The sequence below is a fragment of the Lysobacter sp. Root690 genome (genome assembly GCF_001427785.1).
GTDB lineage: Bacteria > Pseudomonadota > Gammaproteobacteria > Xanthomonadales > Xanthomonadaceae > Lysobacter.
In genome coordinates this window covers 709043-766094 of the sequence record NZ_LMHM01000012.1, presented here as the reverse complement: position 1 = coordinate 766094, position 57052 = coordinate 709043, and the positions used below count along the sequence as shown (strand labels likewise).

General features: G+C 68.0%; 46 protein-coding genes and 4 pseudogenes. 21 read left to right on the top strand and 29 right to left on the bottom strand.

Features of this window, described 5'->3' with window-relative positions:
• Window positions 1-277: 277 nt before the first annotated feature.
• Window positions 278-1510 carry a hypothetical protein gene (locus tag ASD86_RS11180; protein WP_056110357.1) on the bottom strand — a complete coding sequence of 411 codons (1233 nt, stop codon included), beginning with the start codon at window positions 1508-1510 and terminating at the stop codon, window positions 278-280.
• A 364-nt stretch (window positions 1511-1874) separates the two neighbouring features.
• On the opposite strand from ASD86_RS11180, the gene ASD86_RS11175 reads away from it, so the two are divergent.
• The 4 genes from ASD86_RS11175 to ASD86_RS11160 are packed head-to-tail and all read left to right on the top strand — an operon-like array spanning window position 1875 to window position 6567.
• Entirely contained in the window at window positions 1875-2378 is a 504-nt protein-coding gene (locus ASD86_RS11175) for a spore coat U domain-containing protein (protein ID WP_056110355.1), read from the top strand.
• A gap of 13 nt (window positions 2379-2391) precedes the next feature.
• Window positions 2392-3177, top strand: coding sequence for a molecular chaperone (locus tag ASD86_RS11170; RefSeq protein WP_082578262.1), 786 nt, complete (start codon window positions 2392-2394; stop codon window positions 3175-3177).
• Window positions 3128-5548 carry a fimbria/pilus outer membrane usher protein gene (locus ASD86_RS11165; RefSeq protein ID WP_157476502.1) on the top strand — a complete coding sequence of 807 codons (2421 nt, stop codon included), beginning with the start codon at window positions 3128-3130 and terminating at the stop codon, window positions 5546-5548. The genes ASD86_RS11170 and ASD86_RS11165 overlap by 50 nt, the downstream gene beginning before the upstream one ends.
• Entirely contained in the window at window positions 5545-6567 is a 1023-nt protein-coding gene (locus tag ASD86_RS11160; protein ID WP_056110351.1) for a spore coat U domain-containing protein, read from the top strand. Before ASD86_RS11165 ends, ASD86_RS11160 begins: the two co-directional genes overlap by 4 nt.
• A gap of 471 nt (window positions 6568-7038) precedes the next feature.
• On the opposite strand, the gene ASD86_RS11155 is transcribed toward ASD86_RS11160, so the two are convergent.
• Window positions 7039-7809: an alpha/beta hydrolase gene (locus ASD86_RS11155; RefSeq protein ID WP_056110349.1), complete on the bottom strand. Its 771-nt coding sequence runs from the start codon at window positions 7807-7809 to the stop codon at window positions 7039-7041.
• Window positions 7810-7931: 122 nt separating this feature from the next.
• Here ASD86_RS11155 and ASD86_RS11150 point away from each other — a divergent pair, with 122 nt between their 5' ends.
• On the top strand, window positions 7932-8768 hold the full coding sequence (locus ASD86_RS11150) for an AraC family transcriptional regulator (RefSeq protein ID WP_056110347.1): 837 nt from the start codon (window positions 7932-7934) through the stop codon (window positions 8766-8768).
• A 307-nt stretch (window positions 8769-9075) separates the two neighbouring features.
• Here the strand turns inward: ASD86_RS11150 and ASD86_RS11145 are convergent, their stop codons facing one another.
• From ASD86_RS11145 to ASD86_RS11115, 7 genes are all read right to left on the bottom strand, one after another.
• A complete protein-coding gene (locus tag ASD86_RS11145) occupies window positions 9076-10017 on the bottom strand; it encodes a 5'-nucleotidase, lipoprotein e(P4) family (protein WP_056110345.1) in 942 nt (313 codons plus the stop codon).
• 99 nt (window positions 10018-10116) lie between these two features.
• Entirely contained in the window at window positions 10117-10755 is a 639-nt protein-coding gene (locus ASD86_RS11140; RefSeq protein ID WP_056110343.1) for a hypothetical protein, read from the bottom strand.
• 145 nt (window positions 10756-10900) lie between these two features.
• The gene (locus ASD86_RS11135; protein WP_082578260.1) at window positions 10901-11431 is read right to left on the bottom strand and encodes a RidA family protein; all 531 of its coding nucleotides are present in this window, start codon (window positions 11429-11431) and stop codon (window positions 10901-10903) included.
• An 84-nt stretch (window positions 11432-11515) separates the two neighbouring features.
• Window positions 11516-12049, bottom strand: coding sequence for a GNAT family N-acetyltransferase (locus tag ASD86_RS11130; protein WP_056110341.1), 534 nt, complete (start codon window positions 12047-12049; stop codon window positions 11516-11518).
• Entirely contained in the window at window positions 12046-12555 is a 510-nt protein-coding gene (locus ASD86_RS11125) for a GNAT family N-acetyltransferase (protein ID WP_056110339.1), read from the bottom strand. Before ASD86_RS11125 ends, ASD86_RS11130 begins: the two co-directional genes overlap by 4 nt.
• A gap of 226 nt (window positions 12556-12781) precedes the next feature.
• A complete protein-coding gene (locus ASD86_RS11120; protein ID WP_056110337.1) occupies window positions 12782-13804 on the bottom strand; it encodes a DUF4272 domain-containing protein in 1023 nt (340 codons plus the stop codon).
• A 386-nt stretch (window positions 13805-14190) separates the two neighbouring features.
• Window positions 14191-16170: a UvrD-helicase domain-containing protein gene (locus tag ASD86_RS11115; RefSeq protein ID WP_056110335.1), complete on the bottom strand. Its 1980-nt coding sequence runs from the start codon at window positions 16168-16170 to the stop codon at window positions 14191-14193.
• A 196-nt stretch (window positions 16171-16366) separates the two neighbouring features.
• Between ASD86_RS11115 and ASD86_RS11110 the strand changes: the two genes are divergently transcribed.
• Window positions 16367-17107, top strand: a complete 741-nt coding sequence (locus tag ASD86_RS11110) for a sel1 repeat family protein (RefSeq protein WP_056110333.1) — start codon at window positions 16367-16369, stop codon at window positions 17105-17107.
• A gap of 147 nt (window positions 17108-17254) precedes the next feature.
• Complete coding sequence (locus ASD86_RS11105; protein WP_056110331.1) at window positions 17255-17881, top strand: thymidine kinase; 627 nt, start codon at window positions 17255-17257, stop codon at window positions 17879-17881.
• Window positions 17882-18169: 288 nt separating this feature from the next.
• On the opposite strand, the gene ASD86_RS11100 is transcribed toward ASD86_RS11105, so the two are convergent.
• Window positions 18170-18994: a nucleotidyltransferase domain-containing protein gene (locus tag ASD86_RS11100; RefSeq protein ID WP_056110713.1), complete on the bottom strand. Its 825-nt coding sequence runs from the start codon at window positions 18992-18994 to the stop codon at window positions 18170-18172.
• A gap of 131 nt (window positions 18995-19125) precedes the next feature.
• Between ASD86_RS11100 and ASD86_RS11095 the strand changes: the two genes are divergently transcribed.
• A complete protein-coding gene (locus ASD86_RS11095; protein WP_056110329.1) occupies window positions 19126-19635 on the top strand; it encodes a GNAT family N-acetyltransferase in 510 nt (169 codons plus the stop codon).
• Window positions 19636-19644: 9 nt separating this feature from the next.
• Window positions 19645-20241: a YiiX family permuted papain-like enzyme gene (locus ASD86_RS11090; protein WP_056110327.1), complete on the top strand. Its 597-nt coding sequence runs from the start codon at window positions 19645-19647 to the stop codon at window positions 20239-20241.
• Between the two features lie 327 nt (window positions 20242-20568).
• Here ASD86_RS11090 and ASD86_RS11085 read toward each other — a convergent pair whose 3' ends face one another.
• The 3 genes from ASD86_RS11085 to ASD86_RS11075 form a co-directional block, all read right to left on the bottom strand.
• On the bottom strand, window positions 20569-21243 hold the full coding sequence (locus ASD86_RS11085) for a DUF938 domain-containing protein (RefSeq protein WP_056110325.1): 675 nt from the start codon (window positions 21241-21243) through the stop codon (window positions 20569-20571).
• Between the two features lie 21 nt (window positions 21244-21264).
• The gene (locus ASD86_RS11080; RefSeq protein WP_056110323.1) at window positions 21265-22713 is read right to left on the bottom strand and encodes an Hsp70 family protein; all 1449 of its coding nucleotides are present in this window, start codon (window positions 22711-22713) and stop codon (window positions 21265-21267) included.
• Between the two features lie 292 nt (window positions 22714-23005).
• On the bottom strand, window positions 23006-23500 hold the full coding sequence (locus ASD86_RS11075; protein ID WP_157476500.1) for a YcxB family protein: 495 nt from the start codon (window positions 23498-23500) through the stop codon (window positions 23006-23008).
• A 212-nt stretch (window positions 23501-23712) separates the two neighbouring features.
• On the opposite strand from ASD86_RS11075, the gene ASD86_RS11070 reads away from it, so the two are divergent.
• From ASD86_RS11070 to ASD86_RS11055, 4 genes are all read left to right on the top strand, one after another.
• Window positions 23713-26142: a DEAD/DEAH box helicase gene (locus ASD86_RS11070; RefSeq protein ID WP_235567737.1), complete on the top strand. Its 2430-nt coding sequence runs from the start codon at window positions 23713-23715 to the stop codon at window positions 26140-26142.
• Entirely contained in the window at window positions 26139-27431 is a 1293-nt protein-coding gene (locus ASD86_RS11065) for a ribonuclease H-like domain-containing protein (protein WP_082578259.1), read from the top strand. The genes ASD86_RS11070 and ASD86_RS11065 overlap by 4 nt, the downstream gene beginning before the upstream one ends.
• Before the next feature lie 412 nt (window positions 27432-27843).
• A complete protein-coding gene (locus ASD86_RS11060; protein ID WP_056110317.1) occupies window positions 27844-28149 on the top strand; it encodes an I78 family peptidase inhibitor in 306 nt (101 codons plus the stop codon).
• A gap of 237 nt (window positions 28150-28386) precedes the next feature.
• A complete protein-coding gene (locus ASD86_RS11055; protein WP_162253654.1) occupies window positions 28387-28818 on the top strand; it encodes an I78 family peptidase inhibitor in 432 nt (143 codons plus the stop codon).
• A gap of 26 nt (window positions 28819-28844) precedes the next feature.
• On the opposite strand, the gene ASD86_RS11050 is transcribed toward ASD86_RS11055, so the two are convergent.
• Window positions 28845-29285 carry a hypothetical protein gene (locus ASD86_RS11050; RefSeq protein WP_157476496.1) on the bottom strand — a complete coding sequence of 147 codons (441 nt, stop codon included), beginning with the start codon at window positions 29283-29285 and terminating at the stop codon, window positions 28845-28847.
• A gap of 123 nt (window positions 29286-29408) precedes the next feature.
• Between ASD86_RS11050 and ASD86_RS11045 the strand changes: the two genes are divergently transcribed.
• A complete protein-coding gene (locus ASD86_RS11045) occupies window positions 29409-29876 on the top strand; it encodes a ribonuclease domain-containing protein (protein WP_056110312.1) in 468 nt (155 codons plus the stop codon).
• Complete coding sequence (locus ASD86_RS11040; RefSeq protein ID WP_056110309.1) at window positions 29873-30310, top strand: barstar family protein; 438 nt, start codon at window positions 29873-29875, stop codon at window positions 30308-30310. The genes ASD86_RS11045 and ASD86_RS11040 overlap by 4 nt, the downstream gene beginning before the upstream one ends.
• A 24-nt stretch (window positions 30311-30334) precedes the next feature.
• On the opposite strand, the gene ASD86_RS11035 is transcribed toward ASD86_RS11040, so the two are convergent.
• The 3 genes from ASD86_RS11035 to ASD86_RS11025 form a co-directional block, all read right to left on the bottom strand.
• Window positions 30335-31417, bottom strand: coding sequence for a DNA topoisomerase IB (locus ASD86_RS11035; RefSeq protein WP_056110307.1), 1083 nt, complete (start codon window positions 31415-31417; stop codon window positions 30335-30337).
• Window positions 31418-31490: 73 nt separating this feature from the next.
• Window positions 31491-31730 carry a hypothetical protein gene (locus ASD86_RS11030; RefSeq protein WP_056110306.1) on the bottom strand — a complete coding sequence of 80 codons (240 nt, stop codon included), beginning with the start codon at window positions 31728-31730 and terminating at the stop codon, window positions 31491-31493.
• An 86-nt stretch (window positions 31731-31816) separates the two neighbouring features.
• On the bottom strand, window positions 31817-33088 hold the full coding sequence (locus tag ASD86_RS11025; protein WP_056110304.1) for a TCR/Tet family MFS transporter: 1272 nt from the start codon (window positions 33086-33088) through the stop codon (window positions 31817-31819).
• Between the two features lie 486 nt (window positions 33089-33574).
• On the opposite strand from ASD86_RS11025, the gene gltB reads away from it, so the two are divergent.
• Together gltB and ASD86_RS11015 are read left to right on the top strand one after the other, a co-directional pair.
• On the top strand, window positions 33575-38044 hold the full coding sequence (gltB, locus tag ASD86_RS11020; RefSeq protein WP_056110302.1) for a glutamate synthase large subunit: 4470 nt from the start codon (window positions 33575-33577) through the stop codon (window positions 38042-38044).
• Between the two features lie 301 nt (window positions 38045-38345).
• Complete coding sequence (locus tag ASD86_RS11015) at window positions 38346-39878, top strand: FAD-dependent oxidoreductase (protein ID WP_056110299.1); 1533 nt, start codon at window positions 38346-38348, stop codon at window positions 39876-39878.
• 152 nt (window positions 39879-40030) lie between these two features.
• Here ASD86_RS11015 and folE read toward each other — a convergent pair whose 3' ends face one another.
• The 9 genes and pseudogenes from folE to bioB form a co-directional block, all read right to left on the bottom strand.
• Window positions 40031-40624 carry a GTP cyclohydrolase I FolE gene (folE, locus tag ASD86_RS11010; protein ID WP_036105156.1) on the bottom strand — a complete coding sequence of 198 codons (594 nt, stop codon included), beginning with the start codon at window positions 40622-40624 and terminating at the stop codon, window positions 40031-40033.
• A 262-nt stretch (window positions 40625-40886) separates the two neighbouring features.
• Window positions 40887-41237, bottom strand: coding sequence for a hypothetical protein (locus ASD86_RS11005; RefSeq protein ID WP_056110297.1), 351 nt, complete (start codon window positions 41235-41237; stop codon window positions 40887-40889).
• 158 nt (window positions 41238-41395) lie between these two features.
• Entirely contained in the window at window positions 41396-43084 is a 1689-nt protein-coding gene (locus ASD86_RS11000; protein ID WP_056110295.1) for a diguanylate cyclase, read from the bottom strand.
• Window positions 43085-43919: 835 nt separating this feature from the next.
• Window positions 43920-44912: a multidrug resistance efflux transporter family protein gene (locus ASD86_RS10995; RefSeq protein ID WP_056110292.1), complete on the bottom strand. Its 993-nt coding sequence runs from the start codon at window positions 44910-44912 to the stop codon at window positions 43920-43922.
• Entirely contained in the window at window positions 44909-45820 is a 912-nt protein-coding gene (gene bioC, locus ASD86_RS10990) for a malonyl-ACP O-methyltransferase BioC (protein WP_056110290.1), read from the bottom strand. The genes ASD86_RS10995 and bioC overlap by 4 nt, the downstream gene beginning before the upstream one ends.
• An 84-nt stretch (window positions 45821-45904) precedes the next feature.
• Window positions 45905-46714 (bottom strand): pimeloyl-ACP methyl ester esterase BioH, encoded by an 810-nt coding sequence (bioH, locus tag ASD86_RS10985; RefSeq protein ID WP_056110288.1) that lies wholly within the window; start codon window positions 46712-46714, stop codon window positions 45905-45907.
• A 349-nt stretch (window positions 46715-47063) separates the two neighbouring features.
• A complete protein-coding gene (locus ASD86_RS10980) occupies window positions 47064-47483 on the bottom strand; it encodes an ACT domain-containing protein (RefSeq protein WP_056110286.1) in 420 nt (139 codons plus the stop codon).
• A gap of 35 nt (window positions 47484-47518) precedes the next feature.
• The gene (gene bioF / locus ASD86_RS10975) at window positions 47519-48751 is read right to left on the bottom strand and encodes an 8-amino-7-oxononanoate synthase (RefSeq protein ID WP_036105166.1); all 1233 of its coding nucleotides are present in this window, start codon (window positions 48749-48751) and stop codon (window positions 47519-47521) included.
• Between the two features lie 103 nt (window positions 48752-48854).
• Window positions 48855-49796: pseudogene (bioB, locus tag ASD86_RS10970) on the bottom strand (biotin synthase BioB); the annotation flags it as partial.
• Between the two features lie 767 nt (window positions 49797-50563).
• Between bioB and ASD86_RS27790 the strand changes: the two are divergent.
• Window positions 50564-50764 (top strand): annotated as a pseudogene (locus ASD86_RS27790) (double zinc ribbon domain-containing protein); the annotation flags it as partial.
• Between the two features lie 195 nt (window positions 50765-50959).
• Window positions 50960-51124, top strand: a pseudogene (locus ASD86_RS27785) (ComF family protein); the annotation flags it as partial.
• Here ASD86_RS27785 and ASD86_RS27780 read toward each other — a convergent pair.
• Window positions 51082-51288, bottom strand: a complete 207-nt coding sequence (locus ASD86_RS27780) for a hypothetical protein (protein ID WP_235567739.1) — start codon at window positions 51286-51288, stop codon at window positions 51082-51084. The pseudogene ASD86_RS27785 and the gene ASD86_RS27780 overlap by 43 nt on opposite strands.
• 64 nt (window positions 51289-51352) lie before the next feature.
• On the opposite strand from ASD86_RS27780, the pseudogene ASD86_RS27775 reads away from it, so the two are divergent.
• Window positions 51353-51694: pseudogene (locus ASD86_RS27775) on the top strand (phosphoribosyltransferase family protein); the annotation flags it as partial.
• 375 nt (window positions 51695-52069) lie between these two features.
• On the opposite strand, the gene ASD86_RS10960 reads toward ASD86_RS27775, so the two are convergent.
• Window positions 52070-53803, bottom strand: coding sequence for a M64 family metallopeptidase (locus tag ASD86_RS10960; protein WP_056110284.1), 1734 nt, complete (start codon window positions 53801-53803; stop codon window positions 52070-52072).
• A gap of 371 nt (window positions 53804-54174) precedes the next feature.
• On the opposite strand from ASD86_RS10960, the gene ASD86_RS10950 reads away from it, so the two are divergent.
• Window positions 54175-54936 carry a hypothetical protein gene (locus ASD86_RS10950; RefSeq protein ID WP_157476494.1) on the top strand — a complete coding sequence of 254 codons (762 nt, stop codon included), beginning with the start codon at window positions 54175-54177 and terminating at the stop codon, window positions 54934-54936.
• A 576-nt stretch (window positions 54937-55512) separates the two neighbouring features.
• Here the strand turns inward: ASD86_RS10950 and ASD86_RS10945 are convergent.
• Window positions 55513-56955, bottom strand: a complete 1443-nt coding sequence (locus ASD86_RS10945) for a TIGR00366 family protein (protein WP_056110278.1) — start codon at window positions 56953-56955, stop codon at window positions 55513-55515.
• Between the last annotated feature and the right edge of the window lie 97 nt (window positions 56956-57052).

Genomic DNA, 57052 nt, shown 5'->3' with positions numbered 1-57052 from the left:
CGGTCGCGTGAGGATCGGCCGCGGCGGCGTCGGGAAAAGGCAGGGGCGTCTGTTTCGGCATCCCCGGCATTATGCCTATTCGGCTTCGGCGCGCGCCTGGGCCGAATGGGCGGCTGTCGGGACGGGGTTGGCGCGCCGGCCGGGGGGCTTTTCGTATGCGGGATGCCGGCCCGCCGCGGTCAGATCGGCCGCGGCAGGGGCTCGAAGCGGATTGCGCCGGAAGCCTGCGGCCTGAACGCCTTCCCGAGATGCCTCGGGGCGCGCGGGTCTCGATGGCTTAGCGGGGTTTCGGCGGCGCGGTGGCGGTGGGGCCGGCAGCGGCGGCCGGAGCCGCTGGCTTGGGCGCCGTCGCGGGTGGCGCGGCGGTCGCGCTGGGCTTGGCGGCGGGCTGGGCGGCCGCGGGCGTCGGCACGGGACTGGTTTTGCCTGCGCCGGTTTGAGCGGCCCCGGCTTTGGCCGCGGGCTCGGCGGCATTCGCTTCGGCTTTGCCTGCTTCGGCCGCACCTGCTTCAGCCTTGCCCGCTTCGGGCAGGGTCGCCGCCGGCCGGGCCGCTTCGACCTTGCCGGCGGCCGGCCTGGCCGGCGCCGGTTTTCTGTTCGCCACCGCCCGCGCCCACGCCGCCTGTTGCCCCGCCGCCGAGGCCGCGCGCGGCGGCGCCTCGATCTCGGCCTGGGCATGGCGCAATACATCGCTGAGGTACCAGCGCTGCTGACGGCGTTCGACCAGCACATAGGCGTCGACCGGTTCGCCGGCCAGTTGGTAGCGGATGCGGACCCGCGCGGTGTCGCCGGTCTGTTCGGCCAGGGTGGCGTCGACGCTGTCCAGCGCCGCGTCCAGGTCCAGGCCGTAGCCGCCGAGCACCTGCTTGAACCGCTCCACGAACGGGCCCAGCCGGCGCAGGCTGCGGTCCATGCCGTTGTGGGCGAAGGCGTCCGGCGCCGCCAGCCCGGTCGCACGCGCGGCCGAGACCAGTTGCGGGATCGCCGCGCGGCCCTTGGCCGAGTCGCCCAGCGAGGTGGTCTGCGCCCATTGGCTGATCGCACCGATCAGCTGGGCATGGTGATCGCGCTCGGTGTCGCTGTAGACGGCCTCGCTGCGCACGTACTGGATCGCGAACACGCCCAGGGTCCTGGCCGCCGAATGCAGCTCGCCGTCGGCGCCGGCGAACTGGCGGCGGAAACTCGCCACCAGGTCGCGCTCGGCGTTCTGCGCGGCCAAGGCGGCGATGAAGGTCGGGAAGCGGTCGTGCAGCGGCAGCTCGGTCAGCGGCCAGGTGGTGCGGCCCTCGCGCCAGGCGGTTTCCAGGCGCGCGTGCAGCTCCGGCGGCAGCGCGTGGCGGGCGTAGCCGGCCAGGTCGTTGCGGCGCAGGTCGGCGACCAGCTGGGTCACCGCCTGGGTCGGCAGGCTCGCCACCGGCTCGGCCGGCGCCGGGTCCGGGCCGCAGCCGGCCGCCGCCACCAGCAGGGCGGTCGACAGGCAGATCGTGCGGACGCGTCGGACGATGGTCATCGGCTCTAAAGCTCGCAAGGCGTGGCTCCCGGCATGGGCTCCCCCCAGGCGTGGGGCATCTTGGCCGCGCGTCCGGGCCGGCACAAGCCGGGGCCGGCTCACCCTCGCTCACCGATCGCGACGCCAGCCAGCACTTGCTGACGCGCGAGGTCGCTTGCGCCCGCTTTTTTGCAACGCCGAAAAGTGAACGAATCCAGCAGAAAAACCGCTGAACAGGCCGGAGCGGCGATCCCGTGACCCCTATCACCCCGTGCAGGTCCGACGGCCGATATGGTGCCGGTACTGGCATGTTTTATGCGTTCTAAACAGGCAAAACCGGCACATCTGTCGGTTCGCCAACGCGCTGCCGCGCAGGAGAACGACCATGCGTCCTACCCCGACCTGTCTGTTCATTGCTGTCCTGGCCTTAGCCGGCGTCGGTCCCGCCTCGGCGGCTAACGACACCACTCAGTTCAACGTCACCATCACCATCACCAGCGTCTGCGACATCCACACCGTCGCGCCCACCAACGTCAATTTCGGCTCGGTCGCCTCGACCGCGACCAACGTCGACCAGCAGGGCCAGCTGACCATCAACTGCACCCCGGGCACGGCGTACACGATCGGGCTCGACAACGGCCAGAACGGTACCGACGTCAACAGCCGCAAGATGGCCTCCGGCGCCAACCTGGTGCCGTATCAGCTGTACCGGGCCGCCGCGCGCGGCGCCGCCGATGTGTGGGGCAGCACCGCCGGGGTCGGCGGCAACGTCCTGGCCGGCAGCGGCACCGGCGCGGCGGTCAACGTGCCGGTCTACGGCCGGACTCCGAGCGCCAACTTTCCCACTGGTACTTACAATGACGTGGTGACCGCCACGGTGACCTACTGACCGGGCCGGGCCGATGAGCGGCGGCCGGTGGCAGCAGGCAGTCCGCGCCTCGGCCGCGTCCAGCGGGGCTTCGTCGGCCCTGCGCCCGCTCGCGCTCGGCCTGCTGTTGGCCCTGATCGCCGCGCCCGCCGGCGCGGCCGGGCTGCAAGTCACGCCCACCACCCTGACCCTGCAGGCCCGCCAGAACGCCGACGGCCTGTGGCTCAGCAACACCGGCACCACCACGTTGCAGGCCCAGGTGCGGGTGTTCCGCTGGACCCAGGCCAACGGCGAGGAGCACTTCGAACCGACTCAGGCGCTGGCGATCAGCCCGCCGATGCTGGAACTGGCGCCCGGCGCCCGGCAGCTGGTGCGGGTGATCCGCCTTGGCGCCCCGCCGGCCCGCGAGGACAGCTACCGGCTGATCGTCGACGAACTGCCGCCCGAGGACGCCAACCGCCCGCCCGGCCTGCAGTTCGTATTGCGCTACTCGCTGCCGGTGTTCCTCGCCCCGGCCGGCGACGCCGCGCCGGCACCCAAGCTGCGCGCGCAGCTGAGCTTCCAGGGCGAGCAGGTCCGCCTCGAGGTCCGCAACGACGGCGACCAGCACGCGCAGTTGGCCGACGTGGTGTTCGTCGACCGCCACGGCACCCGGCATGCGCTGCAGTCCGGCCTGCTCGGTTACACCCTGCCCGGCCAGCGCATGCGCTGGCCGCTGGCGGCCCCGGCCGAGCTGTTGCGCGGCGGCGGCACCCTCAAGGCGAGGATCAATGGCGAAGCCACCGAGCAGGCGCTGGCGCTGGACCCGCCGGCTGGCTGATGCCATGCCGGCCGGCCTGCTCCTGGCGTCGCAGCTGGGCCACGCGGCGGAACCGCCGCCGCTGGCGGTGCTGCGCGCGGGCGAAGCGCCGGGCGGCGGATCGCTGAGCGCTACCGCGGCGGCGGCGAACATGGCCTTGTACCTGGAAGTCAGCCTCAACCAGACCGCCTACGGCCCGCCGCAGCCGTTCGAGCTGCGCGACGGGCGCCTGTACGCCAGCGTCGCGACCTTGCGCGCGATCGGCTTCCGCCTCGACGGCCACGACAGCGGCGACACCCTGGCGCCCGACGGCCTGGCCGGCGTCAGCGTGCGCTACGACGCCGCCAGCCAGCGGGTCGCGATCGACGCGCCGCTGTCGCTGCTGTCGCTGGCGACCACCCGGCTCAACGCGCCCGGCGCCGATGTCCCGGTCGCCAGCGCCTCGCCCGGGCTGCTGTTCAACTACGACCTGTATTCCAGCCGCGACCGCCACAGCGACAGCACCAGCGCGTTCGCCGAGCTGCGCGTGTTCGGCCTCGGCAGCGGCGTGTTCAGCCAGACCGCGGTGACCCGCAGCTACCAGAACGAGGACGACCCGCGCCGCACCGACTCGGTGCGCCTGGACAGCAGTTGGCGCTGGTCGGCGCCGGCTTCGATGTTCAGCGTCACCGCCGGCGATGTGATCAGCGGCCAGCTCGACTGGACCCGGCCGCTGCGCCTGGGCGGCATCCGCATCGGCCGCGACTTCGGTTTACAGCCCTACCGCATCACCACCCCGCTGCCGACCCTGCTCGGCGAAGTCGCGGTGCCGTCGGCGGTGGACCTGTACGTCAACGGCATCCGCCAATACAGCGGCGAGCTCTCGCCCGGGCCGTTCCAGCTGGCGACCCTGCCCGGCATCACCGGCGCCGGCAACGCGCAACTGGTGGTCACCGATGCGTTCGGCCGCACCCGCACCCTCGACTTCCCGTTCTATGCCGCGCAGCAATTGTTGGCCAAGGGCTTGTCGGACTGGTCGCTGAGCCTGGGCCTGGCGCGCGAGGACTATGCGATCCGCTCCTTCGCCTACGGCAGCGAACCCTTGCTCAGCGGCGATCTGCGTTACGGCGTCAGCGACCGCTTCACCGTCGAAGCGCATGGCGAAGGCGGCGACGGTGTGGTCAACGGCGGCGTGGGCGGGGTGTGGTTGCTCGGCCAGGCCGGGGTGATCAGCGGTTCGCTCGCGCACGGCCGCGACGGCGACGACGGCGGCTGGCTGTATGCGGCGGCGTACAACTGGAGCAACGGGCGTTTCAATATTTCCGCCGACACCCAACGCACCCGCGGCGAGTACCGCGATCTGGCCTCGCGTTACGGACTGGGCGCGCCGCGGGTCAGCGAACGCGCGGTGGTGAGCTGGAGCGACACGCGACTGGGCAGCCTCGGCCTGAGCTATGTGCGCCTGATCTATCGCGACGAACCCGCCGCGCGCTACGCCAGCGCGACCTGGAACCGCAGCTTCGGCGGCCGCGCCGCATTGAGCCTGTCGTACAACCAGAACCTGGATCGCGGCGAGGACCGCAACGTCTATCTGGGTTTCACCCTGAACCTGCAGGATCGCGACCGCCGCGCCAGCACCCAGATCAGCGTGTCGGCGCAGCGCAGCCGCGATCTCGACCAGGGTGTGATCGATATCAGCCGCCCGGTGCCCGGCGACGGCGGCTTCGGCTGGCGGGTGCAGGCGCGCGGCGGCGACGGCGAGGAAGGCGGCTTGGCCGAGGCGGGTTGGCTGACGTCATTCGGGCGCTTCAATTTCGGCCTCGCGCGTCAAGGCGAAAACGACTACGGCTACGCCAGCGCGAGCGGTTCGCTGGTGTGGATGGGCGGCCATGCCTTCGCCGCGCGCAACGTCAGCGATGCATTCGCGGTGGTCTCCACCGGCGGCGTGGCCGACGTGCCGGTGCTGCTGGAAAACCGCCCGATCGGCCGCAGCGATCGCGACGGCATGCTGCTGGTCACCCCGCTCAATGCCTGGCAGCGCAACCGCATCGCGATCGATCCGATGGAGCTGCCGGCCGATGTGCAGCTCGGTCAGGTCGAAGTGCAGGCCACGCCGAAAGATCGCTCGGGCACCTTGGTGCGTTTCGCGATCGACAAGATCCGCCCCGCGGTATTGGTGCTGCGCGATGCCTCGGGCCAGCCGCTGCCGCTGGGCAGTCGCGTGCGCCTGATCGATGGCGGCAGCGCGATCGTCGGCTACGACGGCGAGGCTTACCTCGATCGCGTGGGCGACGCCAACGACCTGCGCGTCGACACGCCGAACGGCGCGTGCCGGGTGCGGTTCGCGTATCCGCAAGGGTCGGGCATCCCGCGAATAGGCCCGCTGAGCTGTACACCGGAGCGATCGCCATGAACGTGCGCCGCCGCCTGATCGCCGTGTTCTGTTTGTTCGCCTTGCTCGCGATGACCGCGCCGATGCCGGCCTTTGCTGCGACCACCTGCACCGCGTCGATGACCAACCTCACCTTCCCCGCCACCACCGGCGCGATCAGCGACGCCAGCGCGACCTTGACCGTGACCTGCACCACCGGCGCGTTGTCGCTGCTGGCGCGGGCCAAGGTCAACATGTGCGTGAGCATCCTCAGCGGCACCGACGGCGCCGGCACCCTCAACCCGCGGCGCATGATCAATGGCTTGAGCGATCCGTTGCAGATGCAGCTGTACACCGACGCGGCGCGCAGCGCGATCTGGGGCGCGCGCGGCAACGGCACCGTGCCGAATTTTCTTCCATTGCAGTTCGACTACTCCGTACCCCTGCTCGGCGGCAGCCAGACCTTGAACGCGACCCTGTACGGCCGCATCCCTGCCCAAACCGCGCTCAACGCCGGCAGCTACACCAACCGATTCACCGGCGCGCTCGACACTCTGATCGAATTCCGCTACGCCGAGGCCTTGCTCGGCGATCCGCCGATGCCGACTTCGTGCCTCGCTGGCGGCAGCGGCGGCGCGCCCAGCCAGTTCCCCTTCACCGTCAACGGCTCGGTGCCCAACACCTGCACGCTCACTCCCAAGCCGGTGCCCGACCTCGCTTTCGGCAACGTGCCCGGCCTGATCACCGCCAACGTCGACCGCACCACCGCGATCGGCCTGGTCTGCACCGGCCGCACTGCGTGGCAGATCGGCCTCAACAACGGCTTGAACGCCAGCGGCACGGTGCGGCGCATGCGCAATGCCGGCGGCCAGTTCGTCAGCTACGAGTTGTACCGCAACAGCCCGCGCACCCTGCGCTGGGGCAACACCCTGGGCAGCGACACCCTGGCCGGCACCGGCACGGGCACCGCGCAATCGCTGACCGTGTTTGGGCGGGTCGCGCCGCAGACGCCGAACGTGGGGACCTACAGCGATACGATCGTGGTGACGGTGACGTATTGATCGCGATGCGAGGCTGCGGTGCGACGAATCGCGTCGCTATCGTCGGCAGGCGGTAACGCTGCGAAGCCGCAATCGGCTTACTCCCGCATGGCGATGTTGAAACCGCCTTGCGCTGGATGTCTCCCGCCTTGCGTGCGGGCATGCCGCCGTGGACCGCGGATGCTCTTATGGTTGAAAGCGCTAACTTGAAAGTTGGTTACGCGTCTTGAACGTTGGTCGTCATTGGTGGCCGTCAACCGGTAGCAGCAACTTTCGCAGACAGATCGGAAGCTGATCGAGCCGTCTGGGATGACGCTTCGGCAACTTCGCTTCGATTCCGCTGTCGGCCAGAAGCAGGCATACGCCCACCAGGCAGCCGAGCGTCTGTCTCGTCACAGCAAGGACCGGTCGAGTAGACGGCCTTGCAAGTAGGCGCATCGACGCGCCGTCAGGGAGTTCTTGCACACTCCCCGACGGCTGGCCTCATATCGATTACTTCGCCGCCGCTCGCGCCGCTTCGACGATGACCTTGGCCACCGATTCCGGGTCGGACGCCATCGGCACATGACTGGTCGGCAGAACCGTGGTCTTCGCGCCGATCTTCTTGGCCAACGCACGCTGCGCGCCCGGGTCGATCATGCGGTCCTGGGCGGCGACGATGTACCACGACGGCTTGGTGGTCCATGCGGCCACGGTGACGGGCTGTTCGAAGTTGGCGCCGCGCACCGCGCCCTGGGTGGCGTGGATCAGGTTGGCTTCCTGGGCGCTGACGTCCTGCGCGAAGTCGCGGGCGATGGCGTCGGCGGGCAGGGTCAGGTAACCGTCGGCGTCGGCGATGAAGTGGGCGAAGCCCGGCGGAGTCGGGAAGTCCTTGGTGTCGACCACCGGCGCGGCATTGAGCGAAGGCGCGAAGGCGGCGACGTAGACCAGGGCCTTGACCTTGGCATTACCGCCGGCCTGGGTGATGACCGAGCCACCCCAGGAATGGCCGACCAGCACGACCGGACCGGACTGCGCGTTGACGACGCGGTTGGTGAAGGTCACGTCGTCTTCCAGCGAGGTCAGCGGGTTCTGCACCGCGACGGCGTTCAAACCCTGTGCCTGGAGCAACGGGATGACCTTGTTCCATGACGAGCCGTCGGCGAAGGCGCCGTGGACCAGCACCACGGTCGGGCGAGGCTTGGCGGTCGGGGCGGGAGTGGCGGCCGAAGCCGTGCCCAGGCTGAGGGAGGCGGCGAGGACCAGGGGGGCGAGGATGTTCATAGAGGCTCCTTGAGGATGGGATTGGCTGGACGGGCCGGGTCGTTCCCGGTGACGTCACTATCCTCGCTCCATCCGGCCTTTAAGTGACGTAAAGTACGAATAACTTGCCATAGAGTCCAAACATGACCGACAGGCTCGAGGCCCTTCTGGCCCACTTCCCGGTGCGGGCATCCATCCTGCACGCCGGCGCCCTGTGCGGCATCCACGAACTGCCGCCGCGTGGAACGCTGGGCCAGTTGCACCTGGTCCGGCGCGGCACCGTGGTCGTGCATCACGCCGCGGGCAAGCCGATCACGCTCACCGAGCCCAGCCTGCTGCTGTATCCGCGGCCGTGTGCCCATCGCTTTGTGATCGACGACCGCGAGGGCGCCGAGTTGGCCTGCGCCGACCTCAGTTTCGACGGCGCGGCCGAACATCCGCTGGTGGCCGCGTTACCCGACTTCGTCTGCCTGCCGCTGGACCAACTGGGCAGTGCCCGCCCCTTGCTGGATCTGCTGTTCGAGGAGGCGTTCGACCAGCGCTGCGGTCGTGGCGAAGTGCTGGCGCGACTGTTCGAGCTGGTGCTGATCCAGGTGTTGCGGCATCAGATGGAAGGACAGCGGGGGCAGGCGGGATTGATGTCGGGGCTCGCGCATCCGCGCCTGCGCCGCGCGATCACCGCGATGCACGAACGGCCGCGGGAAGACTGGACCCTGGAGGCGCTGGCCGCGACCGCCGGCATGTCGCGCAGCTCGTTCGCGCAGACGTTCCGCAGCACCGTGGGCAACACGCCCGGCGAGTACCTGCAGCGGTGGCGGATCCTGCTGGCGCAGAAGGGGCTGCGCAGCGGCAAATCCCTGAAGCTGCTGGTGGACGAGGTGGGCTACGCGAGCGAGTCGGCCTTGTCGCGGGCGTTCAAAGCGCAGATGGGGGTTTCGCCGAGGCAGTGGCGGGGACGGGCGGTTCCCAGTCCGCCGTGACGGAACTCCACCTTCCCTGTTGAGGGTCGGGACCTGAGACGGGAAGGACATCGACGCCCTCGGCCTTCAGGCCTCGGCTGTCACCGTGCCCGGCTCAATGAAGAGCGGCCGCGGGCAAAAGAAAAGGAGGCCGAAGCCTCCTTGCAAATCGGCTTGCGCCGATAGATTTCGAGTTGTGGCATGGCCCCGGCTGGCACCGGGATGGGCGCAGACTACCGCCGGGGACTAGTTAATGCAACACTTGAAGTACTTAGATATAACTTATTGATTTTAAATGATCGTCAGTCGCCATAACGACTGAGATCGCTCAGGGCGCCACATCCAGCGCGGCGCGCTTGGCCAGCCGGCGCGCGTCGCGCGACTGGCTGTAGTCGTTGTTGAAGGTCATCGCCTCCCACGAGCCGTAGCTCGGGTTCGGCAGCATCCACCAGCGTTCGCCGAACCAGTCGTGGTACTGCGCCAGCAGCGCGTCGCGGCCCTCGGGCGTGTTGGCCACGACCTGGACGAAGTCGCCCATCTGGTCGCCGAACTGCATCAGCACGCGGTACTGCTTGCCGGCCAGGAGGCGGCGGCAGTTCTTTTCGCTGCCGTTCTGCTCACAGCCGTCGACCACCGTGCCCAGACCGAGGAACACCGAATCGTCGGCGACCGGCAGGCCGGCCTGACGCAGGTTGGCCAGGGTCGCGTCCTTCAGATGCACCGCGCGATTGGACAGGTACAGGACGGTCACGCCCTTGGCCTGCGCGGCCTTGGCGAAATCGACCACGCCCGGCAGCGGTTTGGCCTTTTTCTCGGCGACCCAGGCGTCCCAGGTCACTTCGTCGTATTCCTTGCCGTCGCGGACCAGCCGCGCCTGATACGGCGAGTTGTCGAGCACGGTCTCGTCGACGTCCATCACCACCGCCGGCTTGAGGCCCTTGGCCGGATTGCCGCGCTCCTCGGGCACCAGCGCGTCCCAGTTGGGCTGCTTGAGCGCGAGGTCGAGCTTGTCGGCGGCGGCGCGGTAGACCGTCTCGGTGGCCGCGCGGTATTCGACCGAACGCTGCATCCACAGCACGGCGTTGAGGTTGTCGTCGGCGCCGGACGGCTTGGCGGCCGGCGCGGTCGCGGCCGGTGCCGCCGTGGGCTTGGCCTCGGCGTCAGCGGCGGACGCCGTTCTCGGCGGCGCCGGCTTGCAGGCGGCCAGGGCGAGCACGCAGGCGAGCGGGATCAAGGGCAGGGCGCGAATGTGCATGCGCGGTCGGTCCATGGGAAAGGCGGGGAGTGTAGGCCGCGAATCAAAACGGTGTCGATTCTCGACCGCCCCGGCTCGGGCGCTCCACAGGGCCCGGCCCGGCACGCCGCGGCGCTAGTCCGAAATGCTGCAGGCCTCGAGGACCGGCTCGCCCGACTCCTGTCCCGCGCCGGTGCAGTCCAGGCTGATCGACTGGCCCCGGCTCAACCCGGCCACGGCCTCGTCCGATAAATTCTTCGCCCGCACCAGCCCGACCCCGCGATCGGTCAATTTCAGCATCGGCTCATCGCTCGCATCGCGGCCGATGCTGGCGATCCGCCCCGACACGCGCAGCGCAGTGTCTTTGTAGAGCCAATCGGCCGCGGACGCATCGTCGCGGTAGGCCCTCGCCAGCGTGTTCACATCGACCTCGCGCGGGCTGGCGTCGGCGGCGCGGTCGATCTCGTGAGGGCTGTCGGCATGGCCGTTGTTCTCCAGCGCGGACATCGCCGACAGCCCGCCGAGCAGGAAGATCCAGCCGAACAGGTATACCAGCGGCGATACGATCAACGACGCCAGCAACTGGAACAACCCGCCAAGCGCGCCGTGCTTGGCCATGCCCACGATCGCCAGGATGAAAGCGGCCAGGTTCAACGGCCAGCCGATCAGCAGGCCGCTGCCCGGTATCGGGATCAGGAAACACACCCAGGCGATCACCAGGCAGATCCACGCGGCCCGGCCGGCGCCGTTCGGCGCGGGATGGGAGGGGCTCATTGCATTCATCGAAACAGTCCTTGTCCAGGCGCCATGCGCTCAGCGTCATGGGGATAACGGTTATCCATTGCAACGAATGCGCAGGGCTCGTCGTGGATGGCGACGACTTACTCGCCGCCGCGGTATCGGCGCATCGGCTCGTGCGTCAGCGTTTGCGCGAGGGCGACGCGGCGGGCGCGGCCACGTGCGCGATGCATTCGACCTCGACCTTCGCGCCCATCGCCAGGCCCGAGGCCGCCAGCGCGCTGCGCGCGGGGAACGGCGCGCTGAAGTGCTTGCGATAGACCTCGTTGAACGCCGGCCACTCGGCGATATCGGCCAGGAACACCGTGCATTTGACGACGTCGCGCATCGAAGCGCCATGGCGTTCGAGCACGTTGCGAATATTGACCAGGGTCTGTTCGGCCTCGGCCTGGATGCCGCCCTTGGCCAAGGCATTGCCGCTGCCCGGCACGGTGCCGATCTGCCCCGACAGGAACAACAACTCGCCACTGCGCACCGCTTCGGAGAACGGCAGCTTGGCCGCGGCCGGATCGGGCGAACTGAGGAATTCCGGCGCGCGCGCGTCGCTGGCGCAGGCGGCCTGCGCGGCGAACAGCAGCGGCACGGCGAGGCCGAGACGAGCGACGGAAACGCAGTGGATCGCGGCGGATGCAATCGACGGGGCTAGGCGCATTGCGGACTCCGATTTCGATACGGTGTTGATGGATACGATGCCGCGATCATCGACGCGACGCTTCGCCTTGGCCAGTGCCCGCGCTCAGTCGGCGTCGATCGCGTCGCGGGTCAGCCGAAAGCGCCAGAAATCGCGAGTGCGGCCTTGCACGATCCGCAGGCCGCGCACCAGTTCGTCGCGCCGGAAACCGCATTTCTCCAGCACGTGCTGGCTGGCCAGATTGACGTCGAGGCAATAGGCCTCGACATAGTCGTAACCGCGGATGTCCAGGCCCCAGTCGGCGATCGCCAGACAGGCTTCGCTGGCGATCCCGCGGCCCCAATGATCCGGATGCAGGTTGTAGGCGATTTCGCCGCCGCGCGGCGCGTCCCAGACGGTGTGGAAACCGACCGTGCCGATCAGCTCATCCAGATCGTCGACGATCGCGAACAACGCCGGCGCATCGTGATCGAACGGCTTGGACGCGATGATCTGCGGATACAACACTTCGATGCCGTCGAGCTTCCAACTGGTGTGCTCGACCGCGCCCGGCAGCGACAGATAGGCGAACCAAGCCGGCGCATCGGCCATCGTCATCGGACGCAGGTGCAGACCGACGCGATGCAGGCGCGGCATCATGCCGGCGGCGCGCCCGGCACCGGCGCGACCTGCAGGGACACCTGCTTGGCGCCGTCGGCGACCCACTGCTTGCCGACCTCGGCGAAGCCGTAGCGCGCGTGGAAGCGGCTCGACACTTCATTGAACGGAACGATGTAGAACTCGCAGGTCACCTGCTCGAAGCCGCGCTCGCGCGCGAACCCGAACAGATCGTCGTAGAGCAGGCCGCCGAGCCGACGGCCCTGATGGCTGCCGGCCACGGCAATGCGGTCGACGTAGAGGAACGTCGGATAGCGCTGCGAAAACCACAGGTAATTGGGGCTGTCGTAGTCCGCGCCCTGGGCGAACGCGAGCAGGAACGCGACCACGGTGTCGCCGTCGCAGGCGACGCGGTGATAGACCGATCCGTGATCGAGCCGGGCCAGACGCTGTGCATCGAGCGGGCTCATCAGCGCTTCGGATTCGAGGTTGAGGGCGAGGATCGCCGGGTAATCGGCGGCGGTGACGGGGCGGATGCGCAGGCTCATGCGGGCAGTATGCGCGAGCGGTCGTCGCGTGTGCGCATGGGGTTTGGCGTCGTGTGCCCGCAATGCCGGGATGGATGGTTGCGCCGGTGTATGCGGTGTNCGCTCCTACAGGTAGCCACCGTGGCTTGATCGCGCCCTGCAGGAGCGGCGCAAGCCACGACCGCGACACCGCAACCACGACGTCACCTCATGCGAGCGACGCATCGCCAAGACGCCCCCGCTCCCCTCAGGTAGGCGTCCCCACTTCATCCCAATCCTGCTCATCGAACCGCAACAACCAATTCAACGCGTAATGCCGCTCGTACACCACGCTGGGATGCAGACCGATCGGCGGTTCGCGCTCGTCCAGGCGCGCCTGCCGCACCAGCCAATGCCGCCGGTACAGGCCGTCGAGCGCATCCAGCAACTCCGGCAACGGCCGCAAGCGCGCCTGCGCGATCTGCGCTTCGTCGGCGTGATCGATCGCGACGCGCGCGATCTGCCCGGCATCGCAGATCGCGGTCGGCGGCGGCAAGGTCTCGCTGAGGCCCAAAGCCCACTGCAGCAAGGCCGCGCTTTCGTAACGCCAGCCGTGGTTGGCCCAGGTTTCCTCGTCGGGCGCGTCGCGCTCGATGAAGTCGCGCTCGGCCGGGGTCAATGCGGCCACGCCGGCGCCGAGTTTGCTGGCGATGTCCTGCAACGACAACGGCTCGGAACTCAGCGATTCGGCGCGCACCGCGACCGCGCACAGCGCGAGCATGCGGCGCATGGTTTCCTCAGGCGTGCGCAGGCGCACTTCGCCCGCGCCGAGCACCGGCGGCAGATGCGCCGGCGAGTGCGCGCCCAGGCGTTCGAGCTCGGCCTCGCTGCGCGCCTTGCGTTCGCGTGCGTCGGGCGGGTACGGCAGCGCCGCGTCGGCCTCGACCGCCGGATCGCCCTGGCTGGCCAGCACGTTGCCGGCGGCGTCGCGCACGCTGCCGTCGGGCAGGAAGCACAGCACGTTGGCGGCCTCGCCCCAGGCGGCGAGCGCGTCGAAGTCGTGATCCTCTACTTCGAAACTGTAGTGGGTCTGCACGCGTTGCAGATGGCGCAACACGCCGAAGGTACGCGCGTCCATGCCGTCGACGGTGCCGAGCACGTAGCCGACGAAGCCTTGCAGGTGCGGCACCAGTTCCGGATCGCTGCGGTCGCGGCGGGCCGGCGGTTCGCGCAGGAACCGCGGTTCCGGCGGAGAGGCGAGCGTGGAGTAGGCGTTGATCAGCAGGCTCATGAAGTTGCGCGTTCGCTGGGACGATGCGGGCAAGACTAGCCGATTCGGGGCTTGGGTTCGTGGGGGGCGGTTGGGTTGTGGGACGAGAAGCAAATCCCCCGGCGCCTATGCATACGTCGCTTCGCTTCAATCGCGCAGGCGCCCGCCCCCTCTACAAAGTGGGCTGATTGTCTGCGGGTTCTGTTGTTCGAAGTACGCCGGAGACCGCGACGGTACGCGATGGGCAAGCGGCAAGCGAAAATTTAATCACAAGCCAGTAGCCGACAGCGTTACCGCAGCAGCCCGACGTACCCACCACCCACTACGCAAGCATTCCCCCCTTTGAAAAAGGGGGGCCAGGGGGGATTTGCTTTTGCTTTGCTTTTACCCGCAAAGCAACCAACCCCTCACCCCTCCAACAACGCCTTGATCGCCGCAAACCCCGCCGTGGCGCGCTCATGCTTGCGCGCCGCATCGGCCACCGGGTCGGCGCCGTCGCGCTGCAGCTCCTCGGCCGGCAGTTCGTCGATGAAGCGGCTCGGCTTGAGCCGGATGCGCTCGCCCCAGCGCTGGGTTTCGCGCGCATGCGACAGGTACAGCGCTTCCTTCGCGCGGGTGATGCCCACATACATCAGGCGCCGTTCCTCGTCGAGGTGGCCCTCGTCCAGGCTGGCGTCGTGCGGCAGGTTGCCGTCTTCCACGCCGACGATGAACACGTAACGGAACTCCAGGCCCTTGGCCGCATGCAGGGTCATCAGCCGCACCTGATTGCCGGCGTCGCCCTTGTCGGCATGCGACAGCAAGGCCAGCTGCGCGGCCAGTTCGCCCGGGCCCGAGCCCTTGCCGCCGTCGAACCAACCCGACAATTCGGCGAGGTTTTCCTTGCGCCGCTGGAACGAAGCCTCGTCCTTGCACTGGGCGCGGATCGACGCCAGCAGGCCGCTGCGTTCGGCCAGCACGCCGACCAGTTCGGCCGGGCTGATCTTCTGCGCTTCGCTGCGCAGGAAACGCACGATCTGCACGAAGCCGTCGAGCGCATTGCCGGCGCGCGGGGTCAGTTGCTTGATCGCGTTGATCGATTCGGCCATGCGCGACATCGGCATCTGCGCGTGCTGCGCCATCTCGGCCAGCTTGGCCAGGGTGGTCGCGCCGATCTCGCGCTTGGGCGAGGTGACCGCGCGCAGGAACGCCGCGTCGTCGTCGGGGTTGGCGATCAGGCGCAGCCACGACAGCGCGTCCTTGACCTCATGCCGTTCCAGGAACGCGGTACCGCCGCTGAGGTGATACGGCACGCGCAGCAACTGCAGGGCTTTTTCCAGCGCGCGGCTTTGGTGGTTGCCGCGGAACAGGATGCAGAAGTCCAGCCACGGCGCTTCGTTTTTCTGCGCCAGGAATTGGATCTCGGCGGCGACCTTCTCCGCCTCGTGCGCGCTGTCGCGGCATTCCCACACCCGGATGCGCTCGCCGTCGGCCTGATCGCTCCACAGGGTCTTGGGATATTCGTGCGGGTTGTGGGCGATCAGCGCGTTGGCCGCGCGCAGTACCCGGTTGCTGCACCGGTAGTTCTGTTCGAGCTTGATGATTTCCAGGCTCGGATAGTCCTTGCCCAGTTGCAGAAGATTGTCCGGATTGGCGCCGCGCCAGGCGTAGATCGACTGATCGTCGTCGCCCACGCAGGTGAACAGGCCGCGCGGCCCAGCGATGCCCTTGAGCAGCCGGTACTGGGCGTCGTTGGTGTCCTGGCACTCGTCGACCAGCAGATAGCCGATGCGTTCGCGCCAGGCCAGTTGCACCTCGGTGTCGGCTTCCAGCAACTGCACCGGCAGGCGGATCAGGTCGTCGAAGTCGACCGCGTTGAAGGTGCTCAGACGCGCCTGGTACAACTGATACAGCACTGCCGCTTCCATCTCGCGCGGGCTGCGCGATTCGGCCAGCGCCTGTTCCGGCGACAAGCCGGCGTTCTTCGCCCGCGAGATCAGATTGCGCATGTCGTCGATCACGTCGGGCTTGGTGCCGGCCGGCAGCAGGTCCTTGATCTGGGCATTGCTGTCATCGCTGTCGAACACGCTGAAGCCGCGGCGCAGGCCCAGCTTGGCGTGTTCGAACTGCAGGAATTTCAGCCCCAGCGCATGGAAGGTGCAGATGGTCAGGCCTTCGGCGCCGTCGCCCTTGATCCGCTTGGCCACGCGCTCGCGCATTTCCTTGGCCGACTTGTTGGTGAAGGTGATCGCGGCGATGCGCTTGGCCGGCATCCGGCCGGAGGCGATCAGGTGGGCGATCTTCTCGACGATCACGCGGGTCTTGCCGCTGCCGGCGCCGGCCAGCACGAGCAAGGGGCCCTCGATGGCGAGAACGGCGGCGCGTTGGGGGGGATTGAGGCCGTGCATGAGGTCTACGTCGCCGACGGAAGGCCGGCCCGGCGCGGCAGTTTATATGACCACGGGGCCGGGCCGCGCCGCTGCGAGGTCGCCGCCGCAGGGACGAACCAGGCGAAATTCGCAACCGATGCGATTGGCGCCACAGGCACCGCGGCGTATGGTTGGCGGCATCGCAGCGACGGTCCGCGCGGACCGAGGGGACGTCATGAAACGCTTCGCCGCCATCGCCTTGGGCCTGTGCAGCTTGAGTCTGTGCAGTTTCGCTGTCCTCGCCGCCAACGACGCGCCGCCGCAGGCCGCCGCGGTCAGCGCCGACAGCGATCTGATGACCCGCGACGAATACGACAAGCGCAGCCGCGTCGCGCTGACCCATCCCAACGAGTTGTGGCGCCTGTACGGCAGCCGCGCAGCCGCGCGCGGCGACTGGGACGACGCGTTCCGGCATTTCCGCCGCGCCGCCGGTTTCGCCGACAAATATTCGCAGCACCGCCTGAGCCTGATGTACTGGCACGGCGTGGGCGCCCCGCGCGACCGCGCGCTGGCCTACGCCTGGGCCGACGTCGCCGCCGAGCGCCAGTACCCGCAGTTCCTGCTGCTGCGCGAGAAGATGTGGCTGGAGCTCGACGAAGCCGAGCGCGCCCGCGCGCTGCGCGAGGGCCAGGGAATCTACGACCGTTACGGCGATCAGGTCGCCAAGCCGCGCTTCGAACGCGCCATGGCCCAATCCAGGCGCCAGATCACCGGCAGCCGCGTGGGCGATGTCGGCAAGTTGCAGGTGTTCGCGCCCGGCCCGACCGGCTGGAACGATCCGGGCACGGTCGACCTCAACCAGATGTTGAACGAGTGGCGCTGGGACAGCGGCCGCTACTGGGCCGCCGAGGACGTGATCTGGCGCCACGGCAATGTCGAGGTCGGGCCGACCGAGGTCGCGCCGCGCAGTCAGTAACCCGGGGCGCGCCGGTCGCATCAAGCCGGCGAGGCCTTGCGCGGTCGAGGTATCGGCCACTGTCCGCCCATCCGCGACCGGGCGAAAACCGCGCCGATCGCCGCGTCAAGTCTGTAGCGCCGCGCCCGCGCGGCCTAAACTGACCGCATGGCCAAGCTCTACTTCTATTATTCGGCGATGAACGCCGGCAAGACCACGACCCTGCTGCAGTCGGCGCACAACTACCGCGAACGCGGCATGCGCGTGGCGATCCTGACCCCGCGCCTGGACCACCGCGCCGGCAGCGGCACGGTCGCCTCGCGGATCGGCCTGCGCGCCGACGGCATCGCCTTCGAGCATGACCAGGACCTGGAAGCGCTGATCCGCGCCGACATCGCCGCGCACGGCGCGCTGCATTGCGTGCTGGTCGACGAAGCGCAGTTCATGACCCGCTCGCAGGTCTGGCAGCTCAGCGAGATCGTCGACCAATTGCGCATCCCGGTGCTGTGCTACGGCCTGCGCACCGATTTCCGCGGCGAATTGTTCGAGGGCAGCCAGTACCTGCTGGCCTGGGCCGACGAGCTGACCGAGATCAAGACCATTTGCCATTCCGGCAAGAAAGCGACCATGACCGTGCGCGTGGACGAAGCCGGACGTGCGGTGCTCGACGGCCCGCAGGTCGAGATCGGCGGCAACGAGTCCTACATTTCGGTATCGCGCGCGGAGTACAAGAAGGTGATGCGCGGCGAGGGGACGATCGAGCCGTTGCAGCGGTCGTTGGCGCTGTCGGATTGAGAACCGCGACGTGAGGCTATGCTCGTCATTCCCCTGAGGTAAGACCCGCGACGCGGGACTTTTGCTCGTCATCCCGTTGAGGTTAGACCCGCGAAGCTTTTGCTCGTCATCCCCGCGAAGGCGGGGATCCAGGGCTTCACCGAGACAGAACTCTGAAGTCTCTGGATCCCCGCCTTCGCGGGGATGACGAGCAAGGAAGAACCGTGGTAGCCGTGAAGTCTTTCGCGGAAGAGACCTCTGCCCCTCCCACAATAGATCCCGCCGCAATCCCAATCGCGCGCCCCGCACTCACATCAACGCGGAACGGAAGAACTCGTCGAGCCGATCGGCATTGCCCTTCCCCGCCGCCAAGACCGGCGACGACGCCTGCATGCGCTCAAGCTCGGCCTTGAGGAAATCGCTGATCGCCGCGATCCGCGGCCCGGCCGCGACCTCGGCGCTTTGCCGCTTGCGCACCAGCAAGGCATCGACCGCCTCGCGCACCGGGCCATCGGGCAACAACCGCGCCAGCAGATCCTCGAACGCCATCGGCGGCGGCCCCTCGGCGCGCTCGATCCACTGGCAGGCCAGCACCGGCCGCAGCACGTACAGGTACTTCTTGGTACGAATCTCCTCGCCCTGTAGATGACCGCGGAAAGTTCCCTTGGCCATGCTCAGGTAGTGATGCCACGCCGCGACCGGCGAATAGAACTCTTCTGCCAAGGTCCGCAGCCCCGCGCTGAGCACGCCGTCCTCGCGGTACACGATCGGCGAGCGCAGCCATTCCGACAGGGTCGGATTGGATTTCGACAACAGCCGCAGGGCCTTGCGCAGGTCCCAGCCGCTGACATCCAGTTCACTGTCGATCGGCAGCTCGATCACGTCGCGCTGCGGCTCGTTGGGGCCGCAACGCTCGTTGACCGTCAGGTACCACGGCTGCTTATGGACATAGACGAAACGCGCGTCGTAATCGCTGTCGGGCGAGGAAAAGCCCCAGCCGCGGCTGCCCGATTCGCAGGCATAGACGATCCGCACCTCGTGATCGCGCTCGATCGCCGCCAGCGCGTCGAGCACGGCCCGGCGCTTGTCGTCGGCGATGGGGTGAATCTCGTGATGGCGGGACGGATCGGACATGAAGGCGACGCGCGTTCGGGGCGGGCCAGTGTAGCCGCGCATGGCGGCTTCATCGTCGCCTCACCCGGGCCGATCACGCTACGCCCGTGCTGTCGTATCGTTGACCACACCACCCACCGACCGATCCGCCCATGCCCACGATCCAGACCGAACGCCTGCTGCTGAGCGAACTGACCCCGGACGATGCCGGCTTCATCCTGCAACTGCTCAACGAACCGTCCTTCCTCGACAACATCGGCGACCGCGGCGTGCGCGATCTCGACGGCGCGGTGCGCTACATCCTCGACGGCCCGGTCAACAGTTACGCGCGCCACGGCCATGGCCTGCTGCGGGTGTCGCTGCGCGACAGCGGCGAATCGATCGGCATGTGCGGGCTGCTCAAGCGCGACACCCTGCCCGACGCCGACCTGGGTTACGCCTTTCTGCCGCGCCACTGGTCGCGCGGCTACGCGATCGAATCGGGCACGGCCGTGCTGCAACACGCGCGCGAGGTGCTGGCCCTGCCGCGGGTGCTCGGCATCGTCGACCCGGCCAATCAGCCGTCGATCAAGGTGCTCGAACGGCTCGGCCTGCGCTTCGAGCGCGAGCTGCGCATGGGCGAGGAAGACCTGCACGTGTTCACCACCGAAGCGGCCGCCTGAGTGCGCCCGATGGTCGCCATCGCGATGGCGCTGTCCCTGCTGTGCGCGGGCTGCGCCGCCGCGCAGGCGCCGGCCGCGCGCGACGGCGACCTGATCTTCCAGACCTCGCGCTCGGCGCAGAGCCTGGCGATCCAGCGCGCGACCGGTTCGCGTTACAGCCACATGGGCGTGATCGTGCATCAAGGCGGCAAGCCGTATGTGTTCGAAGCGATCGGGCCGACCGTCTACACCCCGCTGGCGCGCTGGATCGCGCGCGGCGAAGGCGGCCACTACGTGCTCAAGCGCCTGCGCACGCCACTGACCGCACCGCAGCAGGCGAAACTGCGCGCGCAGGCGAAGGCGTTGAGCGGCCGGCCTTACGATCTGACCTTCGAGTGGTCGGATCGCAAACTGTATTGCTCGGAAGTGGCGTGGAAGATGTATGACCGCGCGCTCGGGATCCGCATCGGTGAGTTGCAGCAGCTGCGCAGTTTCAAACTCGACGATCCCGCGGTGAAGGCCAAACTGCGCGAACGCTACGGCGCCCGCGTGCCGCTGGCCGAACCGGTGATCTCGCCGGTGGCGATGTTCGACTCGCCGTTGTTGACGACGGTTGTGTCGGACTGAGCGGCGGGCCATGGACTTCGCAGCAACGGCCATGCCTTTTGCCCGTCATCCCCGCGAAGGCGGGGATCCAGAGACTTCAGCGCAATGCCCCGAGCCGCTCGCGATGATCTCGCCATGCCAATCGAACAACATCGGCGCTGAAGCCCATTGCGCAAAGCACTTCGCAGTAACGGCGATGCCCTTTGCCCGCCATCCCCGCGAAAGCGGGGATCCAGAGACTTCAGCGCAATGTCGCAGGCCAATGCCAATGCCAATGGCATTGCCTACGCCGACCTGACCAAGCGGGGCGCTGAATGGACACGGCTCAAGCCTGCGCGCCCGCAAGGTTTATCTGCGCCAGACCAGACACCGGTTATTCGCCGGCATCGCCACATCCGCCACCAATCGCAGACCGATCCCCGCGGCCAGCCCATCCACCGCCTCGAAATCGCGCACCCCCGACACCGGATCGCGCGCCTTCAACCACCCATCGAATTCGCGATTGCTGTCGCTGCTGAACTGCCCGCCGTAATTGAACGGCCCGTACACCACGACCGTGGCGTCTTTGGCCAACACCGCGTCCAGGCCGGCGAACAAGGCCTCGACCTGCGGCCATCCCATGATGTGCAGGGTATTGGCGCTGAATACCGCATCGAAACCGACCGCGCCGTCGTCGCCCGCACCCGGCAACACCGGCTGCGGCGAGAATCCGGCCCGTGGCGCCGTCACCGCCTGCAACTCGATCGCCGCCGGCGTATTCGGCAAGCGCGCTTCATCCAGCCACGCTCTGATGCCCGGCAAATACTGCGCGCCGTCCGAACACTGCCACACCAGCCACGGCATCGCCGCGGCGAAATGCACCGCGTGCTGACCGGTACCGCTGCCGATCTCGAGCACATGACGGCGATCGGCGAAGTGTTCGCGCAACACCACCAAGATCGGTTCGCGGTTGCGCTCGCAGGAAGGGGAATGCGGTTTCATGGCGATGACGGTGTCTCTCGATGGACTCAGGCCCGGCGCCATGGCGCGGGCCGGACGCCTACCTTAGCCCGCCCGCGCCGCCGCGAACGCCAAACCCGACACCACGCCCAGCGACGCGTCGCCGGCCACCTGCTTCGCCTGCGGGAAACAGCGGCGCACCGCTTCGCGCACGTACGGCGCGCGCGACATGCCGCCGGTCAGGAACACCGCCGCGGGCGGTTCGCCGATCTGCGCGCCGACCTCGGCCAGCAGTTCGGTCAGATAGCCCAGGAACGGATCGGCGGCGCGGGCCAGATCGTCGGCGCTGGAGGCCAGGGCCAGGCCGCGCTCGATGTAGTCGAGTTCGGCGCGGCTGTCCGAGGCGCTGCTCAATACGATCTTGGTCGATTCCACCGCCCGGCTCAGGCGCGTGGTGTTGCCGGTCTGCTGCAGCGCGATCAGACGCGGGCCGAACGGCGCGTCGACTTCGCGATAGGCGTCGCGGCGCTGGAAATCGCGCTGCCGGACCACGTCGTGCACGGTCGCGGCTTCGACGAAATGATGCGCGGGCACGCGGGTCGCGCCCTTGCCGAACAACGGCATGAACCGCGACAGGCTCAGCGACAGATCGACGTCGACGCCGCCGCGCGCGATGCCCCAGGAACCGAGCACCACAGGTGCCTGCGCGCCGCCGACTTCGGCCAGGGTGATGTCGGTGGTGCCGCCACCGATGTCGACCACCAAGGTGCGATGACGATGCGCGCTCTGCGCGTGATAGCCCAGCGCCGCGGCGACCGGTTCTTCGAGAAATTCGACCTCGTCGAAACCGGCACCGGCCGCAGCTTCGGTCAGGATCGCCAGCGCCTGGTCGCCGCCGGCCGCGCCGAGCGAGCTGCGGAACTGGACCGGCCGGCCGAGCACCGCCGAACGCACGTTGGCGCCGAGCTGCTGGCTCGCGCTCAGGCGGATGTGTTCGAGGATGTAGCCGGCGATGCCGACGATGGTCTGGCGCACATGCGGCGCGAGCTGATACCCCAGCATCGACTTGGGCGACTGCACCAAGTTGCCGAAGCCTTCGCTCAGGTAAGCCTCGACCGCGTCCTCGCCGTAGACCGCGTTCTGCAGGCTCGCCGCCGAGGCGCGCGCCTCGCGCACCTGCTGCTCCAGCCACTGCCGGCGCACCGCGCGGATGGCGTCGCGACGCAGGTCGGTTTCCGAACGCTGCGCCGGGGCCAGGATCAGCGCCAACGCGGCTTCGCGCTGATCGGCGGGCAGGCGCGCGGCTTGCTCGCGCCGCGCCTGGGCTTCGTTGAGCGCGCGAGTCTGGGCGCCGCGCGCGTTGCGTACCAGGCTATCGACTTCGGCCTCGAGCGCATCGGTCAGTTCGAACTGACTCGGGTCGGGCACGGCCTCGGGGAAATACACCGTGGTGCGGAACTGGCGTTCCTCGCCGAAGGCGACGGTGCGCACCGCGCCGTCGATCACCGCGGCGGCGGCGGAGTAGCTGGTGCCGAAATCGATGCCGATCTTCATGACGCTAGGGGGCTGGGTGCGGCGCGCAAGGATACTCGGTGTGGTGGCGCTGGACCTGAACTTTGGATTGGTTGCGGTCTACTCGAAGGGTGCGGGTCGGTATGGCGCACGTGCTCTTGCTCGTCATTCCCGCGAAGGCGGGCTCTGCTTTACTTCGGCGAAGCCGAATATCCAGGGCTTCACCCAGGCATGACTCTGAAGTCTCTGGATTCCCGCCTTCGCGGGAATGACGAGCAAAAACAAACTCGGCAAAGTTCTTCCAGAATCCCGAGTTCCAACCGCGCCAGCGCGACTAAACCTTCTCCAACCGCCGCCGCAACAGCGCCAGATCATCCTCGGACAAATCCCCTACCGGCAACGTCAGGAACTGCGCCTTGGAAGTGAACAGCATCCAGTAACCCGGCCGCTCCCAGACTTCGACCAGGCTAGCCCACGGGATCGACGCCGAGCCGACCCCGGATTCGATCGCCAGACCATCCTCGGCGAACACGAAGGTCGCCTCGGGCGCCGGCAGGTTGCGGAACTTGCCCACCGTATTGCGGTGGTGCACGCGCCACACCACCGCCAGCAACAGCGGCGGCAACAGCACGACGATGCTCAGCGCGCCCACCAGCCAGCCCCGATCCCCGCGCCACAGCAGGAACGCCACGAACACGAGCAAGGCCGACGCGGCGAGCCACAAGCCCTTCTCGGCGACGACCACCCGCCGCCATACGAAGGTGCGCACCGCGTCGCGCACCATCGCCTCGGTGTACACCACCCGGTGCCGCGTTTCCGATTCGCTCAACGTCCTGTCTCCTTCAGCATGAGTATCCCCGGCCGCGGGACCCGACCCGCGCGCACCGCCGCCGTATCGCCACCGATCCGGCACGGCACCGTCTCACACACTGAGATCGCCGTCGCGTACAACGAGACTCCGCCCCTGCCGTCGCCGCCATGTCCGCCCTGATCGATCCGTCCTCGCGCGATCTCGTCCCCTCGCCCGCCGCGGCCCGCGCGCTGGCCCGCAGCGACAGCGAGGAGGCCATCGACGCCCGCCACGGCGGCGCATTGGCCGAACGCCTGCAACGCCGCTATCGCGACCGCATCACCGGCAGTTTCACCATCCCCGGGCGCGAAGGCCGCTACGCGCCGTTGCCGGAGGACTTGCCCGAATCGCTCAAGGCCGCGCTGCGCGCGCGCGGCATCGACCGCCTCTACAGCCACCAGGCCGAAGCCTGGGACGCGACCCAAGCTGGCGAACACGTCGCCGTGGTCACCCCGACCGCCTCGGGCAAATCGCTGTGCTACACCTTGCCGGTGGTGGCCGCGGCGATGACCCGCGGCGCCAAGGCGCTGTACCTGTTTCCGACCAAGGCGCTGGCCCAGGATCAGGTCGCCGAATTGCTCGAGCTCAACCGCGCCGGCGACCTCGGAGTCAAGGCCTTCACCTTCGACGGCGACACCCCAGGCGACGCGCGCCAGGCGATCCGCCTGCACGGCGACATCGTCGTGTCCAATCCCGACATGCTGCATCAGGCGATCCTGCCGCATCACACCAAGTGGGCGCAGTTCTTCGAGAACCTGCGCTACATCGTGATCGACGAGATCCACACCTACCGCGGCGTGTTCGGCAGCCACGTCGCCGGGGTGCTGCGGCGGCTGCAGCGGATCTGCGCGTTCTACGGCGTCACCCCGCAATTCATCCTGTGCTCGGCGACGATCGGCAATCCCAAGGCCCATGCCGAAGCGCTGATCGAACAACCGGTGCGCGCGATCCTCGATTCGGGCGCGCCCACCGGCGACAAGCACGTGCTGCTGTGGAACCCGCCGGTGGTCAACGCCGACCTGGGCCTGCGCGCGTCGGCGCGCTCGCAGAGCAACCGGATCGCGCGCATCGCGATCAAGGCCGGGTTGAAGACGCTGATCTTCGCCCAGACCCGGCTGATGGTCGAAGTGCTGACCAAGTACCTCAAGGACGTGTTCGATCACGACCCGCGCAAACCCGCGCGCATCCGCGCCTACCGCGGCGGTTATCTGCCGAGCGAGCGCCGCGAGGCCGAACGCGCGATGCGCGACGGCCGCATCGACGGCATCGTCTCGACCTCGGCGCTGGAGCTCGGCGTGGACATCGGCAGTCTCGACGTGGTCGTGCTCAACGGCTACCCGGGCTCGGTCGCGGCCACCTGGCAGCGCTTCGGCCGCGCCGGACGGCGCCAGCAGCCTTCGCTTGGCATCATGGTCGCCAGTTCGCAACCGCTCGATCAGTACGTGGTGCGGCATCCGGACTTCTTCGCCGACGCCTCGCCCGAGCATGCGCGCATCGCGCCCGACCAGCCGCTGATCCTGTTCGATCACATCCGTTGCGCCGCATTCGAACTGCCGTTCCAGCATGGCGAGAACTTCGGCCCGATCGACCCGGAAGTGTTTCTCGAAGCATTGGCCGAAACCGGCGTGGTCCATCGCGAAGGCGAGCGCTGGGAATGGATCGCCGACAGCTACCCGGCCAATGCGGTCAGCCTGCGCTCGGTCGCCGACGGCAACTTCGTCGTAGTTGATCGCAGCGACGGGCGCCAGGTCATCATCGCCGAGGTCGATTACTCGGCCGCCGCGCTGACCCTGTACGAAGGCGCGATCCACATGATCCAGTCGGTGCCGTATCAGGTCGAACGGCTGGATTGGGACGGCCGCAAGGCCTACGTGACCCGCACCCACGTCGACTACTACACCGACTCGATCGACTACACCAAGCTCAAGGTGCTCGAACGTTTCGACGGCGGCGAGGCCGGCCGCGGCGACAGTCATCACGGCGAAGTGCATGTGGTCCGGCGCGTGGCCGGTTACAAGAAGATCCGTTACTACACCCACGAAAGCATAGGCTACGGGCCGGTCAATCTGCCCGATCAGGAATTGCATACGACCGCGGTGTGGTGGCAGTTGCCGCAGGGCGTGCTGCTGTCGCGCTTCGGCTCCAAGCACGATGCGCTGGACGGCTTCCTCGGCGCCGCGCATGCGTTGCACATCGTCGCCACGGTCGCGGTGATGGCCGATGCGCGCGACCTGCAGAAGTCGGTCGGCAACGGCGACGGCGCCTGGTTCGCGACCCAGGACGCGAACGGCCGCGGCCAGTTGCGCGGCGGCGAACACGAAGCGCCGCTCGGCGGCCCGGTGGCGATGCTGGAAGTGCAGCAGTTCGTGCCGACCGTGTACCTGTACGACAACTTCCCCGGCGGCGTGGGCTTGAGCGAGCCGTTGTGGCTGCGTCAGGCCGAACTGGTCGGACGCGCGCTGGAACTGGTCGAACGCTGCGACTGCCGCGCCGGCTGCCCGGCCTGCGTCGGCCCGGTGCTGGCCGCCGACGAAAACCGCGAACAGGCGACGCCGCGGTCGCTGGCCTTGCAGGTGCTGCGCTTGTTGAGCGGGCGCGACGATGACGGCGACCTCGCATGAGTCTGACGCTAGCCAAATTGCGTGCGTTGCAGCGGCAGGCTGGGCGCGCGGAGGCGGAAGTCGCGTCTGCGCCGGACGGAAAAGCGAATCTCCCCCGGCCCCTCTTTTCCAAAGAGGGGAGACCAGCGGGTGCGTCGGATGCGGAGTGTCGCAGCGAAGTCGCAGGTCGCGACATCGTTGCTCATACCTCGCCGAAAGAGGCTGCATCCCCCAGCCATCATGACGCAAGCACTCCCCTCTTTGGAAAAGAGGGGTTGGGGGAGATTCGCTCTTCGCCCTCATCCGTCGATGCAGCCTCACCCGAAGCGCATTCGCTTACGCCCACCGTCGCATCGCCCAGCCGCGACGCAAGCACCCCCCTCTTTGGAAAAGAGGGGTTGGGGGAGATTCGCTCTTCGCGCACCGACATCGACGCACTGCGCCGTCTGATCGCGTTGCGCGAACGCAAACCCACCGCCCCGACCACGCCGACCAACGCAGCGGCAGCGCCACAGCCCCCGCCGGCCCGCACATTCCCGCGACCGGTCCCCGGGCATTCGAGCAACGCGAATCTCTTACCCAACAGCAACCTGCGCGCCCTGCCCGCCGAGCGATCACTACCAGGCGAAGAAATCGCCCCCGGCCTGCACCTGATCCAGGCGCATCTGCCGCTGCCGGCGCCCGCGCGATCGCTGCCGCTGGCGTTCGCCAAGCGCCCCGACGACGCACTCGACCCGCGTCGCCTGCTGTTCTTCGACACCGAAACCACCGGCCTGGCCGGCGGCACCGGCACCCGCGCCTTCATGATCGGCGCCGCCGACTGGTATCACGACGCGCAACTCGGCGACGGCTTGCGCATCCGCCAGTTGATGATCTCCACCCTGTCGGCCGAACCGGCGATGCTGCGCGCGTTCGCCCAGTGGATCGAACCGGGCACGGTGCTGTCGAGCTACAACGGCCGCTGCTACGACACGCCGCTGTTGAACACGCGCTACCGGCTGGCGCGCATCGCCAATCCGCTGAGCGGCCTGGATCACGTCGACCTGCTGTTCCCGACCCGGCGGATGTACCGCGGCGTGTGGGAAAACTGCCGGCTGGCGACGATGGAGCGCGAATTGCTGCACATCGTGCGCGAGGACGACCTGCCCGGTTCGCAGGCGCCGGCGGCGTGGCTGCATTACCTGCGCGGAGGATCGTCGGCGTTGCTGCGGCGGGTCGCGGCGCATAACCATCAGGACGTGGTGACCTTGGCGCAGCTAATGCTCAAGTTGATCGAGGCTTACGACGAGCGCGCGTTGGCTTCGGTGTAGCGCTGGCACGAGTCGCGATCTCGTAATGGCGACGCGATCTGTCGCAACGTGGTCACGGCTCGCGCCGCTCCTACAGGGAGATACACACAATGCGAAGGTCGGGCGGCTACCTGTAGGAGCGGCGCAAGCCGCGACCGCGCCATGACGACCACGACGCCACCACCCGCAATGCAGACGTAATCACAATCGCCGACGACGACACCGACACCACACCGACGAATCGTCGACACCAACCTGATTGTGATTGCTCCGCACCACACCCGCGCATGAACACACCGCGCATCCCGCCAATTCGCGTCCATCGCCGTGTCGCATCGCCCCGTTACACTGCGCGCCCCGGCCTTCATGCGCCGCACACGCCGCCGCCCGCAGGCTCGCGGCACCGATCCGCCGAGCCGTCAGGAGCATCGCCATGTCCCCGAACACCGTCCTTCGCACCGCCCTTCCGATCGCCGCGCTGAGCCTCGCCCTGGCCGCGTGCGCGACGCCGATTCCGCCGACCAACGTCAGCCCGGCCAGCTGCAACGCCGAAGCCGCGCGCTGGGCGATCGGCCGCGCCCCCGACGAAGCCACGATCGAGCGCGCCCGCGCCGAAACCGGCAGCCGCTCGGTGCGCGTGCTCAAGCCCGGCATGGCCGCGACGATGGACTTCCAGCAGGACCGTCTGAACATCGACGTCAACGAACGCGGCGCGATCACCGGCCTGCGTTGCGGCTGATTTCCGCTCGTTCGAATGCATACGCGAACGCACCGATCCGAATCGGTGCGTTTCGCCCACGTATCGCCGCCGTTTGCATCAGCTCGTTGCGTATAACCCCGCACGCGCTGTGAACGAGGTCGCGGATCGCGCGATCGGGTTTTCGCGTTAACCCTGGACACAGCCACCCCCGTGCAGGCTCGCCCCATCGTGCCGCGCAGGCATTCCGCCATGCGCGGCGTCGCCCAGGAGATCGCCATGTCGAACCGGATCGGCCCGCTATTCCCGCTGCGCCTTCGTAACCTGCCCGCCGCCCGCATGCTGTCGGGCGCGGTACTGGCCGCGACCCTGCCCCTGGCGATGGCCGCCTGCGCCGGCCCACGCGCCGCCGACGAAATGTCCAGCTCGGCGCCCAGTTCCGACGACCAGGGCGCCGCGGTTAAACCCATTGCGGTGGGCGAACCGCATCCCATGCCCGCGCCGCGCACCTGCAACGCCGAAGCGGCCAAGGCCGCGCTGGTCGGCAAGACCGCCGACACCGCCACGGTCGAACGCGCGCGCACCCAGGCCGGCGGCCACACCGTGCGCGTGCTCAAGCCCGGCCAGGCGATCACCAAGGAATACATGGACGGTCGGGTCAACGTGCATGTCGACGCGAACAACGTGATCGTCGATGTGGGTTGCGGCTGAGCGGCGAGTACGAACGGCGACGCCGATCAATCCGCATTGATCGGCTTGTCCGACCACAGCATCGTGTAGCGCTCGCACTCCCGGTGCGAGTCGCTCCAGCAGGCGTGGACGCCGACGAAGGTTCGCGGCTTGTCGGCGGCCTCGCCATTACCGTAGCTGCTGTCGATCCGGAACGATTCGCCGCGCTTGAGCAGCCGGTCGTGAAACGAGATCACCACCTGCGGATCGTCCATCGCGTAGTCCGGACGCGGGCCGTGATGGGGCTGCGGATCGTTCGAGAACTCAAGCAGGTAATGCAGGAAGTACACGTCCCGGGTCGAACGGTTGCGCAGCATCAAGGTGAATGCGCCGGTGCCGGCGTCACGGGCTTGAACCTCCAGCGTCACCGCGGAGCTCAGGTCCTCGCGCGGCGTCATCGTCTGGCAGGCCGAAGACAGCAGCACCGCGGCCAAAAGCAGTCTTTTCATACGCACGATCCTTGAGCCGCCAAAGCCGGGGCCTAGCGTCCGGGGTCGGCGGCCAGCCCGCCATCGACACGCGAACCGCCGGCCTGCCCTAAACTGCACCGGCCGTCTGCAAGGATCATAGTCATGCGCCGCAACCTTTGGCTGATCGCCGCCGTCCTGATGATCGGCGTATGGGCCTGGACCCAGCAGCCGAGCCGCGCGCCGGCCAGCGTGTCGTCCCCGGATAGCGCGCAGCATGACCCGCGGACCGCGGCGATCGGTCGCGACGGACCGGCCGCTGCGCGCACGCACAGCGACGCCTACCCCGCCTTCCTGCCGCGCGAAGCCCACGACGTCCTGCGCCGCATCGCCGACGGCGGCCCGTTCGACCATCGCCAGGATGGCGGCACCTTCCAGAACCGCGAAAACCGCCTGCCGAAACAGCCGCGCGGTTACTACCGCGAGTACACGGTGGAGACGCCCGGCTCGGACGATCGCGGCGCGCGCCGCATCGTCACCGGCGGCGATCCGCCGCGCGAGTATTTCTACAGCGACGATCACTACCGCAGCTTCCGGCGTTTCGACGTCGCCGCCGAAGGAAAGTCGCGATGAGCGCCATCGATCCGCGCGAACTGCTGGCCGATCCGGCCCAGGCCGGCGCCTACTTCATCGATGCGCGCGACGCGCGCGCGCTGGCCGATGCCGCGACCGAACTGGAGTTCGCGCTGGCGCGGGTGGATTTCACCGGTTGCGCGGGCAAGGACGACGCGCTCGAACGCATCGCGCGCGCGCTGCGTTTTCCCGACTGGTTCGGCGGCAACTGGGATGCGCTCAACGACAGCGTCAACGACCTGTCGTGGTGGCCGGCGCCGGGTTATGTGCTGCTGATCGAACACGCCGGCCCGTGGCAGGCGCAACACAGCGACGATGCCGCGACCCTGATCGAAATCCTCAACGACGCCGCCCAGGACTGGGCGAAATCGCGCACCGCGTTCTGGGCGCTGCTGCCGCTGCCGCAGGCTGAGCTGGCGCAGATGGCGCCGTGATCGCGGTACTCGCCACGCGCGCGCTCAACCGGCGTGCTTGCGCGCCTGCTTGAGAAACCGCAACGCCGCGCTTTCCCACTGCAACTCGCTGCGCGCGCCGTCGGCGTAGCGCGACAGACGGCCTTCGCGCCAACCGCTGAACACCGCCGGATCGATATAGGCCTTGCGGCAGACGCTGGGCGTGTTGCGCAGCGCCTGCGCGACTTCGCCGATGACCGCGTTCTGCGCGAGCAGCAACGCGCGCTCACTCGGCTTACCGGTGCGCGACGGCTCCGGCAACGGCACGGCGGCCAGACGCCGGAACGCGGCCAGGGTGCCGCCCCAGGTGCGGAAATCCTTGGCGGTGAAGTCCGCGCCCATGGCCTCGTGCAGATAAGCGTTGACCGCGCCGGAATCCACCGGTTGCAGGCGGCCGTCGTCGTCGCGGTACTGAAACAGCGCCTGCCCGGGCAATTGCTGGCAACGACGCACCTGCTCGACCAGCTTGGCGTTGTCGAGTTCGACCTCCAGCGCCAGCCCGCCCTTGCCGCGGAAACGGAACCGCGCACGACCGCCGCGCAGGAAATCGACATGCCGATTGCGCAACGTAGTCAGCCCGAACGAGCGGTTGCTGCGCGCGTATTCGTGATTGCCCACGCGCAACAGGGTTTCGGCCATCACCGCGACCACGATCGCCAGCACCTTGTCGCGCGGGAATCCCGGCAGCTTGAGATCGCGCCGCACTTTGCGCCGCAACCCCGGCAAGGCGCGGCCGAAAGCGATCACGCGTTCGAACTTGCCTTCGTCGCGGGTCTGCCGCCATTGCGGGTGATAACGGTATTGCTTGCGTCCGCGCGCATCGCGGCCGGTCGCCTGCAGGTGGCCGCGCGCGTCGGTGCAGATCCACACTTCGGTGTAGGCCGGCGGGATCGCCAGCGCGCGGATGCGTTCGAGGGTTTTCGCCACGCTCACCGCCCGGCCGCGCGGATCGCGATAGGCGAAACCGCGACCGGCGCGACGCCGCGCGATCCCCGGCTCGCCATCGTTGACATACCGCAGGCCGGCCGCGCGCGCGGCGCGGCGGTTGGCGACCGCGGGCAACGCTCCTGACGATTTGGATTCGCTCATGGCCCAGCAATACGGGCCGCCGCGTCAAGGTCGCGACAAGGATGCGGATTGTTCGCCGCCGAACCCTAACGGTTCAGCGTGGCGCGTCGTCCTTCTTCTTGAAGTCGACCTTTTCGCCCTTGCTGTCGCTGTTCCACTTGGCCTCGGTCTTGCGCTCGCACCAGGCCGGCGGGGTTTCGCCCGGACGGGTCGGGCCGCTGGCGCATTCGGGCCGCGCATCGACCGCGGCGTTGGTGTCGCGGTACTCGACGCCGCCGCAGGCGCTCAGCGCCACGGCAAGGCCGACCACGGTGGGAACGATCAAAGCACGCATGAGGACTCTCCCTATCAGTACCCGCGACCTTGCCGGCCGCGCGCGGCGCCTACCTGTGCCATCGGTCAGGTGGGGACCGGCGCGGTTCAGGCCGCCGCTTCGGCTTCCACCGCCGCGGGCGCCGTCGCCGGCACGCGCGCGTAACGCCACGCGATCAGCAAACCGATGCACAGCAGGATCGCGGCGATGAACCACGCCGCGCCCGGCAGATGGATCGGCGAAGTCTTGCCGATGAAATAACCGAAGCTGCCGGCGAACAGCGCCGGACCGAGCACGCCGGCCAGCGAGATCAGGCTCATCAATGCGCCCTGAATTCGGCCTTGCTCGCTCGGACCGACCTGGCGAGTGACCAGCGCCTGGGTCGCCGGCGCGGCCATCGCCCACAGCGCGCTGATCGGCAGGCCGATCAGGAAGATCGTGCCGACATCGGCCAGCCCATAGATGACGAAGCCGACCACGCCGCAGGCCAGGCCGAGCAGCAAGGTGCGGCGTTCGCCGAGCTTGGCCACCACCCTCCCGATCAGGCCGACGTTGACGATGATGTTGCACACGCCCACCACCAGCAGCACCCAGCCGACTTCGCGCAGGCCCCAGTGGTACTGGTAGTCGGCGAACAGCACGAAGATGCTCGGATACACGTAATGCGCCATGTTGGCGATGAACACCACCGCGGCCAGGCCGAACACCTGCGGGTAGCGCTTGAGCAGCATCAGCGAGCCGAACGGATTGGCGTGGGCCCAGTCGAAGCGCGCGGTGCGCTTTTCCTTCGGCAGCGATTCGGGCAGCACGAACAACCCGTAGAAGAAGTTCAGCAGCGCCAATCCGGCGGCGAACCAGAACGGCAGACGCAGATCGACTTCGCCCAGGTAGGCGCCGATCAGCGGCCCGACCACGAAGCCCACGCCGAACGCCGCGCCGATCATGCCGAAGCTCTTGGCGCGCTGCTCGGGCGGGGTGATGTCGGCGATGTAAGCGTTGGCGGTGGTGAAGCTGGCCGCGGTGATGCCGGAGATGATCCGGCCGATCAGCAGCAGCGGCAGGGTGTCGACCACCGCCATCAGCACGAAGTCCAGGCCCAGACCCAGGCACGACAGCAGGATCACCGGACGCCGGCCGAAGCGGTCCGACAGGCTGCCCTGGATCGGCGAGAACACGAACTGGATCAGCGCGAACACGGTGCCGAACAGCCCGACCCAATAGGCCGCGCGCGCGGTGTCGCCGTCGACGAAGCGCTCGATCAGATGCGGCAGCACCGGAATGATCAGGCCGAACGACAGCACGTCGATCAGCACGGTGATGAAAATGAAGACGAGCGCAGCTCGACGCGCGCCCGGGGCGGGAGCGGAAGACGTGGTCATGGGGTAGGCGGCCGCCTGAGGGGATAACAGTCGGCGCAGTCTAGCGCGCGGTCGCGCAACCGGCAGGGACGATTGTCATGCGCAGATGGTTTCGCGCGTTACCAATTGTCTCGCGGGCCGGTGATTTTTCCATTGCGATCATCGACTTGGAAAAACCGCTGTGAGCGCGCGCGCTCACAAAACCGGGCCCGTGCCGGGATCGCAATTCCCGCGTCCGGGAGTGAATTGCCGCATCGCACAATTTGTGATTTATTCGGAGCACGCTCGGTTTCAAGGCCGTCGGTACGGGATCGTCTCCCTTGCCATTGGCGGATGCGCCCTGCGTGCGGGCCTCACGGCCTTGCGCTGAACGACACAGCGACATCGCGAAGACTTCGCATTGGGAACCCATCAGGAATTCGGCACTAGACCATCGGCACCCCACAACCCAATGCGTAGCGGTAGCGAGCTAGCGATCCACGGAACACCCACGGTCCCGGAGATGCGATGCAAGCCAAGCAACAAAGCCCCAGTCAACAGGGCCTCTACGACCCCCGCGACGAGCGGGACGCCTGCGGTTTCGGGCTGATCGCGCAACTCGACGATCGCCCCAGCCGCGCCCTGGTCGACCGCGCCCTGGAGGCGCTGTCGCGCATGACCCATCGCGGCGGCGTCGCCGCCGACGGGCTCAGCGGCGACGGGTGCGGCCTGCTGATTCGCCAGCCCGATGCGTTCTTGCGCCTGATCGCGCGCGAAGCCAACATCCGGCCCGGCCCGCATTTCGCCGCCGGCCTGGTGTTCCTGCCGCACGATCCCGAGCAGGCCACGATCGCCCGCGACACCCTCAACGAAACCCTGCGCGCCGAGGGCATGCGGGTGACCGGCTGGCGCGTGGTGCCGGTCAATCTCGACGCCTGCGGCGATCTGGCGCGCAAGACCATGCCGCGCATCGAACAGATCTTCGTCGACGCGGCCGCGCCGTTCGATCCGGCCGGCTTCCAGCGCTCCTTGTTCCTGGCGCGCCGCCGCGCCGAACAGCGCCTGCATTCGATTAAAGATTTCTACGTGGTCAGCCTGTCCTCGGCCAGCATCGGCTACAAGGGCATGGTGCTGCCGGATCGGCTGATGCAGTTGTACCCGGACCTGCAGCGCGCCGAACTGGCCGCGAGCGCGGTCGTGTTCCACCAGCGCTTCTCCACCAACACCACGCCGCGCTGGCCGCTGGCGCAGCCGTTCCGCCTGCTCGCCCACAACGGCGAGATCAACACCATCGCCGGCAACCGCGCCTGGGCGCAGGTGCGCGCGCACGCTTGGCGCACGCCGACCCTGGACCTGCGCGAGTTCGATCAAGTCGTCAGCACCGACGGCTCGGATTCGCAAAGCCTCGACAACATGCTCGAAGTGCTGCAGGCCGGCGGCATGGACCTGCTCAAGGCGATGCGCATCCTGATCCCGCCGGCGACCCAATCGCTGGAATACAAGGACGCCGACCTCGCCGCGTTCTACGAGTACTACGCGCTCAACACCGACCCGTGGGACGGCCCGGCCGGCATCGTCACCTGCGACGGCCGCTACGCCGCCTGCACCTTGGACCGCAACGGCCTGCGCCCGGCGCGCTGGCTGCGTTCGCGCGACCGCCACTTCCTGATCGCTTCGGAAGCCGGGGTGTGGGAACTGCCGGTCGAGGAGATCGAAGCCAAGGGCAAGCTCGGCCCGGGCGAGATGATCGCCGCCGACTTGTATCAAGGTGAATTGCTCGACTCCGACGCGATCGATCGCATCAACCGCGCGCGCGCGCCGTACAAGCGCTGGCTCAAGCAGGGCATGACTTACCTGCACAGCGAGCTGATCGATCCGAACCTCGCCGCCGAGCCGTTCGATCCGGAAACCCTCGCCGGTTTCCAGAAACTATTCCAACTGACCCGCGAAGAACGCGAACAAGTGCTGCGCCCGCTGGCCGAGATCGAACAGGAAGCCACCGGCTCGATGGGCGACGACGTGCCGATGGCGGTGCTGTCGCAACAGGTGCGTCCGCTGTACGACCACTTCCGCCAGGCCTTCGCCCAGGTCACCAACCCGCCGATGGATCCGTTGCGCGAGGACTGCGTGATGTCGCTGGCGACCCAGATCGGGCGCGAGGGCAACGTGTTCGTCGACGGGCCGAACAATGTCGGCCATATCCATCTCAACTCGCCGGTGCTCGCGCAACGCAAGCTGCGTCAGTTGCTGTCGATGGCGCCTTACGATCAGTCGCATCGTTATATCGACTTGAACTACACCGCCGAGGAAGGGCTCAAGGCCGCGATCGTGCGCCTGTGCCTGGAAGCCGAGGAAGCCACCCGCGACGGCATCGTGCTGCTGATCGTCACCGACCGGCGCCCGCGCCGCGACGCGCTGATGATGCATGCGCTGCTCGCGACCGGCGCGATCCATCAGCATCTGAGCAAGGTCGGCCTGCGCTGCGAGGCCAATCTCATCATCGAAACCGGCACCGCGCGCGATCCGCACCACTTCGCCTGCCTGATCGGTTTCGGCGCGACCGCGGTGTATCCGTACCTCGCCTATCAGACCCTGCACGACCTGGGCGCGCGCGGCATTCTGCGCACCAAGCACGGCGAGGTCGCACAGATCGGCCGCAGCTACCGGCGCGCGATCAAGAAGGGCCTGCTCAAGATCATTTCGAAGATGGGCATCGCGACCATCGGCAGTTATCGCGGCGCGCAGTTGTTCGAGATCATCGGCCTGGACAAGGAAGTTGTCGATCTGTGCTTCACCGGCGCGGCGTCGCGTATCAGCGGCGCGGGTTTCGAATTGTTGCAGGAAGACAACCAGACCCTGGCCGACATCGGCTGGGACGCGAACCGTCTGCCAGAAATCGGCGGCCTGCTCAAGTACACGCCGGGCGGCGAATACCATCTGTTCAATCCCGATGTGGTCACGCGCCTGCAACGCGCGGTCGGCAGCGGCGAATGGGAGGATTGGCAGCATTACGCCGAAGCGGTCAACGAACGCCCGACCGCGGCGCTGCGCGATCTGCTCGAACTCAACGCCGATCCGGCCAAGGCGATTCCGCTCGATCAGGTCGAGCCGATCGCCGACATCGTGCGCCGCTTCGACTCGGCGGCGATGAGCCTGGGCGCCTTGTCGCCCGAAGCGCACGAAGCGCTGGCTATAGCGATGAATCGCCTCGGCGGACGCTCGAATTCGGGCGAAGGCGGCGAAGATCCGGCGCGCTATCGCACCGACAAGGTGTCGAAGATCAAGCAGATCGCCTCGGGCCGGTTCGGCGTGACGCCGGAGTACTTGGTCAACGCCGAAGTGCTGCAGATCAAGATCGCCCAGGGCGCCAAGCCCGGCGAAGGCGGTCAGTTGCCCGGGCACAAGGTCAACGAACTGATCGCGCGCCTGCGTTATGCGATGCCCGGCATCGGCCTGATTTCGCCGCCTCCGCATCACGACATTTATTCGATCGAGGATCTGGCGCAGTTGATTCACGACCTGCGCCAGGTCAATCCACAGGCATTGATCTCGGTCAAGCTGGTGTCGCACGCGGGCGTGGGCACCATCGCCACTGGTGTCGCGAAAGCCGGCGCCGATCTCGTTACCGTGTCCGGCCATGACGGCGGCACCGGCGCGAGCCCGCTGTCGTCGATCCGTTACGCCGGCACGCCGTGGGAACTGGGCCTGGCCGAAGCGCGTCAGGCCTTGATCGCCAACGATCTGCGCGAGCGGGTGATTCTGCAGACCGACGGCGGCCTCAAGAGCGGCCTGGACGTGATCAAGGCCGCGCTGCTCGGCGCGGAGAGTTTCGGCTTCGGCACCGCGCCGATGATCGCGCTGGGCTGCAAGTACCTGCGCATCTGCCATCTCAACAACTGCGCGACCGGCGTGGCCACCCAGGATGCCGGCCTGCGCCGCGAGCATTTCACCGGCCTGCCCGAGCGCGTGGAGAATTTCTTCCGCCTGCTCGCCGAGGAAGTGCGGCATTGGCTGGCCTCGCTCGGTGTGCGCACGCTTGGCGAAATCGTCGGCCGCACCGATCTGCTCAAGCAAAGCGAGGGCGACAGCGCGCGTCAGCAGCGTCTGGATCTGTCGCCACTGCTGGCCGGTTCCGGCCTCGCCCACGGCGGCCATTGCGGCATGCCGGCGCCGGCGGCCGAGCCCGACGGTCTGTCGGCGCAGCTCGAAGCAGAACTGGCCGAGGCGATCGCGAACAAGGCCGGCGGCGACTACAGCTACAAGATCCGCAACACCGACCGCAGCATCGGCGCGCGCCTGTCCGGACGCATCGCGCGCGCGCACGGCGATCGCGGCATGAGCGATGCGCCGATCACCCTGCGCTTCAGCGGCACCGCCGGCCAGAGTTTCGGTGCGTTCCAGGCCGGCGGCTTGCAGTTCGAACTGTCGGGCGAAGCCAACGACTACGTCGGCAAGGGCATGGCGGGCGGCCGAATCGTGCTGCGTCCGCCGGCCGGCGCGCGCTATGTCGCCAACGAGACGCCGATCCTCGGCAACACCTGTCTGTACGGCGCCACCGGCGGCGAGCTGTACGCGGCCGGCCGCGCCGGCGAGCGCTTCGGCGTGCGCAACTCCGGCGCGACCGCGGTGGTCGAGGGCGCCGGCGATCACTGCTGCGAGTACATGACCGGCGGCGTGGTCGCGGTGCTGGGCCGGACCGGCCTGAATTTCGGCGCGGGCTTTACCGGCGGCATGGCGTATGTGCTCGATACCGAGCGCGATTTCGTCGATCGCTACAACCATGAGTTGATCGACATCCTGCGCATCTCGGCCGATGGCTTCGAGCATCACCGCTCGCATCTGCACGATCTGCTGGAGACGCATGTGGCCTTGACCGGCAGCGTGTGGGCGCGGCGGATCCTCGATGAGATGCGCGATTACCTGGGCAAGTTCTGGCTGGTGAAGCCCAAGGCGGCGAGTCTGGAGTCGTTGGCTGAGACGTTGAGGAGTGCGGCGTGATGGATACGGCGACGCGTCTTGGGGAAAAAGCGAATCCCCCCTGCCCCCCTTTTGCAAAGGGGGGAACAGCAACGACAAAAGCAAAGGCAAGCGCAAAGGCACTGCGTAGCGCGGTAAACAGGAAGGTAATGACGATGGCTGGTATTTCGCGATTCGAGCACCCAAGCGAACACATCCACACCCGATCAAAAAAACCGATCGGGTTCCCCCCTTTGAAAAAGGGGGGCCAGGGGGGATTTGCTTTGGCTGTTGCTTCTAGCGCGACCGCCTTCTGTCGACAACGCCAACCAGGCACGCCGCAATGACCAAGAAGCAAGTCTTCCAATTCCGCGACGCCCCGCGCGAAATGCCCTCGCGCATCCCGCTGCAACTGCGCCTCAACGGCGACTGGGGCGAACTGTACGGCCGCTTCGCCGAAGTCGAAGCCAAGAAGCAGGCCGGCCGCTGCCTGGATTGCGGCAATCCCTATTGCGGCTGGGCCTGCCCGCTGCACAACTACATTCCGCAGTGGCTGGAACTGGCGCGCGAAGGCCGCCTGCACGAAGCCGCGTCCTTGTGCCACGAAACCAATCCGCTGCCCGAAGTCTGCGGCCGGGTCTGCCCGCAGGATCGTCTGTGCGAAGGCAGCTGCACGCTCAACGACGGCTTCGGCGCGGTCACCATCGGCGCGGTCGAGAAGTACATCGTCGACAACGCGCTCGCCGACGGCTGGCGTCCGGATCTGTCGACGGTGAAGGCCACCGGCCATCGCGTCGCGATCGTCGGCGCCGGCCCGGCCGGGTTGTCGTGCGCGGATCGACTCGCGCGCGCCGGCATCCAGGCGGTGGTGTTCGATCGTTACGAAGCGATCGGCGGCCTGCTGCATTTCGGCATTCCCAGCTTCAAGCTGGAGAAGTCGGTGATGGTCAAGCGCCGCGAAGTGCTCGAAGGCATGGGCGTGCAGTTCCGGCTCGGGGTCGAGATCGGGCGCGATATCAGCCTGGATGCGCTGACCACCGAATTCGATGCGGTGTTTTTGGGATTGGGTTCTTATCGCTACACCGACGGCGGATTGCCCGGACAGGACTTGCGCAACGTACTGCCTGCGCTGCCCTTCTTGGTGCAGAACGGCCGCGTCGTGCAAGGCGACGGCGACAGCCTGCGCTCGGCGCCGATCGCCGGTTGGGAGGATCAGCTCGAACTGCCCGACCTGCGCGGCAAGCGCGTGGTCGTGCTCGGCGGCGGCGACACCGGCATGGACTGCGTGCGCAGCGCGGTGCGCATGGGCGCGGCGCAGGTGCGCTGCGTGTACCGCCGTGACGAGGCCAACATGCCCGGCTCGGCGCGCGAAGTCGCCAATGCGCGCGAGGAAGGCGTGGAGTTCCTGTTCAACCGGCAGCCGCTGCAACTGCTCGGCGACGGCACCACGGTCAACGCGGTGCGCGTCGCCGAAACCCGTCTGGGTCCGCCGGACGCGCGCGGCCGTCAGCGCGCCGAGGCGATCGAGGGCAGCGAATCGGTGCTCGACGCCGACGTGGTGATCATCGCGTTCGGCTTCCAGCCCGATCCGCCGGCGTGGCTGGCGCAGCAAGGCATCGAACTGGCCGACAACGGCCGGATCAGGGTGCTGGCGACCTCGGGCAACTGCGCGACCAAGCGCAAGGCGGCGGCGGGTTTGCCGTACCAGACCACCAATCCGAAGGTGTTCGCCGGCGGCGATGCGGTGCGCGGCGCGGATCTGGTGGTGACCGCGGCGTTCGAAGGACGCGAGGCGGCGGCGGGGATCGTGGCGTTGTTGAGCGAGCGAGCGCCGGTGGCGGCGCGGGACAATTCGCCGTTGGCGAAGGTCGGCTAGAGCTTTCCCTTCTCCCGCTAGCGGGAGAAGGTGCCCGAAGGGCGGATGAGGGGCGCGCGAACCGGAAGAGACGGCGCGATCTGCAGCTCCGCGTGCCCTCACCCCAGCCCTCTCCCGTTTCACGGGAGAGGGAGTGGATCAGGCGCGCTGACTCAGCGCCCCGGCCCCACGTCGATAAACCGCAGGAACTCCGCGCGCGTGCGCGCATCGTCGCGGAACATGCCGAGCATCTTCGAGGTGATCATGCTCACGCCGCGCTTGTGCACGCCGCGGGTGGTCATGCACTCGTGCGCGCCTTCGATCACCACGCCCACGCCGAGCGGCTGCAGCACGTCCTGGATCGACTGGGCGATCTGCGCGGTCATCTTTTCCTGCACCTGGAAGCGCCGCGCATAGGTCTCGACCACGCGCGCGAGCTTGCTGATGCCGACCACCTTGCCGCTGGGCAGGTAGCCCACATGCGCCTTGCCGATGATCGGGGCCATGTGGTGTTCGCAGTGGCTTTCGAACTCGATGTCGCGCAGTACGATCATTTCGTCGTAGCCGGCGACCTCCTCGAACGTCCGCGCCAGGTATTCGCGCGGATCGTCGGTGTAGCCACTGAACCAGTCGCCGTAGGCGGTGACCACGCGCTTGGGCGTGTCGAGCAGGCCCTCGCGGTCGGGATCTTCGCCGGCCCAGCTGAGCAGGACACGGACCGCGGCTTCGGCCTGCTCGCGTGAGGGCTTGTTGTCGTTGTCGGCCATGACGCGGCCTCTTGCGGGTGGGACCGGCATCCTACTCCACCGGGCCGTTCGCGCCGAGTGCGCGGGCCGCAACGCCGGGTTCCAGCAGCCATGCCGCCCGACCCCGCAAGCCCCAGGCCCTTGCGAATCCGAATCCCGAATCCCCAATCCCCAATCCCCAATCCCCAATCCCGAAAATAAAAAAGGTCGCCCCGATGAACCAGGGCGACCAGAAGCTCCCCGGGGGAGAGAGACCTAGGGAGATTGGCCAGCGCGCATGCTTTCAGCGCAAGGGCCGATCGAGCGCGTGCGGCAGGTTGCGCTCTATGTGGTGCCATCCGTCGCGCACCGCGTCGCGCGCTTCGGTCCAGTGCAATCGCGACGCGGCCCGGGCGCGGCTCCAGCCGCGCGCGAGCTGTGCTTCGACATCCTCAAAACGCCGGTCACCGCACTCCAGGAAGCTCTCGTAGCCGTAGCGATAGGCCGGTTCGTAGTCGGGCCATTCGCGACCGGCGCTGTAGTAAGCGGCGAAACGGAATTCACGATGGAAATGCTCGCGGTACTCGCCCGGGTCGATCGCCCGGGCAACTTCCGCGCCGACGCCCTGTTCGTCGTGCTGGGTCATGATGTGCATCAGCTTCCGTATACGGCGGGTACGTCCATGCGCCCCACGCTAGGCGCAGGGGGATGCAATGCAGGTGAAGATTCGCCGCGAATTCGGCGATATTCAGCTTGGGCAGGCGACTCGCTCAGCAGCGTCACGGCCGCGTGACGGCGGCCTGTGCGCGTAGGTCACTCGGAATGCAGAATCACCGCGACATCGCGACCGCTGTTCTGTGCCACGCTGATCGCATTGCTCCCGGCCGAGGCCGCGCTGCGCAGCGCCACGCGCACCCGTTCGAACAATGCCGCCACCTGCTCGCCACGCTGCGACATGGCCAGGCCGATGCTCACGCTCATGACGATTTCGTGGCTGTCGATGCGGAACGGCCGCTGCGCGAAGGTGTCGGCGATGCGGCGCGCGAGCAGTTCGCATTCGACCCGCTCGCATTCGCTGACGATGCCGAAGCAGTCGCCGTCGATGCGCGCGATGGTGTCGTCCGGACGCAGCACCCCGCGCATGCGCGCCAGCGCCTGCTGCAGCAGCGCGTCGCCGACCGCGCGGCCGTAGCGCGCGTTGACCTCGCCGAAGCCGTCCAGGTCGACCAGCAACAGGCCGTAGGTATTGACGTTGAGGCTGCCCGGCGAGGACCAGGCTTCCAGCATCTGTTCGAGCACCTGGGCGTTGAGCGCGCCGGTCAACGGATCGCGCTCCACCGACTGCCGCGCCAGCAGCAGGATGCGGTGGCGGTTGGCGGCATGCTGGCTCAGCGCCAGCGCGAGCACGGCCGATTCCAGCACCGCGGTCAGGGCCAGGCCGCGCTCGGCCCATTCGGCGTCCTGCAGGCCGAGGGTATTGGCGGCGAGCGCGGCGGCGAACACCAGCATCGGGGTCCAGCCCAGCAAGTAATAACCCGCGTACGGCGCGCCCTTGCGCCAAGCCGCGACCGCGATCACCAGCATCAGCGGCACGCCGAGCAGCAACAGCGCGTTGCCGCCGATGTACCACCAGCCGTAAGACTGTTCGCGCAATACGAGCAGGACCAGCAACCAGGCCATGTTGGCCCACTGGATGATGCGCAGCACCCAGGTGGTGCGCGGCATCAGCCGCGGCAGGTCGAGGAAGCGCAGGCTGAAACCGATCTGGAAGATGGTGGCCAGGGTCGCCAGCGCCCAGCCGACCGCCGGCTCGCTGGCCAGGCTGGCCAGGCCCCACATTTCCGAGGCGTCGCCGGACAACAGCAGCAGGTAGGTCGCCATGCAGCCCAGGTAGGCGCCGTAACCGAGGTAGACGAAATCGCGGAACGCGACCCACACCCCGACCATGGCCACCGCCATCAGCATCATCGCGGTGAACGCGGCGGCCATGAAACGCGCGTCGCCGCGCTCCTGGCGGGCGAGTTCGGGAATGCTGGCGAAGGACAGACGGATCTCGCTCATCGCCGCGCGGCCCTTGATCCGCAGATAGGCGACCGACGACGGCGGCCAGCCGTTGGGCAGCGCCAGCACCCAGCCGCGCCGCATCAGCGGCACGCCGCCGTGCTCGGCGTCCTCGACCTCGCGCGCGCCGGCGCCGGGCGGGTAATACAGCAGCGGCCCCATCGCCCGCGGCCCGCGCAGGACCAGCAGCTGGCCGTCCTGGGCGCCGATCGAGCGTTGGCTGGTCAGACGCAGCCAATACCCGGCGTCGCGCCGCGGCAGGCTGAAACGGATCACGTCCTCGGGCCGTTCGGCGACCAGGCTGCGGATCACCGGCGCCCCGACCGGCGGCGCCTGCAGGTCGGTATCGGTCAACAACACCTCGACCTTCAGCGATTGCGCCGCGGCCGGCAGACACAGGCAGGCCAACGCGATCAACAGCGCCCACAGGCCAATACGCATACCCCGGTCCGCCCTCGTATCGGTGAGCGTCGCAGTCTAGCCCGAGTCGATGCAGCTTTGGGGTGGCTTGGATGTGCTCAGGATGCGGGTGGATCGGGCCTATGCACCAAGTCGTCCCGCGCCCCCGCTGCCCTTCTTGAAAAGCTGTTGCTGTTCCCTCCTTTGAAAAAGGGGGGCTGGGGGGATTCGCTTTTCGATCCGATCGCCGCGCCGACCGCAAAAGCGAATCCCCCGCGCACCGATCATCTATCAGCAACGAATCAGCACCGGCGCTCGCCCCCTTTTACAAAGTGGGCGCCGATTTGCGCTCGCGGCACCGGCGGGATGTCCAACCTGCGTTCACCGCCACCTGACGCGCACGGCTTTTGCTGTTCCCCCCTTTGGAAAAGGGGGCTGGGGGGATTCGCTTTTCGCTCCGATCGCCGCGCCAACCGCAAAAGCGAATCCCCCGCGCACCGATCACTTCCGCGCAACACACAGACACCGGCGCTCGCCCCCTTTTGCAAAGTGGGCGCCGACTTTCGCGCGCGGCATCAGCGGGATGTCGAACGTGCATTCATCGCCGTCGAGGCTCTTTGCTGTTGCTGTTCCCCCCTTTGGAAAAGGGGGGCTGGGGGGATTCGCTTTTCGTTCCGATCACCACACCAATTGCAAAAGCGAATCCCCGCGCACCGATCATCTATCAGCAACCAATCAGCACCGGCGCTCGCCCCCTTTTACAAAGTGGGCGCCGACTCGCGCGCCACGCAGCGACTCAGCCGCTCAGCCGCTCAGCCGCTCAGCCGCTCAGCCGCTCAGCCGCATAAACGAATAATTCCGCGAGCACCCACCCGCCTCACCCACCCCGATCGCTGCGCAATTCCTTCACCCGACGCTCGTTCCCCGCCGCCGCGCGCGCGGCGACCACGCTGAAGGCCACGATGCCCAGCATTACCACGCAGGCGCCGACCAGCGCCCGCCCCTGCGGCCAGGTTTCGCCCAGCCACAACGCGCCGATCACCGTGGCGAACAGGATCTCGGCCGCCTGCATGGCCTCGGCCGCGGCCAGCGCGGTGGGGTCGTTGCGGACCATGCCGGTGGCCTGGAAAAACAACACCGTCGCGATCACGCCCGCGCTCAAGGCCACGCCCACGGCCAGGCCAACCTGACCGATCGGCGGCACCCCAGCCTCGACCCCGGCATATACCGCCAGCGCCCACCACAGCGGCTGGCTCGCCAGGGTCATGCCGAACACGCGCTGGGTCGCATTGAGCTCGATCCCGACCTGCTCCATATGCAGCAACAACCCACGGTTGCCGAGCGGATAGGCGACCGCCGACACCGCCACGCAGATCAGCGCGATCCAGCCGGTGCGATCGAGCGTCCCGCCGCCATGACCGAACTGCAGCAGCAACACGCCGGCCACGATTACCGCGCCGATCAACAACGCCGGCCACGGCACCTTCGCCCGCGCATCGCGGTACAGCAACGGCGCGCACAACATGCCGGCGATCACGGTGAGCTGGAAGGTCGCGGCGATCAGCCACACCGGCCCGCTGGATGCGGCATAACTCAAACAGACATAGAACAGGACGAAACCGATCCCGCTCCACAGCAGCCACGGCCCGGGATGCGCGCGGATCGCCCGCCACACCGGGCGCACGCCGCCGAGCAGCGGCATCACCAGCAACAGCATCGGCAAGGTCAACAGATAGCGCAGCGCCGCGGTCCAGGCCCAATGCCCGCCGTCGTTGGCGGCGGCGCGGTTGAGCACGTAGGTGCAGGTGAAGAACAAGGCCGCGGCGAGCGCGATCAGCACCGCCCACAGCGCGCGGCGGCGATCGCTCACGAGCGCGGCCTGATCCGGATGCTCGACACCGGCACCTGCACTTCATCGACCCCGCCCACGCGGATCGGCGTGCCCGGTTCGGGGCCCCAGGCGTGCGCGTAGATCACTTCCCAGGTCGCCGGCAACTGGCCGTTGTCGCCGCGCAGGGCTTCGTACGCCTGCGCGGCGCGGGCGAAACGCTCGCGCCCGGTCAACGCGCGCCGGCGCGTGCTCATCGCATTGGTCGCGCCGAGCGTGCGCAGTTCGCGCATCAGATGCCCCAGGTCGGGATGGCCGAGGGTGAATTCGTCGCGATCGAGCACCGGATTCTTGAACCCCGCGGCGATCAGCGCATCGCCGAACTGGGCGATCGACGGGAACAGGCTCACGTGCGGCGCGGCGTCGGCCTCGGCGAAGGCGCCACGCAATTCGTACAGCGTGTCCGGGCCGAAGGTCGACACCAGCAGCAACCCGCCCGGCTTCAACACGCGGCGAAACCCGGCGAATACCGCGGGCAAATCCTCGACCCATTGCAGGCACAGGTTCGAAAACAACACATCGACGCTGTTGTCGCGTAGCGGCAGCGCGCGCGCGTCGGCGCAGACCGGATCGGGCCGGCGCGCGCCGCCGAGCAGGCGCGGGCGCCAGCCGCCGTCGCCGAAATGCGTGCGCGCTTCGCGCAGCATCGGCAGGGCGAGATCCAGCGCGATCACCTGCGCGCGCGGCCAGCGCTTCTGCATCGCCGCGCTCAGATGGCCGGGACCGCAGCCGATGTCGACCACCACCTCGGGTGCGCGATCGTCGAGGTATTCCAGGGTTTCCGACAAGCGCGCGCCGACTTCGCGCTGCAACGCGGCGGCGCCGTCGTAGCCGTGCGCGGCGCGCGAGAACGAGCGGCGAACCTGACGGTGATCGAACAAATCGGTCATGGCGATTTCAACTGCACAGTGCGGTAAACGGGTGGGGGCGATGGAGCGGTCGGTTTGCGCGAGCGCCCGGCGAGCGAGCGTGGATCAGGCCTGCGCGCCGCGCGCGGACGCGACGACACCGGTGTCGTCGACGAAGGTTTCGATCAGCTGCGCGACCTGATCGGTCGCGCCGAGGAACGGCGCGTGACCAGCATGCGCGATCACTTCGCTGCGACCGCCCGGCGCCAGCGCGGCCGCGGCCGGCATTGCGCCCGACGGCACCAGGCGATCGCGGCGGCCGGAAATCCACAGGCTCGGGACCTGCAGCCGCGGCAATTCGGCGCGCACGTCGAATTCGTCCAGCAACACCAGCCCTTCCTGCAAGGTCCGCGCGGCCGGCTCGCCGCGCGCGAAGGCCTGCTGTTTCAGGCTGCGCAGTTCCTCCTGCGCGCTCGGCGAACCCAGCGCTTCCAGCGCCAGAAAACCCTCCAGGGTGCCGCGGAAATCGCGATCGAGCGCTTCGCCGAAGTTGCGGAACAGATCGGGCGAGACCCCATGCGGCCAATCCTCGCCGACCACGAAGCGCGGCGAAGACGCGATCAGAATCAGACCGCGCACCCGCTGCGCATGATCCAGACCGGCGCGCAGCGCGACCTGGCCGCCGAGCGACCAGCCCAGCCAATACGCATCGGGAATCCGCGCGACCAGATCGGCGGCGAGCGCGCGGGGGTCCAGTGGCGTGCCGTCGTCGCGCGCGTGGCCATGGCCGGGCAGATCGATCAGATGCACGGTGAATTGCGCGGCGAGGCGCTCGACCAGCGGCGCGAACAGGCCGCCGTGCATGGCCCAGCCGTGGATCAGGGCGATGGCCGGACGACCGCTGTCGGGAGGGGCGCCGGTGGTTTCGATGTACATGGGGGAAGGTGGTCCGTGTTGCTTTGCTTGCTGGGTTGCCGGGCGTGGCGGTGGATCGTGCCGCGCTCGTTTTGGTTTTGTCGCGGTGCCGTTGGTGTGAGCTGCGGTGACGCGCTGCCTCGAACAACACGCTTGCCAATGTTCTTTTGCTCGTCATCCCCGCGAAGGCGGGGATCCAGAGACTTCAGAGCCATGCTTCGGTGAAGCCCTGGATTCCCGCCTTCGCGGGAATGACGGCCTCGAGGCGACGTCGCGCTTCAATTCACACCGAACGACTCACGCGGTGCATATCGAATCCTTCCATCCGGTCATTCGATTCACGCCGAGCATTCGCCTCGAACCGCACGTCTCATGCATGCGGCGACGGCTCCTCACCCCGCAACCCATGCAACACCCTCACCGCCTCCTCGCGCCGATCCACCGGCACCAGCAGATGATCGTGATGAAACCCGGCCAGCACATTGCAGGCGATGCCACGCTCGGCCAGCACCCGCGACACCGCGGCGGTCAGGCCCACCGCCTGCAGCGCCGAATGCACGCGCAGGCTCAGCCATGCGGCGACGAAGTCGTAAGCCAGACCGCGCGCGTCGGCATCTTCGCGGCGCAATACGCAGGTCAGTCCTTCGTCCTCGACCACGCTGGCATGCGCGAGTTCGAGCGGCAGGCTCTGCGCGCGCGCGGCGCTGACGAATACGTACTCGCCTGCGCGCACATCGACCTGCAACGTCGCCAGCATCCGCGCCAGATCGGTCTGCGGCCCGCTCTGCATTTGCGAATCGGAACCGACGGGCGACGCGGCCTCGCTCATCGCGCCAGGGTGACGGGCGCGGCGGCGGCGCTGTCGCTGCGTTCGATCGTGACCCGCTCGGCCGCGCGCGCCAGCGCTTCGATCAGGCCGTCGACCTGTTCGCGTGTGTGCAGCGCCGAGAAGGTGACGCGCAAGCGCGCGCGGCCTTCGGGCACGGTCGGCGGGCGGATCGCGGCGACCCAGTAACCCTGTTGCTCCAACGCCTGCGCCATCGCCAGCGCGCGGCGGTCGTCGCCGCACATCACCGGCTGGATCGGGGTGGTCGAATGCAGCACTTCCAGGCCGAGCTTGCCGGCGCGGTCGCGGAAATGCGCGGTGAGTTCGGCGAGCTTCTCGCGCCGCCAATGATCGTGGCGGGCGAGCTTGATCGCCGCGCGCGTCGCCGCGGCCTGGGCCGGCGGCAACGCGGTGGTGTACAGATGGCTGCGCGCGGTTTCGGCCAGGTGGCCGATCAGATCGGCATCGCCGTGCAGCGCGGCGCCGTAGCTGCCGAGCGCCTTGCCGAAGGTCGCCAGTTGCAGCGGCACTTCCTGGGTCGACAGGCGCGAAGCGGCGACCGTGCCGCGTCCGTCCGGACCGGTCACGCCGACACCGTGCGCATCGTCGACGAAGAACACCGCCTTCTGCGCGCGCGCCACCAGGGCGAGGTCGCGCAGCGGCGCGATGTCGCCGTCCATGCTGAAGACGCCGTCGGTGGCGAGCATCGCCAGACCCTCGGGCACGTTCCGCAGCTGACGAATCGCGCCTTCGGGATCGGCATGCGGATAGCGGCGCAAGCGACAGCCGGCCAGACGCGCGGCATCGATCAGGCTGGCGTGGTTCAAGCGGTCCTGCACGCACACGTCTTCTTCGCCGAGCAGGCCCTGCACCGCGGCGATGTTGGCCAAAAACCCGCTGCCGAACAGCAGCGCGCGCGGCGACCCCAGCCAGTCGGCGAGTTCGCGCTCAAGCGCTTCGTGCTGGGCGTGATGGCCGCAGACCAAATGCGAGGCCAGACCGCCGGTGCCTTCGCGCGACGCCGCATCCTGGAACGCATTGGTCACCGCGAAATGCTGCGACAGGCCCAGATAGTCGTTGCTGCAGAAATTAAGCAGCGAACGCCCATCGACTTCGCAACGCGCGCCGTCGCGGTGGGTGACCACGCGATGGGTGCGCGTCCGCGCTTCGGCCACGCGCTGGGCGTGGGCGGCTTGAATCCGTTCGCGCCAAAGGGTTCGCTGGCTGCTCATCGCGGGCTGCTCGTCGCGTTACTGCGCCGCTTCAGGCGGCGCAGGTGTGGGCGGGTACTTCGTCTTCCTCAATACTCGCATGGACGGTGCCCGCGGTCTCGACGATTTGCATCGGCCGCAGGCCCAGGCGGGCGAACAGGGCCATGTCGCGCTCGGTGTCCGGGTTGCCGGTGGTCAGCAGCTTTTCGCCGTAGAAGATCGAATTGGCGCCGGCCAGGAAGCACAGGGCCTGCAATTCGTCGCTCATCGACTCGCGGCCGGCCGACAGCCGCACCATTGACTTGGGCATCAACAGGCGCGCAACTGCGATGGTGCGCACAAATTCGAAGGGGTCGAGCTCGGCGGTGCCGGCCAACGGGGTGCCTTCGACCTGGACCAGCCGGTTGATCGGCACCGAATCAGGATGCGCCGGCAGGTTGGCCAGGGTCTGCAGCAGGCCGGCGCGCTGACCGCGCGACTCGCCCATGCCGACGATGCCGCCGCAGCAGGTCTTCATGCCGACGTCGCGCACGTGTTCGAGCGTGTCCAGGCGATCCTGGAACTCGCGGGTGTGGATGATTTCGTTGTAGAAATCCGGCGCGGTGTCGAGGTTGTGGTTGTAGTAGTCCAGCCCGGCCGCCTTGAGCGACTTGGCCTGGTCGCCCGAGAGCATGCCCAGGGTCGCGCAGGTTTCCAGGCCCAACGCCTTGACCTCGCGGATCATCGCCGCGACCTTCGGGATATCGCGGTCCTTCGGCGAACGCCAGGCCGCGCCCATGCAGAAGCGCGAGGCGCCGGCGGCCTTGGCCTGCTTGGCTTTTTCCAGCACCGCTTCGGTGCTCATCAGTTTGGTCGCGTCCACGCCGGTGTGGTAGCGCGCGGCCTGCGGACAGTAGCTGCAGTCTTCGGGACAACCGCCGGTCTTGACCGACAGCAGGGTGCTGACCTGCACTTCGGCCGGATCGAAATTCTCCCGGTGCACGCTGGCGGCGCGGTGCAGCAATTCGGGGAACGACAGATCGAACAGCGCGCGCACTTCGGCGCGGGACCAGTCGTGGCGGAGCACAGTCGGGGCTTGGGGCGGGGTTTGCACGGGGGCTGGCTCCACAGCGGGGACGTCACTGACGGCGGGCAAGGGGGAGACCGAGGCGCGCCTCGGAGCCGGCAGTCTGGGAAGACGGCGGGTTGCTGTCAACTGACTCGGGGTGAATTTGGTTGACAGGATTGGGTGGTCGGATGGCTGTGTCCAGGGTTGTGTATCGGGGGATTCGGGCAGGGTGAGCGATAGGCGCCGGGGCTCAAGCGCTTTCGCATGAAGAGGTGATGGCTTTGCCGGTTTTGGGGTGGCGGATTTCGCTGCGTCGCCATCTTTATGGGAACGGGCCACCACGGCGGGGGTTTTCGCAGGACGAACCCTGCGGTGTGCCGGCTCGACATCCAGGGCAGCGGCGGCGCCTGTCGATCGGCGGCGTCCGGGTCGATGCGGTCATCCGACATCGATCCATCGCCACCAACCGATGCCGTACGCGCAAGCCGTCGCTGATCCGCGCCATCGACTCGTCCCGTTGCAGTCCCCATCGGCACAGTTCGCGAACTGACGGCGCCTCCTCTGGCGAGACGCTGAGGAGGCCGCGTCGTTACTCCTGGGTCTACACGGCCGTGAAGGCCACGAGTCACGCCTGAGCGAGAACCTCAGGCCCGATGCATTGATACGAGTGCGAGTCGCGCCCCGATCCAGCCGAGCAGCCATCGTCGACGATCGCGGCATTACCCGACACCACCGTCAGCCCCTCGCCGACACAGGCCGGCCGCCGGGGTCGCCATGCTGCGGACATGATCTTCCACGCCCTGGCGGGCCGCGCCCGACGCTTCGACGAATTCTGGCGGCGGGCAGGTTGGTCGCTGTGGCCGCCGCGATGCCTGGTTTGCGCCGAACCTGGGCGGCAAGGCCGCGACCTGTGCGGCGCCTGCTGCGCGATGTGGCCGCGAGCGGGATCGGCGTGTGTGCGGTGTGCAATGCCGTTGCCGGCCGTAACGGTGGCGGGCGATAGCGATTCGTCGTGGACGGGAGCGGACGCCGACAGTTCTCGAACCGGACCGATGATGCCTGTAACGGGACAGATCGATGACGCGGGTCAGCCACGGCTTGCGCGTACGGCAGCGCTCGACGGCGCTGCATTGATCTCGGATCGTCGCATCGACCCGCAAGCCAACGCCGCGCCCGATCGATTCGCGTCCCACCCCGTTCTGATCTGCGGCGCCTGCCTGCGCAGGCCCCCGCCGCTGGATAGCGTGCGCGCCGCCTGCCTGTACCGCACACCGGTCGATCGCCTGCTGCCGCGCTTCAAGTTTCACCGCGACTTGGCGGCCGGGCGTCTGCTCGCCACGATGATGGGCGAGGCCTTCGCGCCGCTGTTCGACGACATGGCATGGCCATCGGACTTGTCGACGATCACGATGCGCGGCGCCGATCCGGATTCGGCCGCATCGGCGGACGTCTCGTCGCCGCGATCAAACAACGCGAACATCGCATCGCAGCGATCGAGCGACGCCGGCATCGCAGCGCGAACGCGCGTTCAGGCCTCGACGGTCGAGCACGATCGCGTCGTCGCGCCCGCGGTGCTAGTCCCGATTCCGCTGCACCGCAGCCGCTTGCGCGAGCGCGGTTACGATCAAGCGCTGGAACTGGCGCGTCCCCTGGCGCGACACCTGGGCCTGCCGCTGCAAACGCAGGCCTTGACGCGCGTACGCGACACCAGCGCGCAATCCCGGCTCGACGCCCGCCAGCGTCGGCGCAACCTGCGCGACGCCTTCACCTGGAACCGCGACATCGCGATGCCGGCGCACGTGGTGCTGATCGACGACGTCATGACCACCGGCGCGACCCTGCATTCGGCCGCACGCGCCTTGCGGCGCGCCGGCGCCGTGCGGATCGATGCGTGGGTATGCGCGCGCGTGCTGTGAGCGCCCGCCGCGGCGCAGCAACCCAATCCACCAACGCATCCAACACCCCCACACTGTAGGAGCTGCGCAAGCTGCGACCGCGAATCACCCATCGCGGCGAACCTGTCAGAACGCGGTCGCGACTCGCGTCGCTCCTACAGTCACCGCCACGCAGCCACGAAAGGCCATGCGGCAAAGTTCCGCCGCACACCCGACTGTAGGAGCTGCGCAAGCTGCGACCTCGAACCAACCCGTCGCGGCGAACCTGTCAGAACGCAGTCGCGACTCGCGTCGCTCCTACAGTCGCTCCCTCGCGACAACGAAGGCCCGTATGGCAAATAACCGGCGTGGCGACGCACGAGTCATCCGACCCCAGGTCGAACTCCATCAGCCCCATCAATCGACCACGGCCACATCCTTGCGCGCCGCCCCGACCCGAATCGTCCAACTGCGCGAATGCACCAACAAACCGCCGGCCATCGCCGGTTTCACGAACGCGGTCTGGTCGGTCGCGCGCAACTCCAGCGTGCGCGTCGCGGGCGTGGCCGCATCCTGGCGGAAGTCGTAACTCGCCGCGGTCGCGCCCGAAATCGCCACGCCGTCGAGGTACCACTGCAAGGCCACCGTGCCGATGCTCGGCCGCAGCACGGTCGCGGCGAAACGCTTGGTGCTGCCGCGCGCGTAGGCGACGGCCGTCGCGGGCGACGGCGACTCGGTGCCCGGCTCGATCAGGTCGATGCCGGCTGCGGGCGAGCCGAAGCCGCCGCGATACAGCATGCGCACGTACTCCTGCCGACACACCGGGCAGAAAGTGCTGCCCAGCGCGCGCATCAAGCAGCTATTGTCGACCGGCCGGTACATGCCGGTGCTCTTGTAGCGCGCGCCTTCGAACAGACCGGTGCCGGCGGTGCCGTCCGGAGTCGGAATCGGCAGGCCCGCGGTGAACCAACTGCGCCACTTCACCAAGCTGGCGTTGCTCTGGTTGGTCACGTTGGCCTCGCACAGCGCGCTGCCGCTGATGTCGCTGCAGGCCGGGAAGCCGGGATACGCGCTTTCGTATTCGTCGGCCAGGCCGTGGAAGCTGTGGCCGAACTCGTGGATCGCAATCAAGGCCGCGCTGCTGTGCGCCGAGATCACCGCGAACGATCCGCCGGCGCCGCCGTAGACCGGGTCGTTGACCGTGACCAGGATCTTGTCCCAGTCCGGAAACCCGGCCGCGGCCGCCATCACCTTGGACGAGCGCGCGGTCAGCAAGCGATGGATCTGGCTGGTGCAGAAGGTCGCATCCAGCGCAGTGGTCACGAACTGGCCGGCGCGCGGATCGGTGCGCGCGGCGGTGTCGGCGCAGCAACTCGTGCCGGTGCAGCCGGCCTGATACGGCGGATGGTCGGCGCCGGACTGGGCCGAGGCGACGAAGCCGGCCTGCCAGTTCACGAAACTCTGGTAGTCCTTGTACGGGCTGACGTTGAACATCGCGGTCTTCAGCGCCGCGACGTTGTTGTTGAAGGTGGTCTGCTCGGCGCTGGTGTAGCCGTCGCCGAGCACCAGGATGTCGAGCCGGTTGGCCGAGTTCGCGGCTTTGACTGCCGCGGATTGCGCGTCGGTCTTGGCATCGAACGACCACGGCGTGCTCGCGCGTGTAGTCGCCGCCAGCGGCAGTTGCGAAGAACGAATCGCCAATTCGCGCAGATCAATGCGCTGCGCCGACTTGGCCGCGCCGTTGCCGATCAGTTCAATTTCATCGGCCTCGTCCAGCGGCACGCGCACCACGAAGGCGCGATGCGGATCGGGCACCATCGGATGCGCGTCAATCGTGCCGTCGCCGTGTTCGGGATCGTGGGCGAATTCGGCGCGGATGAAGTTCGGCACCTGGGTTTCGTACAGCGCCGCGCTCTTGGCGCCGTTGCGCGAGGCGCGATAGGCGATCCGCTGCACGCCGCGTTCGGCCTGACGCGCGCCCTGGCGGTCGCGTTGCGGGTCCGACAACTGCACCTGGGTGTAGAACACCGGTTCGGCGCGGCCTTGCGCGTCCATCTCGAACACGACGTAGTGAGCGGGCACGGCGGCGTAGGCGCATGAGCTGGCCAACAGCCACACGGCGGCGGTGCGCAATAAGGTGGAGGGTTTCATGAGCGGTCCCTGGACGGCGCGGTATCGGAAGACCCGGGCAGGCCCGGGCCGGCAACGTCGGACGCCGATGCCACGATCGACACTGCGACGGTGGCTGCACGCTAGCGCGCGCGGCGCGGACCGATCCACGCACGGGTCGCACTATTCGGGCTCGCGGCGGACGGCGATCTGTGATGGGCGCTCAGGAATTCGCACAAAGCGACGGCAGGGGTGTCCAGCGGCGATGCGGTGGTTGTTCCGTAGACTTTTCCGCGAACGCGTTCATCTCTGCGATCGGTCGATGGCGCTCGCACCCGTCGACGCCCCGCTGTGGCAAAACACCATCGATATAGTCTTCTTCGACAACATGTCGATGTCGCATGACGCGGGCGATGACAGCCTGGGCCCTGGGCGAGAACCTGAGCTCAGACGCAACGAACGGCGACAAGCCGCCATCTACCTACGTTAAAATTCGCACTGCTGGAAAACACCCGCATGAACGCTCGACTCGGCCACGGCGCGTATTGCGCCCAGATCACGGCGAGCCCATGCGACGAACCTGTCGTCTCAACCGGATATACGTGATCGTGAAACGCCCCGACTCCATGCGAGCGATCGAAGCCAGCGGCGCGCGCGGCCGCGTCCATCGCCTGGCCTGCAAAGTGCTGCTGCCGACCGTCATCGGCCTGCTGCTGACCAGCACCGGTTGCCAGCGCATGACCGGCGATGATGCCGCGGCGTTCACCCCGCCGAACCCGGACCTGAATTTCCGCATCCTGCACACCGAACCGTGCACCGGTTGCCGCGAATTCCACGAACCGGATAATCCGATGACGTTCTACGGCCTGCCACGACGGGCGATCCGCGCCGAGGATATCGTCGGCCTGCGCCGTTACGAGCAGCACGGCGAAGAGGGGATCGAACTGCGCTTCGTGCCGGCCGCGGACGCGAAGATCCGCAATCTGAGCCAGGACAATATCGGGAAGCAGATGGCGGTAATGGTCGGCGACGAGCCGGTGCGGATCAGCACCATCCAGAGCGCGTTCTCCGGCGCCATGGTGATAAGCGGGTACACCCTGCCCCAGCGCGAGGCCCTGTTTCAGCGCATGACCTCGGCGGCCGCCAAGGACGCGAAAAGCGCCTCGGCGGAATAAACACAAACCGCTCCGCGGACCCTCGGATGACGTCGGCATCCCCGCCGCGCGTCATCACCCCCTGCTACAGCCCCCAGCCCCCACCCGGTGGCGGAATCCTTTCCGCCACGCGCGCCATCCCGGGCGCATCCCCGATTCCGATCGTCCGCCATCCATGGCGGTCGTTTCCCTGCGCGTCGCCTCCTGGCGAGCCTGATCGAATCGAGCGGGGGTTCCTGACTGGCGATCCTTGCCGTGTCGGTACGGATCTCGATCGCAAGCGCCTGTGCCGACGAGGACGCTTGTCGCTTGCGATGCTTCCCTGATCCGGTTCCGACCTTGGGAGTCCCTTCCCTTTGCTGTGAACCATTATCGCGTCCGCACGTCGCACCCATTAAGAAACCAGCGTGCGAAGCGCGATTTCCCGCGTTTCCGCGAGGCGTGGAAGCTGGCCCGACCTCCGTGTCGGGCCTGTCGCCGCGTCATCCCACGCGACGTTTCCACGCCCATAGAATCGCCCGCGACGCGGCCCGGGTCAGTCGGGCGTCGTCGCGCGGGCGGGTAGGATTTTTCCGCGTTCGCGCGGGTGGCGCCGGGTCAGGGCATGACCGGCGGGTGGTAGCTCAGGGTCAGGCCCAGCAGCCACAGCAGGCCCAGCACCAGCGGGATATGCACCAGCAACTGGATGAAGGTGAAACCGACGATGTCGCGCGCCTTCAGCCCGAGCACGCCGAGCAGCGGCAACATCCAGAACGGGTTGATCAGGTTCGGCAAGGCCTCGGCCGCGTTGTAGACCTGCACCGCCCAGCCCAGATGCACCTGCAGATCGTTCGCGGCCTGCATCACGTACGGCGCTTCGATGATCCACTTGCCGCCACCGGAGGGCACGAAGAAACCGAGCACCGCCGAGTACACGCCCATGACCAGGGTGAAGGTCTCGGTGCTGGCGATATGCACGAACACCGTCGACAAGTGATGCGCCAGGCTCTGCCCGTCGCCGCCCTTGGCCGCGGTCAACAAGCTCGCTATGCCGCCGTACAGCGGAAACTGGATCAGCACGCCGGTGGTGCTCGGCACCGCGCGCGCGACCGCGTTGAGGAAGCTGCGCGGGCGCCAGTGCAGCAGCAGGCCCACGGTCAGGAACACGAAGTTGTAGGTGTTGAGGTTGGCGATCGCGCTGACCGCGGGCTTGGCGGAGAACTCGTACACCAGCCAGCCCAGGCTCAGCGCCGCCAGCAGGATCGTGATCAGCGGGCTGTATTCCAGCCATTCGCCCGGGCGTTGACGCGGCGGCAGGGTGGCGGCGTTCTTCTCTTCCGAGGCGAAACGCTCGGCGCCGTCGAAATCGCGCGCGCGCCGCACCGACTCGCCGCGCGGCGCGGTCACGAAGCACACCACCAGCGACACCGCGATCAGCATCGCGGTCAATACGATCGACTGCCACAGCAGGATGGTTTCGCTGAAGGGGATCACCCCGGTGATCGCCAACAGGCCCGGCGGCATGCTGGCGGGGTTGGCTTGCAACTGCGCGGCCGATGAGCTCAGGCCCATCGCCCACACCGCGCCCAGGCCGAGATACGCCGCCGCGCCCGCGGCGCGATAGTCCATGTCCAGATCGTCGCGACGCGCCAGCGCGCGCACCAGCAGGCCGCCGAATACCAGCGAGAACCCCCAGCTCAGCAGCGAGGTCAGCATGCTGATCAGACCGACGTAGCAGATCGCGCCGCGGCCGCTGCGCGGCACCCGCGCGAGCGCATCGATCACCCGCGCGACCGCCGGCGCGGTAGCCACCACATAGCCGCCGATGACCACGAACGCCATCTGCATGGTGAACGGAATCAGGCTCCAGTAGCCGTCGCCGAACGCGGTCGCGGTGGCGGTCGGGGTCGCGCCGAAGGCGAGCGCGGCGAGCGCGACGATCACCACGCCGAGCGCGGCGAACACGTAGGCGTCGGGAAACCAGCGTTCGGCCCAGGCCGCGCTGCGCAGGGCGAATCGCGCGAGCGGGCCGTCGGCGGGGACGGAGGCGGCTGAGGTCATGACGGACTTCCTTCGACGGATCGCAACGGGGCCAGGCGATTGTCGAGGGGCGCGGGGTCGGGACCACTTGGACTTTAGTCGCAGGGTGTGGGTTGGA

Coding starts and splice junctions, on each gene's coding strand:
- ASD86_RS11060 (WP_056110317.1), top strand. CDS start 27,844: ATGTCCCCGAACACCGTCCTTCGCACCGCCCTTCCGATCGCCGCGCTG.
- ASD86_RS11000 (WP_056110295.1), bottom strand. CDS start 43,084: ATGCGTATTGGCCTGTGGGCGCTGTTGATCGCGTTGGCCTGCCTGTGT.
- ASD86_RS11050 (WP_157476496.1), bottom strand. CDS start 29,285: ATGAAAAGACTGCTTTTGGCCGCGGTGCTGCTGTCTTCGGCCTGCCAG.
- bioH (WP_056110288.1), bottom strand. CDS start 46,714: ATGTACATCGAAACCACCGGCGCCCCTCCCGACAGCGGTCGTCCGGCC.
- ASD86_RS11150 (WP_056110347.1), top strand. CDS start 7,932: ATGACCGACAGGCTCGAGGCCCTTCTGGCCCACTTCCCGGTGCGGGCA.
- ASD86_RS11165 (WP_157476502.1), top strand. CDS start 3,128: ATGGCGAAGCCACCGAGCAGGCGCTGGCGCTGGACCCGCCGGCTGGCT.
- ASD86_RS10950 (WP_157476494.1), top strand. CDS start 54,175: ATGACAGCCTGGGCCCTGGGCGAGAACCTGAGCTCAGACGCAACGAAC.
- ASD86_RS11040 (WP_056110309.1), top strand. CDS start 29,873: ATGAGCGCCATCGATCCGCGCGAACTGCTGGCCGATCCGGCCCAGGCC.
- ASD86_RS10945 (WP_056110278.1), bottom strand. CDS start 56,955: ATGACCTCAGCCGCCTCCGTCCCCGCCGACGGCCCGCTCGCGCGATTC.
- ASD86_RS11180 (WP_056110357.1), bottom strand. CDS start 1,510: ATGACCATCGTCCGACGCGTCCGCACGATCTGCCTGTCGACCGCCCTG.
- ASD86_RS11035 (WP_056110307.1), bottom strand. CDS start 31,417: ATGAGCGAATCCAAATCGTCAGGAGCGTTGCCCGCGGTCGCCAACCGC.
- ASD86_RS11140 (WP_056110343.1), bottom strand. CDS start 10,755: ATGAGCCCCTCCCATCCCGCGCCGAACGGCGCCGGCCGGGCCGCGTGG.
- ASD86_RS11135 (WP_082578260.1), bottom strand. CDS start 11,431: ATGCGCCTAGCCCCGTCGATTGCATCCGCCGCGATCCACTGCGTTTCC.
- ASD86_RS10980 (WP_056110286.1), bottom strand. CDS start 47,483: ATGCAGAGCGGGCCGCAGACCGATCTGGCGCGGATGCTGGCGACGTTG.
- ASD86_RS11170 (WP_082578262.1), top strand. CDS start 2,392: ATGAGCGGCGGCCGGTGGCAGCAGGCAGTCCGCGCCTCGGCCGCGTCC.
- ASD86_RS27780 (WP_235567739.1), bottom strand. CDS start 51,288: ATGCCGGCGTCGCTCGATCGCTGCGATGCGATGTTCGCGTTGTTTGAT.
- bioF (WP_036105166.1), bottom strand. CDS start 48,751: ATGAGCAGCCAGCGAACCCTTTGGCGCGAACGGATTCAAGCCGCCCAC.
- ASD86_RS11105 (WP_056110331.1), top strand. CDS start 17,255: ATGGCCAAGCTCTACTTCTATTATTCGGCGATGAACGCCGGCAAGACC.
- ASD86_RS11065 (WP_082578259.1), top strand. CDS start 26,139: ATGAGTCTGACGCTAGCCAAATTGCGTGCGTTGCAGCGGCAGGCTGGG.
- folE (WP_036105156.1), bottom strand. CDS start 40,624: ATGGCCGACAACGACAACAAGCCCTCACGCGAGCAGGCCGAAGCCGCG.
- ASD86_RS10960 (WP_056110284.1), bottom strand. CDS start 53,803: ATGAAACCCTCCACCTTATTGCGCACCGCCGCCGTGTGGCTGTTGGCC.
- ASD86_RS11115 (WP_056110335.1), bottom strand. CDS start 16,170: ATGCACGGCCTCAATCCCCCCCAACGCGCCGCCGTTCTCGCCATCGAG.
- ASD86_RS11155 (WP_056110349.1), bottom strand. CDS start 7,809: ATGAACATCCTCGCCCCCCTGGTCCTCGCCGCCTCCCTCAGCCTGGGC.
- ASD86_RS11015 (WP_056110299.1), top strand. CDS start 38,346: ATGACCAAGAAGCAAGTCTTCCAATTCCGCGACGCCCCGCGCGAAATG.
- ASD86_RS11045 (WP_056110312.1), top strand. CDS start 29,409: ATGCGCCGCAACCTTTGGCTGATCGCCGCCGTCCTGATGATCGGCGTA.
- ASD86_RS11025 (WP_056110304.1), bottom strand. CDS start 33,088: ATGACCACGTCTTCCGCTCCCGCCCCGGGCGCGCGTCGAGCTGCGCTC.
- ASD86_RS11120 (WP_056110337.1), bottom strand. CDS start 13,804: ATGAGCCTGCTGATCAACGCCTACTCCACGCTCGCCTCTCCGCCGGAA.
- ASD86_RS11085 (WP_056110325.1), bottom strand. CDS start 21,243: ATGGCGCCGGGCCTGAGTCCATCGAGAGACACCGTCATCGCCATGAAA.
- gltB (WP_056110302.1), top strand. CDS start 33,575: ATGCAAGCCAAGCAACAAAGCCCCAGTCAACAGGGCCTCTACGACCCC.
- ASD86_RS11030 (WP_056110306.1), bottom strand. CDS start 31,730: ATGCGTGCTTTGATCGTTCCCACCGTGGTCGGCCTTGCCGTGGCGCTG.
- ASD86_RS11080 (WP_056110323.1), bottom strand. CDS start 22,713: ATGAAGATCGGCATCGATTTCGGCACCAGCTACTCCGCCGCCGCCGCG.
- ASD86_RS11175 (WP_056110355.1), top strand. CDS start 1,875: ATGCGTCCTACCCCGACCTGTCTGTTCATTGCTGTCCTGGCCTTAGCC.
- ASD86_RS11110 (WP_056110333.1), top strand. CDS start 16,367: ATGAAACGCTTCGCCGCCATCGCCTTGGGCCTGTGCAGCTTGAGTCTG.
- ASD86_RS11130 (WP_056110341.1), bottom strand. CDS start 12,049: ATGATGCCGCGCCTGCATCGCGTCGGTCTGCACCTGCGTCCGATGACG.
- ASD86_RS11100 (WP_056110713.1), bottom strand. CDS start 18,994: ATGTCCGATCCGTCCCGCCATCACGAGATTCACCCCATCGCCGACGAC.
- ASD86_RS11005 (WP_056110297.1), bottom strand. CDS start 41,237: ATGCACATCATGACCCAGCACGACGAACAGGGCGTCGGCGCGGAAGTT.
- ASD86_RS11055 (WP_162253654.1), top strand. CDS start 28,387: ATGTCGAACCGGATCGGCCCGCTATTCCCGCTGCGCCTTCGTAACCTG.
- ASD86_RS11095 (WP_056110329.1), top strand. CDS start 19,126: ATGCCCACGATCCAGACCGAACGCCTGCTGCTGAGCGAACTGACCCCG.
- ASD86_RS11145 (WP_056110345.1), bottom strand. CDS start 10,017: ATGGACCGACCGCGCATGCACATTCGCGCCCTGCCCTTGATCCCGCTC.
- ASD86_RS11160 (WP_056110351.1), top strand. CDS start 5,545: ATGAACGTGCGCCGCCGCCTGATCGCCGTGTTCTGTTTGTTCGCCTTG.
- ASD86_RS11125 (WP_056110339.1), bottom strand. CDS start 12,555: ATGAGCCTGCGCATCCGCCCCGTCACCGCCGCCGATTACCCGGCGATC.
- ASD86_RS11090 (WP_056110327.1), top strand. CDS start 19,645: ATGGTCGCCATCGCGATGGCGCTGTCCCTGCTGTGCGCGGGCTGCGCC.
- bioC (WP_056110290.1), bottom strand. CDS start 45,820: ATGACCGATTTGTTCGATCACCGTCAGGTTCGCCGCTCGTTCTCGCGC.